Source organism: Ulvibacterium sp., from assembly GCF_028285715.1.
In the GTDB taxonomy this organism is placed as follows: Bacteria; Bacteroidota; Bacteroidia; order Flavobacteriales; family Flavobacteriaceae; genus Ulvibacterium.
This window is the reverse complement of the sequence record NZ_JANQOO010000021.1, coordinates 288,358-346,028: the sequence shown is the minus strand read 5'-3', so window position 1 is coordinate 346,028 and position 57,671 is coordinate 288,358. Positions and strand designations below refer to the sequence as shown.

General features: G+C 40.0%; 48 protein-coding genes. 23 read left to right on the top strand and 25 right to left on the bottom strand.

Annotated elements, in window-relative coordinates; all coding sequences use genetic code 11:
* Window positions 1-392 precede the first annotated feature (392 nt).
* The 9 genes from Q0993_RS15565 to Q0993_RS15525 all read right to left on the bottom strand — a co-directional run bounded on the left by Q0993_RS15565 (window position 393) and on the right by Q0993_RS15525 (window position 10,890).
* The gene (locus Q0993_RS15565) at window positions 393-1,499 is read right to left on the bottom strand and encodes a TDP-N-acetylfucosamine:lipid II N-acetylfucosaminyltransferase (protein ID WP_299534713.1); all 1,107 of its coding nucleotides are present in this window, start codon (window positions 1,497-1,499) and stop codon (window positions 393-395) included.
* A gap of 56 nt (window positions 1,500-1,555) precedes the next feature.
* A complete protein-coding gene (locus Q0993_RS15560) occupies window positions 1,556-3,268 on the bottom strand; it encodes a hypothetical protein (RefSeq protein ID WP_299534710.1) in 1,713 nt (570 codons plus the stop codon).
* Between the two features lie 258 nt (window positions 3,269-3,526).
* The gene (locus Q0993_RS15555; RefSeq protein WP_299534707.1) at window positions 3,527-4,195 is read right to left on the bottom strand and encodes a class I SAM-dependent methyltransferase; all 669 of its coding nucleotides are present in this window, start codon (window positions 4,193-4,195) and stop codon (window positions 3,527-3,529) included.
* Window positions 4,196-4,424: 229 nt separating this feature from the next.
* Window positions 4,425-5,126, bottom strand: a complete 702-nt coding sequence (locus Q0993_RS15550; RefSeq protein WP_299534704.1) for a WbqC family protein — start codon at window positions 5,124-5,126, stop codon at window positions 4,425-4,427.
* Between the two features lie 3 nt (window positions 5,127-5,129).
* Window positions 5,130-6,212, bottom strand: a complete 1,083-nt coding sequence (locus tag Q0993_RS15545) for a DegT/DnrJ/EryC1/StrS aminotransferase family protein (protein WP_299534702.1) — start codon at window positions 6,210-6,212, stop codon at window positions 5,130-5,132.
* A complete protein-coding gene (locus Q0993_RS15540; protein WP_299534700.1) occupies window positions 6,209-7,648 on the bottom strand; it encodes a lipopolysaccharide biosynthesis protein in 1,440 nt (479 codons plus the stop codon). The genes Q0993_RS15545 and Q0993_RS15540 overlap by 4 nt, the downstream gene beginning before the upstream one ends.
* Complete coding sequence (gene rfbA, locus Q0993_RS15535) at window positions 7,648-8,517, bottom strand: glucose-1-phosphate thymidylyltransferase RfbA (RefSeq protein ID WP_299534698.1); 870 nt, start codon at window positions 8,515-8,517, stop codon at window positions 7,648-7,650. Before rfbA ends, Q0993_RS15540 begins: the two co-directional genes overlap by 1 nt.
* Before the next feature lie 3 nt (window positions 8,518-8,520).
* Window positions 8,521-9,588 carry a dTDP-glucose 4,6-dehydratase gene (rfbB, locus tag Q0993_RS15530; protein WP_299534696.1) on the bottom strand — a complete coding sequence of 356 codons (1,068 nt, stop codon included), beginning with the start codon at window positions 9,586-9,588 and terminating at the stop codon, window positions 8,521-8,523.
* Between the two features lie 555 nt (window positions 9,589-10,143).
* Window positions 10,144-10,890, bottom strand: a complete 747-nt coding sequence (locus Q0993_RS15525) for a CpsB/CapC family capsule biosynthesis tyrosine phosphatase (protein WP_299534694.1) — start codon at window positions 10,888-10,890, stop codon at window positions 10,144-10,146.
* 505 nt (window positions 10,891-11,395) lie between these two features.
* Between Q0993_RS15525 and Q0993_RS15520 the strand changes: the two genes are divergently transcribed.
* The 6 genes from Q0993_RS15520 (at window position 11,396) to Q0993_RS15495 (ending at window position 19,811) form a co-directional block, all read left to right on the top strand.
* The gene (locus Q0993_RS15520; protein WP_299534691.1) at window positions 11,396-12,049 is read left to right on the top strand and encodes an NAD(P)H-hydrate epimerase; all 654 of its coding nucleotides are present in this window, start codon (window positions 11,396-11,398) and stop codon (window positions 12,047-12,049) included.
* 84 nt (window positions 12,050-12,133) lie between these two features.
* Window positions 12,134-13,012 carry a DUF6268 family outer membrane beta-barrel protein gene (locus tag Q0993_RS15515; protein ID WP_299534688.1) on the top strand — a complete coding sequence of 293 codons (879 nt, stop codon included), beginning with the start codon at window positions 12,134-12,136 and terminating at the stop codon, window positions 13,010-13,012.
* Between the two features lie 180 nt (window positions 13,013-13,192).
* Window positions 13,193-14,875 (top strand): FAD-dependent oxidoreductase, encoded by a 1,683-nt coding sequence (locus Q0993_RS15510; RefSeq protein ID WP_299534685.1) that lies wholly within the window; start codon window positions 13,193-13,195, stop codon window positions 14,873-14,875.
* 6 nt (window positions 14,876-14,881) lie between these two features.
* On the top strand, window positions 14,882-16,399 hold the full coding sequence (locus tag Q0993_RS15505; protein ID WP_299534683.1) for an arylsulfatase: 1,518 nt from the start codon (window positions 14,882-14,884) through the stop codon (window positions 16,397-16,399).
* A gap of 41 nt (window positions 16,400-16,440) precedes the next feature.
* Entirely contained in the window at window positions 16,441-18,111 is a 1,671-nt protein-coding gene (locus tag Q0993_RS15500; RefSeq protein WP_299534681.1) for an FAD-dependent oxidoreductase, read from the top strand.
* A gap of 662 nt (window positions 18,112-18,773) precedes the next feature.
* Complete coding sequence (locus Q0993_RS15495) at window positions 18,774-19,811, top strand: glycosyltransferase family 2 protein (protein ID WP_299534679.1); 1,038 nt, start codon at window positions 18,774-18,776, stop codon at window positions 19,809-19,811.
* A 131-nt stretch (window positions 19,812-19,942) separates the two neighbouring features.
* Here Q0993_RS15495 and Q0993_RS15490 read toward each other — a convergent pair whose 3' ends face one another.
* Window positions 19,943-20,140 (bottom strand): hypothetical protein, encoded by a 198-nt coding sequence (locus Q0993_RS15490; protein WP_299534678.1) that lies wholly within the window; start codon window positions 20,138-20,140, stop codon window positions 19,943-19,945.
* Window positions 20,141-21,475: 1,335 nt separating this feature from the next.
* On the opposite strand from Q0993_RS15490, the gene Q0993_RS15485 reads away from it, so the two are divergent.
* The 10 genes from Q0993_RS15485 (at window position 21,476) to Q0993_RS15440 (ending at window position 34,105) form a co-directional block, all read left to right on the top strand.
* On the top strand, window positions 21,476-22,192 hold the full coding sequence (locus Q0993_RS15485; RefSeq protein ID WP_299534676.1) for an ABC transporter ATP-binding protein: 717 nt from the start codon (window positions 21,476-21,478) through the stop codon (window positions 22,190-22,192).
* A complete protein-coding gene (locus Q0993_RS15480; RefSeq protein WP_299534674.1) occupies window positions 22,189-23,595 on the top strand; it encodes a DUF3526 domain-containing protein in 1,407 nt (468 codons plus the stop codon). Before Q0993_RS15485 ends, Q0993_RS15480 begins: the two co-directional genes overlap by 4 nt.
* 2 nt (window positions 23,596-23,597) lie before the next feature.
* Window positions 23,598-25,028, top strand: a complete 1,431-nt coding sequence (locus Q0993_RS15475; RefSeq protein ID WP_299534672.1) for an ABC transporter permease subunit — start codon at window positions 23,598-23,600, stop codon at window positions 25,026-25,028.
* Between the two features lies 1 nt (window position 25,029).
* Window positions 25,030-26,280: an ABC transporter substrate-binding protein gene (locus Q0993_RS15470; RefSeq protein WP_299534670.1), complete on the top strand. Its 1,251-nt coding sequence runs from the start codon at window positions 25,030-25,032 to the stop codon at window positions 26,278-26,280.
* 19 nt (window positions 26,281-26,299) lie between these two features.
* Entirely contained in the window at window positions 26,300-27,568 is a 1,269-nt protein-coding gene (locus Q0993_RS15465) for an ABC transporter substrate-binding protein (protein ID WP_299534668.1), read from the top strand.
* Complete coding sequence (locus Q0993_RS15460; RefSeq protein ID WP_299534666.1) at window positions 27,568-28,698, top strand: iron ABC transporter permease; 1,131 nt, start codon at window positions 27,568-27,570, stop codon at window positions 28,696-28,698. Before Q0993_RS15465 ends, Q0993_RS15460 begins: the two co-directional genes overlap by 1 nt.
* The gene (locus tag Q0993_RS15455; RefSeq protein WP_299534663.1) at window positions 28,688-29,704 is read left to right on the top strand and encodes an ABC transporter ATP-binding protein; all 1,017 of its coding nucleotides are present in this window, start codon (window positions 28,688-28,690) and stop codon (window positions 29,702-29,704) included. The genes Q0993_RS15460 and Q0993_RS15455 overlap by 11 nt, the downstream gene beginning before the upstream one ends.
* Before the next feature lie 147 nt (window positions 29,705-29,851).
* Window positions 29,852-31,066: an alanine racemase gene (gene alr, locus Q0993_RS15450; protein ID WP_299534661.1), complete on the top strand. Its 1,215-nt coding sequence runs from the start codon at window positions 29,852-29,854 to the stop codon at window positions 31,064-31,066.
* Window positions 31,053-31,895, top strand: a complete 843-nt coding sequence (locus Q0993_RS15445) for an alpha/beta hydrolase (protein WP_299534659.1) — start codon at window positions 31,053-31,055, stop codon at window positions 31,893-31,895. Before alr ends, Q0993_RS15445 begins: the two co-directional genes overlap by 14 nt.
* Before the next feature lie 5 nt (window positions 31,896-31,900).
* The gene (locus Q0993_RS15440; RefSeq protein WP_299534657.1) at window positions 31,901-34,105 is read left to right on the top strand and encodes a DUF5916 domain-containing protein; all 2,205 of its coding nucleotides are present in this window, start codon (window positions 31,901-31,903) and stop codon (window positions 34,103-34,105) included.
* A gap of 115 nt (window positions 34,106-34,220) precedes the next feature.
* Here Q0993_RS15440 and Q0993_RS15435 read toward each other — a convergent pair whose 3' ends face one another.
* The 5 genes from Q0993_RS15435 to Q0993_RS15415 all read right to left on the bottom strand — a co-directional run bounded on the left by Q0993_RS15435 (window position 34,221) and on the right by Q0993_RS15415 (window position 38,229).
* Window positions 34,221-35,279, bottom strand: a complete 1,059-nt coding sequence (locus tag Q0993_RS15435) for a succinylglutamate desuccinylase/aspartoacylase family protein (RefSeq protein ID WP_299534655.1) — start codon at window positions 35,277-35,279, stop codon at window positions 34,221-34,223.
* A gap of 232 nt (window positions 35,280-35,511) precedes the next feature.
* Complete coding sequence (locus Q0993_RS15430; RefSeq protein ID WP_299534653.1) at window positions 35,512-35,949, bottom strand: hypothetical protein; 438 nt, start codon at window positions 35,947-35,949, stop codon at window positions 35,512-35,514.
* A gap of 6 nt (window positions 35,950-35,955) precedes the next feature.
* Window positions 35,956-36,396, bottom strand: a complete 441-nt coding sequence (locus Q0993_RS15425; RefSeq protein WP_299534651.1) for a hypothetical protein — start codon at window positions 36,394-36,396, stop codon at window positions 35,956-35,958.
* On the bottom strand, window positions 36,389-37,606 hold the full coding sequence (locus tag Q0993_RS15420) for an FtsX-like permease family protein (RefSeq protein WP_299534649.1): 1,218 nt from the start codon (window positions 37,604-37,606) through the stop codon (window positions 36,389-36,391). Before Q0993_RS15420 ends, Q0993_RS15425 begins: the two co-directional genes overlap by 8 nt.
* Window positions 37,603-38,229: an ATP-binding cassette domain-containing protein gene (locus Q0993_RS15415; protein WP_299534647.1), complete on the bottom strand. Its 627-nt coding sequence runs from the start codon at window positions 38,227-38,229 to the stop codon at window positions 37,603-37,605. The genes Q0993_RS15420 and Q0993_RS15415 overlap by 4 nt, the downstream gene beginning before the upstream one ends.
* 149 nt (window positions 38,230-38,378) lie before the next feature.
* Between Q0993_RS15415 and Q0993_RS15410 the strand changes: the two genes are divergently transcribed.
* Window positions 38,379-38,789, top strand: a complete 411-nt coding sequence (locus Q0993_RS15410) for a MerC domain-containing protein (RefSeq protein WP_299534644.1) — start codon at window positions 38,379-38,381, stop codon at window positions 38,787-38,789.
* A gap of 85 nt (window positions 38,790-38,874) precedes the next feature.
* On the opposite strand, the gene Q0993_RS15405 is transcribed toward Q0993_RS15410, so the two are convergent.
* Window positions 38,875-39,051: a hypothetical protein gene (locus Q0993_RS15405; RefSeq protein ID WP_299534642.1), complete on the bottom strand. Its 177-nt coding sequence runs from the start codon at window positions 39,049-39,051 to the stop codon at window positions 38,875-38,877.
* Window positions 39,052-39,136: 85 nt separating this feature from the next.
* Between Q0993_RS15405 and Q0993_RS15400 the strand changes: the two genes are divergently transcribed.
* Window positions 39,137-41,605, top strand: coding sequence for a sialidase family protein (locus Q0993_RS15400; protein WP_299534640.1), 2,469 nt, complete (start codon window positions 39,137-39,139; stop codon window positions 41,603-41,605).
* A 295-nt stretch (window positions 41,606-41,900) separates the two neighbouring features.
* On the top strand, window positions 41,901-42,392 hold the full coding sequence (locus Q0993_RS15395; RefSeq protein ID WP_299534637.1) for a PAS domain-containing protein: 492 nt from the start codon (window positions 41,901-41,903) through the stop codon (window positions 42,390-42,392).
* A gap of 123 nt (window positions 42,393-42,515) precedes the next feature.
* Here the strand turns inward: Q0993_RS15395 and Q0993_RS15390 are convergent, their stop codons facing one another.
* The 3 genes from Q0993_RS15390 to Q0993_RS15380 all read right to left on the bottom strand — a co-directional run bounded on the left by Q0993_RS15390 (window position 42,516) and on the right by Q0993_RS15380 (window position 46,761).
* Window positions 42,516-42,968, bottom strand: a complete 453-nt coding sequence (locus Q0993_RS15390; RefSeq protein WP_299534635.1) for a hypothetical protein — start codon at window positions 42,966-42,968, stop codon at window positions 42,516-42,518.
* A 172-nt stretch (window positions 42,969-43,140) separates the two neighbouring features.
* Window positions 43,141-43,686, bottom strand: a complete 546-nt coding sequence (locus tag Q0993_RS15385) for a hypothetical protein (RefSeq protein WP_299534632.1) — start codon at window positions 43,684-43,686, stop codon at window positions 43,141-43,143.
* A gap of 138 nt (window positions 43,687-43,824) precedes the next feature.
* On the bottom strand, window positions 43,825-46,761 hold the full coding sequence (locus Q0993_RS15380) for a tetratricopeptide repeat protein (RefSeq protein WP_299534630.1): 2,937 nt from the start codon (window positions 46,759-46,761) through the stop codon (window positions 43,825-43,827).
* A 400-nt stretch (window positions 46,762-47,161) separates the two neighbouring features.
* Here Q0993_RS15380 and Q0993_RS15375 point away from each other — a divergent pair, with 400 nt between their 5' ends.
* The 4 genes from Q0993_RS15375 (at window position 47,162) to Q0993_RS15360 (ending at window position 52,826) form a co-directional block, all read left to right on the top strand.
* Complete coding sequence (locus Q0993_RS15375; RefSeq protein ID WP_299534628.1) at window positions 47,162-48,424, top strand: nucleotide disphospho-sugar-binding domain-containing protein; 1,263 nt, start codon at window positions 47,162-47,164, stop codon at window positions 48,422-48,424.
* Window positions 48,425-48,698: 274 nt separating this feature from the next.
* Window positions 48,699-49,058, top strand: coding sequence for a BlaI/MecI/CopY family transcriptional regulator (locus Q0993_RS15370; RefSeq protein ID WP_299534626.1), 360 nt, complete (start codon window positions 48,699-48,701; stop codon window positions 49,056-49,058).
* 325 nt (window positions 49,059-49,383) lie between these two features.
* Complete coding sequence (locus tag Q0993_RS15365; RefSeq protein ID WP_299534624.1) at window positions 49,384-50,793, top strand: DUF4097 family beta strand repeat-containing protein; 1,410 nt, start codon at window positions 49,384-49,386, stop codon at window positions 50,791-50,793.
* A complete protein-coding gene (locus tag Q0993_RS15360) occupies window positions 50,790-52,826 on the top strand; it encodes a serine hydrolase (protein ID WP_299534622.1) in 2,037 nt (678 codons plus the stop codon). The genes Q0993_RS15365 and Q0993_RS15360 overlap by 4 nt, the downstream gene beginning before the upstream one ends.
* 594 nt (window positions 52,827-53,420) lie before the next feature.
* On the opposite strand, the gene Q0993_RS15355 is transcribed toward Q0993_RS15360, so the two are convergent.
* From Q0993_RS15355 to Q0993_RS15330, 6 genes are all read right to left on the bottom strand, one after another.
* Entirely contained in the window at window positions 53,421-53,891 is a 471-nt protein-coding gene (locus Q0993_RS15355; RefSeq protein WP_299534620.1) for a GNAT family N-acetyltransferase, read from the bottom strand.
* A 41-nt stretch (window positions 53,892-53,932) separates the two neighbouring features.
* The gene (locus Q0993_RS15350) at window positions 53,933-54,646 is read right to left on the bottom strand and encodes an AraC family transcriptional regulator (protein ID WP_299534618.1); all 714 of its coding nucleotides are present in this window, start codon (window positions 54,644-54,646) and stop codon (window positions 53,933-53,935) included.
* Between the two features lie 564 nt (window positions 54,647-55,210).
* The gene (locus tag Q0993_RS15345; RefSeq protein ID WP_299534616.1) at window positions 55,211-55,741 is read right to left on the bottom strand and encodes an SRPBCC family protein; all 531 of its coding nucleotides are present in this window, start codon (window positions 55,739-55,741) and stop codon (window positions 55,211-55,213) included.
* Window positions 55,742-55,793: 52 nt separating this feature from the next.
* Window positions 55,794-56,384, bottom strand: coding sequence for a hypothetical protein (locus Q0993_RS15340; RefSeq protein WP_299534614.1), 591 nt, complete (start codon window positions 56,382-56,384; stop codon window positions 55,794-55,796).
* A 5-nt stretch (window positions 56,385-56,389) separates the two neighbouring features.
* Window positions 56,390-56,989 (bottom strand): SRPBCC family protein, encoded by a 600-nt coding sequence (locus Q0993_RS15335; protein ID WP_299534612.1) that lies wholly within the window; start codon window positions 56,987-56,989, stop codon window positions 56,390-56,392.
* Window positions 56,990-57,066: 77 nt separating this feature from the next.
* Window positions 57,067-57,570 (bottom strand): SRPBCC family protein, encoded by a 504-nt coding sequence (locus Q0993_RS15330; RefSeq protein WP_299534610.1) that lies wholly within the window; start codon window positions 57,568-57,570, stop codon window positions 57,067-57,069.
* Window positions 57,571-57,671 lie beyond the last annotated feature (101 nt).

Below are 57,671 nucleotides of genomic sequence, written 5' to 3'. Positions count from 1 at the left end.
GAGAATAACAGAATAAATTGATTATGGGCAATAAAATAAAGGCGAAATGATTAATACTCAATAACACCCCAGGCAATGGCAAAAAGAAAGTGCTATTCGTGGGTAAAAAAAGGCCTAGGAATAGCGTAAAATAAAATAACCGATTGAAGATTATATGCATCTAAATATTAAGTTTTATCTCTGAAATGAGAATTAGAATTCACTCTTTTGTATAAAATTACCCAACCCATAAGGACATTACCTCTTTTGTAACTCAAATCCAATAATTTGCAGGATGAATTTTCATTTTCAAAAGAAGTAACAAGCAAATATTCAACAATATCCCCAACCTAAATTTGTAGAACTATTTATTTTCTCTTTTTTTATTAAAATTATTGTATTCTTCCTAAATACTATTTATCCAATACCTGAATTATCTGTGATTGGAAATTAAGAGTAGTTTTTGAGTCTTCAAGATTTTTCATACAATTTAGATTATGAAGTATTTCCTTTTTGGCCAAGTAAATCTGTCCAGTTTCTAAATCGTTTTTAAGATCTTCTACCTCATAGATAAACATCCCCTCTTTTTTGAGCCACAAATATGTAGGATTATTTTTATTTAGATAAACCTTAACCCCTTTATAAAATGCCAAGAAAATATTTCCAAGAGCCAGTTGCCGATAACTATTGATAACAACGGCCGCTATTTGCCCATAAAAGCTTATAAACTCATTAAATGGAATGAAAGATTCTATTAAATCAACTTGTGGCAAAACAGCAGCCTTTCTCCGTACTTCATTGGTATAGGCCTGTTCTGCGCCATAATTAAATAGTAATGTAATATTTATTTTCTTATGTTGATTACATGTCCCTGCCAATTCCAAAATGTCTAAATGGTTATTGTAATATGACCTACTGTTACCTATGACCAAACAATTCTTTTTGGGATATTCCGAATCGAAATCAATCTTTTTACAATGTATTTGATTATCTAAAGAAAGTGGTATAAACTTCGGTAGATAACTAAAATGTTGTTTTAAATATTCATACTCTTCTTCAAAAATACCCGTAATAATGTCTGAACGTCTTACCGCTTTGTAAAACATTCTTTCTTTACCAAAAAAGAAACGAAAAAAATATTTTATCTTTCCCTTAATCAATTTGGAAATCATAAAAGGTTTGGATTTTGGGCTAAGATACAGATGGAGTTTACGCGTATATAACTCAGTGCCAAAAAAACGCCAGATAATCTTAACTCTTTTATCCACACAATTCACAATTTGACTTTTAAAAAAGTCTAAATTGTAGAGGACGAGTATATCCACGGTATTGACTATTGCTACAATTTTGTTTAAGTTCTCTGGACTAGGCTCAAAAAATAGGGCTTTGTAATGATATTCCTTATTAACTGAATTTTTAGTATCCAAAATTATTAATTCGTTATCAAAAAAATCGCCCAAATACCTTTCGTTATCTAATATGAATTTAATATCTGAGTGAATATGGATAACTTTTTTCATAGGTCGTAATAATCTACAATTTATTATTTATTTAAATAACCAAATTTTAACTGCGTTTAAAAATTTAGCTTTATTGCGGAGAGAAGCGTCAGTACTTGGTTCTTTTCAGTAGCATTGCCTAAATTATAAAGATTTTGACAATCAGATTTCAAACCTGCATCGGTTATACGATGGATATTTTCTTCAAAATAAGTATCCTGAAAAGTCCTAAGATCATTATTTGTGTTGTACCAATATTCCAAAGGATTCATATGATTTTTAGTTGATTTAGGAAGTGATTTCAAGCCCAATTTCTGCAATATGGACGAAGGGAGTTTTTTTATCGGAACTTGCTTGCCTTTATAATTGATTGATAATCGGTTAATAGATGGTTTAGCATTGATTTTTTCCCATTTATAGTTCGCGGCTTCTGGATATTTTGATAAAATCCATTTTTGATAAATACGATGATCCATCCTATTCTTAATAGGTATTGACCTACAATACTCCCAAAAATCCACATTGTAAAATGGTGACAAACTTTCGGAACTGATTTGTACAATCTTATTCCCTTCATTAGTGCCATTAAATCCTCTTTGATATATAAGTGCCAATTCAAGATCCTCAAATGATTTGAAAGATTCGCTAGTAGAATATTTATTTTCCAGCGTCCTGGAATATTTTCTTCCAAATGTTTTCAAATCATCTTTGTATAAACGGGGAATAAAACAACCAATAACATATTCTCCCAGTAGCCCTGTATGAACTAATCCTAAATTGTCAAAATTTATGTACTTCAATATACTATTGCTATGGGCAAGCCCATAGTATAGAATACTACCTCCCGTGAGCCTATTGATTTCATCAATGTCCTTTAAAAATGTTCCATTATCCAGTGCCTTAAAAATCCATTCATGTTTTAAATCGGTGGCAATTTTTTTTGCAATTGTCTCATCCAAATAATCACTTTGGGAAAAGGTTAGATTAAGTTGATCTACATAGCCCATTTTATGTGCAACCCAAGAGGTCATTCTAGAATCCAGACCTCCACTCAAGGTGACTAAATGCTTGTATGAATATTCCCTGTCCTTTTCAAATTGCAGACGAATCGCTTCCCTAAATTTTATATCCAGCGTTTCAATTATTTCATCTTCATTTACATTCCCTTCAAGTCTTGATTTAGGTAGTTTATAATAATTTATCATTTCAGCCCTGCCCTTTCGAATACAGAGATAATTTCCAGCCATAATTTTATGAATATCATCACACAATGTATTATCCCCTGACATAAAACCATAACTCAACAAATTATATGCAGATTCAATATTAAGGTTATATGAAAGGTTGTTGTCTTTTAAGAAAGCGTATATTTCGTTTATTTCACTTGAAATAAAGTAGACTTCCCCCTTTTTATAGTAATAAAGTGCTTTTGAACCGATGTGATCCGTAAAAACAATCCATTTGTCTTCCTTTTTATTGTAAAATGCACCGCAAAAACTTCCCCTAAACTTTTTGAAAAATCCATTTCCTTCTTTCAGGTACAATGCTTTGACTGTATCCTCCCAATTTAAGGATGGCTTTAATAGGTCTTTTTTATTTAAAATGACTCCTTTTAAAACAATTATATAATCAATTGTTTCCACAAATAAATTATCATTTTCAAATTTGTTATTCGAAAAATTATTAAGTCTAATATCCTTATATGCTATAATGTCATGCTTATTGGTTTGAGTTTCTCTTGACTTACCTATTTTGCCAATTGAACCTATTGAAATGTTGAATCCATTCATATATTAAGTTTAAAAATTGTTTAATAACCATATAAAAGAACACTAATGTACACTCTTTCAAGCTTACTTCGGCCATTTTCTTGATTAACAACCTATAATGCGGCACATATAATACATGGTATAAAAATAATTGATTTTTATACTGTCCGAATAACAGGGAAGCCTTCATTTTTAGGGAAGGCTACACACCAAGGGATTAAAGTTAATCGTAGGTGAATCGATTCGAACGTTTTGTGTAAAATGCGTTTTAATGCATTTTTAGCTTTTGCTGTCTGAAGTGATTCTTTTTATTGCAAAGCTTAGACTCTCATTCAATTCAGTTGTCAAGAATACTATTTCCCAGTTATACCTAACGCAAAATTCATAAACAGCTTCTATTACACCGTAGCGTACCATTCCGTTCCAATTGCCCATTACATAGTCGTGCCCAGCAATAAAACCATTTGATTTAATCTTACTTCCATATAACTCTAATTCTTCAATTGTTGTTTTATAGGAATGTGAAGTGTCAATATAAATCCAATCAAAATAATTGTCTTGAAATCCCTTGACAACCTCAGTTGAAAAACCCAAGTTGATTTCCAAATTATTCGCTTCAATATTTTTTTTAAAACGAGTTTCAACCTTTCTTCGTTTATCTTGGTTATATCGTTTACTTCCCCAAAAGTCTACAAGATGCAATTTTTTTGGTTTATTAATTCTAAGAATTGATTCTGAAAATTCACCTTCGTCAACACCTAACTCTGCTACTATACCACCTTTGGGCAGGAGTTCCAACAATTCTTTTCTTGTCGTTAACAATTTGGTATTCTTGATATGAATTTTAGAGAGTTCAAATATTGGAATTCCAGATGATACTCTGGTATTGACTTTTTTTACAACAGGTTTTACGAAATACGTATAATATAAATTTGTTAGTCTACTCATAACTCTTTTATTTATTTAAATAATTTCTTTAGGACAACTGTAGCAATATTAAAAGCTTGGGATTGAGGAGCAATTCTGAGCCATGTTACAATGTATTCGATACGAGCTACAGCCATTGCCTAACTTATTAAATCCCAATTCTTATATTACGTATTGTGTCCGGTTATTTTTTGAATACTATGCATTACTTAAAATCATCTTTTTAATTCCAAATATTTAGGGTCTGCAATCATAGAAGTCTGTACTTATTAAGAAGCTTATTGACATCTTCTTTAGAATTAAACATTATAACATCGATTATAGATAAATTTGGAATAAAATTTTCGTGAAACTGAGGATAAGTTATTGCCTCAGACTCCAAAAAAACTAGTTTAATACCTTGGTTTTCAAAAAACTCCTTGTCGTATAATTTCTTTCCTCCAATTGGATTTACATAAGTGTCACCACCCAATTCCTTGGTTATATTTATTAATCGAATAGATTTTTCCTGACCTTTTGTATGATTAAATGACGCAGCGGAAAACTTAAAATTTACGTTTATTTTCAAATATTTTGACACCAATTCTACTGAATATGAAGCCAATGTGGATATGCTATCTACATCCGAATTGAATATTGATTCAATTATTGGAAAAACATCTCTATAAAAAGGTGCTTTCGCATAGGTTTGTTGAATAGTACGAAGAATGTTTTTAGGATATCTCTTCGCTTCTTTAAAAATAGGTATTTCTTTTATTAGCCTATTTTGGCTTTGAACACAAGGTACAGTTACATACCGTTCCTCTTGATGGAACAAAATTTTATTGCGATTGACAAAACCTCCCTTCATAAAATTTACATCATCTGCAAAAATAAATACATCAACAGCATTCACAAGTTGGAAATATCCCAAATATGGGAATAGATACGGTTGCATCATACCTACCTTCATGTCTTAGTTATTTTGCACCCTTAATAACAGTCTACATATCAGATCCACTTCCTCCACCGTAAGATTGAAGTATAGTGGCAAACAAAATACCCGTTTAGAAATATCATTTGCCCACTTAAGTGGTTTTGTCTCTATATATGGTAATGAGGATGGTAAAGACGGGTAAAAGTAACGTCTCCCAAATATTTCATTAGCTTTAAGGAAATCAATACACTTTAATAGCAACTCTTCATTTTCAAAAACAATCGGATAATATGCATAATTGGGTTTAGAATCCTTATGCCATAAGGGTTTAATTGCTTTGAAATTCCTTAATTTTTCATCATAGCGATCCGTTAACAATTTGCGTTTATCGTGTATGGCTTGAATAAAATTAAAATTTGCCAATCCCATTGCAGCATGGAATTCTGAATTCTTTCCGTTAATTCCCAAATTGTAAAACTTTTCTGGCCCATCATGCCCAAAATTGCGAATATGGGCCATTTCCTTTAACAACTTTGAATCCTTGGTAATCACCAAGCCACCTTCACCTGAATGAAATAACTTTGTTGCATGTAAACTGCATGTTGAAATATCACCAAAATTGAAAATAGATGTACCGTTGACTTGAACTCCAAAGGCGTGGGCAGCGTCGTATATTACCTTAAGTTTATGTTTAGTCGCTATCTTTTCAATAGCCTTTACATCGCATGGATTACCATAAACATGGGTTGCTAGAATTGCCGAAGTTTTCGCAGTAATAGCAGCTTCAATCTTTTCCGGATCAATATTCAAGCTTTTTTGATCGATATCTACAAAAACAGGGCGGCAATTTTCCCAAACAATACTACTGGTAGTAGCCACATAGGTAAAGGGCGTAGTAATAATTTCACCTTTCAAATCCAATGCCTTAATAGCCATTTGGAGCGCTATAGTGCCATTGGTGACGAATAATATATGATTAACATTAAGATACTCTTTAAGGCTCATTTCCAATTCACTCGCCAATGGACCCATATTGGTGAGCCATTGACGTTTCCAAATCCCATGTAATAAAATATCATAGTCCTCCTTGGGTGGTAAAAAGGGTAAGGTTACGGGTATCATAACTTACGGTTTTTAATAAATGTTAATAGCTCATACAAAGGGCTTTCTTTAAAAAAAGAATGAATCAATAGGTAAAATGTAATTCCTATCACCGAAGCGAAAGCCATTTGTACAACATCGCTATAATCGATAAATAAATAAACTGAATAGTACATCAATAAAAAAGTAAGACCAGCAACTAGTAAAATTGGTAGCATATCCAATAATTGACGCTTCGTACTATAGTTTATTAATCTACTACTATAATATGTATTGATAAGCAAAGCGATGACGGAAACAATTACACCACTCCAAACCAGGCCAATAACCCCAAATTGTAAACCAATTACTATGCCTATCGCAAGGATTGTTTTTTTAATTACTTCCAACTTTAAAAACAAGTCGCTTCTACCATATACTTTTAACACATTAATATTAAAAGCATGAATAGGGAATAACATCCCTGCCAAACTCAATACTTGGAAATAGGGAACCGCAGGTAGCCATTCGCTCCCTAGTACCAAGTTAATCAATGGTTCTCCCATAGCAGCCAACCCCAACATTAAAGGGGCAATAATGAAAAAAGCTATACGAAGTAAACTCCTATAAATTACTGACAATTTTGTTGTGTCATCTTGCAATTGAGCCAACATTGGGTAGGTGACTTTACCTACGATATCAGTAATTGTTTGTGAAGGATATTGCGTAAATCGTCTAGCCCGTTCATAATGACCTAGTGTCTGTACAGGAAAATATTTTCCTATAATAATATTATAGCTATTTTTATAAACTACATCCAGTAATCCCGTTAACATAATTTTGTAGCCAAAATTATAATGATATTTTAACTTTTCTATCGAAAAGTTTATGTTAGGCTTCCATGATCCAGTTATCCAAAGTAATAATGATAATATAATTTGCGTGGTCATATACATAGTTATAATACTCCAAACGCCATAATTATTATAGCCTAAGAAAAGGCCTACACTAACGCCGATAATGATGCTCGGGGCATTTAATAACATCATCCTTTTGAAACGCATTTCCTTAGTTAATACTGCCAATTGTACTGCAGAAAAAGCTGATACAATAAAGGTTAAACAATAAATTCTAATTATATCAATAAGGACCACTTGTCCATAAAAAGATGAAATATATGGAGCCGTGAAAAACATAAGAGTGTATACCAGCAGGCTAATTGCCATATTCATGTAAAATACCGTAGTAAAATCGGAATCATCTGTATTTTTGGTCCTAATAAGAGAGGAAGACATCCCACTATCAACTAAAGAAGTGCCAATCTGGATAAATACCGCAATCATTCCCATAAGACCAAAATCTATCGGCCCTAACCAACGAGCCAAAAAGATCATCGTTATAAAAGAAAGTCCTTTTAAAAAAAATGCCTCGGCAAAACTCCAAACGACACCGGATATTGTTTTTTGTTTTAAGGACATTAATCCAGTAAATTTTGTAGATAAATGTAATATTCACCTTTAAGTTTAAAAATCCTCTGCTTTAGTTGTTTTTTATCTATCCATTTATAATTTAAAGCAATCTCTTCCAAACAGGCAATCTTTAGTCCTGTTCTTTTTTCAACAGCTTTAACAAACTCTGTGGCTTCGGTTAAAGCCTCATGGGTACCTGTATCCAACCAGGCAAAACCACGACTTAAAATTTCCAGTTTTAATTGTGTCCGATCTAGATATTCCTGATTTATTGAAGTAATTTCTAGCTCACCCCTATCACTTGGTTTTACATTCTTTGCAATTTCTACCACACTGTTAGGATAAAAATATAATCCAACTACTGCATATTTGGATTTAGGATTTTTCGGCTTTTCCTCAATACTCAAAACGTCTTTGTTTTCATTAAATTCCACCACACCATAGCGCTCAGGATCCGTTACATAATTACCATAAACAACTGCCTTATCTTGTTCCTCCACAATTTTTATGGCCTTAAGCAACAATTTTTGTAATCCTGCCCCATAAAATATATTATCCCCCAAGATTAATGAAACATCATCATCGCCGATGAACTCTTCCCCTATAGTAAACGCCTGTGCCAAACCGTCCGGAGATGGTTGCTCAGCATATGATAATTGAATACCAAACTGTTTGCCAGTCCCTAATAATTTTTTAAAGTTTGGTAAATCCTTTGGAGTTGAAATTATCAATATCTCCCTTATTTCGGCAAGCATAAGGACTGACAAAGGATAATATATCATGGGCTTGTCATAGATAGGCAGCAATTGCTTACTGACACTCAATGTCAATGGGTGCAATCTTGTACCTGACCCCCCTGCTAAAATTATTCCCTTCATACCTTATTTGTACTGTAATTCATAATATTCTTGGTACGCTCCGCTGGTCACATTACCTAACCACTCCTCATTGACCAAGTACCAATCAATGGTCTTTGAAAGCCCCTCTTCAAAGGTCACCGTTGGACGCCAACCCAATTCCCTATTAATTTTGGAGGCGTCAATGGCGTAGCGCAGGTCATGTCCCGGCCGGTCTTTAACATAAGTTATCAGTTTCTCACTGCTCCCTTTTTCACGATTTAGTTTTTCGTCCATCTGACGGCAAAGCAGCTTTACCAAATCAATATTTTTCCATTCGTTGAAACCGCCAATATTATAGGTCTCCTTGTCTATGCCTTTATGGAAAACAAGATCGATGGCAATGGCGTGGTCAACAACATACAACCAATCTCGGGTATAATTCCCATCTCCATAAACTGGTAACGGCTTATTATGTATAATATTATTTATGAACAATGGTATCAGCTTTTCGGGAAAATGGTTGGCTCCGTAGTTATTTGAACAATTGGTAATTACATAGGGTAGATTGTATGTCTCTCCATACGCCCTGACAAAATGATCGGAACTAGCCTTAGAGGCAGAGTAAGGTGAATTGGGATTATATGGGGTAGTTTCCTCAAATAAGCCGGATTCGCCTAGGGTGCCGTAAACCTCATCCGTACTAATATGGTAAAATCGTTTCCCCTGCCAATTTTCCCTCCATAATTCAATAAAGGCATTTAGGAGTGTCATGGTACCCAAAATATTAGTTTTTGCAAAGGCCAGAGGGTCGTTTATCGATCTGTCAACATGTGATTCCGCAGCTAAATGAATAACTCCATCAAAACGATACTTCCTGAAAATAGTTTCAATATAATTTTCATCCGTTATATTGCCCTTGAGAAAAGTGTAATTATCTCTTCCTTCTATTTCTTTTAGATTTTCCAAATTTCCAGCATAGGTCAATGCGTCTAAATTATAAATATGATATGCTGGGTACTTATTTACAAATCTTCTGATAACATGGGATCCAATAAAACCGGCTCCGCCTGTGACCAATATGTTCTTTTTTGAATTAGTATTATCAATCATCTCTAGTGCAATTTCGTTGGATTATACATTATAGCGCTGTAAGTTTGATTTTATTTCAAACGTTTTTTAATCAAATTTATTTGTAAAAAGGATGAATTAGACGGAATTATATTTCTTTCTTCCCTAAATTACATTTCTCCTAAAAAACACTTATTTTCTTAAAAAAAACTTTAAAAACTTGAATCGAAGATATTGTACCTGAAGAGGTTTGTACTTTAATTTTCGACTAAACACTTAAAAATTAATATAATCTGCACAATTTTCTTATAAATTCTTCTTTCCCGCTTAATCGTTTAAATGATTTTTTAAAGTTAAACCATGTTTTGATCTTAAAAATTATTTGAGACTCTTCGCAACAGTATAAATTGCCCTTAGTTATAATGATCGAGGCCATTTATGTGTGGCCTTCCCTAAAAATGGAGCTTTCCCCATTTTAGGACAATGCTAAATTCATAAAAATTTCATTATTCCATTTACGTGGGAAGGAATATATGGTACCATTGCATTTTGATTAATGGATAATAAATGCAAGACTTCCAAAAATTGGTGGAAATTCTAACAGTCATTAAAAAGAAGGTTGGTTTTCTCCAGAATTGGTTGCAAAATCTCTGTTATTTTGGAATTTACTTGTACTTCTTTCAGACCGTTCAATTGACTAGGGTTATGGATATCGGAACCAACAAAGTCAAATAGGCCTTCTTCCAACAATTTAAAGGCCATTCGCCTTACTTGTTTACCATAATATATACCAAGGGATAATAGATTCAACTGATACAAAACCCCCTGCTTCTTGTATTCGCTATGTTTTATGAGGTTTTCATGTAAATATAAATATCTTTCCGGATGGGCTAGGATTGGAAAATACCCCTGCTTTTTTATCTTTTGTATGGCTTCGTCAAAATTAATCGATGCTTGCAAGTATGACATTTCTACTAATAAGTAGCTACTTTCTATTGGCATAATATCACCGCTCTCCAAAATCGATTCAAAATTGTCATCTATCATGTGCTCAGCTGCTACCCGTAAGGAGATATCTTTCATGTCCTCTTTTAACAACTCGTTTTTTAGAATCGACAGTGAATCGTTGATGGTTTCCCGATTATTATCGTAGTAATTGTGCATTATATGCGGGGTGGCTATAAAGCTCGAAATGCCTAACTCTGCAAATCCCTTAGTTAAAGAAATGGATTCCTCAATATTTTTAGCACCATCGTCAATGCCCGGTAAAATATGATTATGAATGTCTATAAATCCCTCTAGGTGGTCAACAAGAAAATTCTTTTTTGCAAAAAAAGTGAACATAGCATTGGGTTTGGGAAAAATTATACTTCTACTAGTTGGCCATATTTTTTAATGATCTAATGAAAACTCATAAAATATAAAAATTTAGGTATGGGCATTCTGGATATTAGGATGAAATCCTTTGTTTTAAAAATCTGAGAGAATGATTTTCATTCCTTGATCAAGTTGATACAATAAGTCTTCACCAAAGTTACGCTAAAAACTCTATTAACCTCACTTCTGCCAAAAAGTTAAGGTGTGACTTTTAGACTACTTATTTTTAATAAAAACAAAATGACCCAACATAACAATTTTGGTCAATCTCAAATGTTATGATTACTTTTCGCGATATTAATTCGCATCACGTATGGATTTGGCTGCTAGGTTAGGCATTTAAGTTAAATGCGAATTTAGGTTCTGTAATGAAACCTAAATTATTGATCTCTGTTGGGATGAACACTGAGCACCATCTTTATATTTGTAAACATGTAAGTTATGATGTTCCTTAAACTGTATAACAATCTCCATGAAAACTGAAGCCTTATCCTTGAAATCATTTAAGGAAATGGACTATCTAGCGGTTAAGAAGTACAGCTTACCCATTGAACTTATGATGGAAAATGCAGGATTGCAATTGGCTCGTTTAACTTCATATAAGGTTTCAAAGGAATCCAAGATTACCATAGGTGTCGGAAATGGAAACAATGGGGGTGGAGGTCTTGTGGCCGCAAGAAGGTTGGCAGCTTGGGGATATGACGTTTATCTTGATTTAGCTGTGCCGGTAACCAAAAACTTACCCAAAGTACAGTTGAAAAGGGCATTGTTATTCGGGGCAAAAGAAGGTACCCCGGCCCACACGGATATTTGGATTGATGCTTATCTGGGTTTTTCCCAACACCTACCTTTATCACAAATCTTTTTAGAAAAAATAGACTTGGCAAATGCTTCGGCCACCCATAGGATCTCGTTGGATATTCCCACGGGAATTTCAATTGATACTTCGAAGCCTATGTTCCAGGCCAATACGGTATTGACTTTGGCAGCTCCAAAAAAAATTTTGGACGTACTTCCAGCTGAAACTGATATTTTTGTTGCCGATATTGGAATTCCAAAAGAGGTATACAAAAAATTTGGCATCAAAATGCCGAAATTTTTTGAAGAACAGGTCTTGAAGACTTAAAAGTGACGAAACCTTTAAACAAAAAAAGATTATTTCAAAAGCAGCGCAATATCATTTTGTTAGCGGGAAACAAAACCTATCTGGATGAAGGATAAGTTCCCGTTGTTCTTTTTGCTTTTATATGGTGTATTGGCCTGCGGTCAGCTTTCCGATTTGGCCCGAGTAGAGTATACCTATCTCCCTAAGGGAACTTCCAATGTGGGTTATCATAGAGTAAGGGGATTGTTCAGCTATCCCGTTAAAATAAGTGAGGGAAATTACCTGTTATTGGGCTTGGATTATAGCAACATCGAGTTATCCTTTGATTCGAGCATCGATACTTTTGATACTGAGGTGATACAGGACTTTCAGCTGCTCGATATTAATCTTGGCTATACCTTTAAGTTGAATTCCGATTGGCGGGTCGGGGCCAGATTTACTCCGGGATTCAGTTCAAATCTGGTAAGGAACATTTCTCTGGATGATGCCGTTTTCGCGGCGGACCTGGTTTTTATAAAGGACAAAACGAAAGATACAGAAGCCAAAAAACCATTTAGACTCATTCTAGGCATTTCCTATTCGCAAAATCGAGGGTTTTCCTATCCTATTCCCTTTGTCAGCTATTATCGAAAATTTCATCCCAAATGGTCCTATAATCTAGGAATACCGCGGACGAATCTTCAATTTCATATTTCAAGAAAATCAAGGGTCAAACTTACTGCTGAGTTAGATGGTTTTACGGCAAACATACAAGAGCCACTCCTGCTAGAAAATGACGAAATTGCAGAGAGAATTAATTTATCCTTAGTGGTGGCTGGAATTCGTTATGAGTTTAAGTTTGGTCGGAATTTTGAACTCTTTTGTACCTTGGCCAATGTGTTCTTCAGCAATGCGGAATTGCAGGACTCGAAAAACAGAAGGGTAATAGGAATAGACAAGAATAGCACGGCGTATCTGAGAACCGGACTTCGCTTCAAAATTTAGACCTTGAGTCCCGGCCAACAGAATCCAGAGTTTTAATCATTGGAGTTCGTTTAAGTTGGATTAAATTTGAAAAAGAGGTGAATCATCACCCCAAACTTCTTTTTTAATATCCTTTTTGAAAGAGAATTAACTTTGGGTGCCTCGGAAGAAATTAGTCATAAAACCCAAATACGAGTTCCAATGAAACCAATTACAGGTACAGTTCTTTTCATTGCCACTATTGCACTGTTGGTATTTGGCAACACCCAATCCTTATGTGCTCAAAAACAAAAAAATAGCGCAGATGTTATCGTGTATGGAGGCACCTCTGCAGGAATAGCTGCGGCCATTCAAAGTAGCCGTATGGGAAAATCAGTTATCCTCATAGAGTCTACAAACCGAATTGGAGGATTAACCACCGGGGGATTGGGCCAAACGGACATTGGCAACAAAGTAGCTATTGGAGGCATTTCCAGGGAATTTTATGAAAACATTAGAACATATTACGACAATCCCAAGAATTGGAAGTGGCAAAAAAAATCGGAATATCTGGATGGAGGGCAGACCCGAACGGAAAAGGGGGAAAATTCCATGTGGACTTTTGAGCCTTCCGCAGCGCTTAACGTGTATAAAGATATGATTTCTGCGGAGGATATTACCTTGGTCTACAATGAACGTCTAAACCGAAAGAACGGGGTGAAAAAAGCAAGTGGGAAAATCTTATCCCTACAGATGGAAAGTGGGAAGGTCTTTTCGGGAAGTATGTTTATTGATGCTACCTATGAGGGCGACCTTTTGGCTTCTGCTGGGGTAACCTACACCTACGGGCGGGAAAGCAATGACCAATATGGAGAAACGCTCAATGGGGTACAGGCCAACATTAAGAATACGTCTTTATTAGGGGTGGTCTCCAGAAATGGATTCAACCACAATTTTGTCCAAGCTGTGGATCCTTATATAAGAAAGGGAAATTCCAAGAGTGGATTGTTGCCCAATTTGAACAAAACCCCAGGTCTTGAGGGTTCGGGAGATAAAAAGATACAGGCGTATTGTTTCCGTATGTGCCTTACAGACCATCCTGAAAATCGAATCCCATTTGTTAAACCAGAGGGGTACGATGAAAAGGATTACGAATTGTTGTTTCGAAATTATGAGGCGGGTTTCTCCGGGGTACCCTGGATCAATTCCAGTATGCCCAATAGAAAAACGGATACAAACAATAGAAATGGCTTTTCAACGGATTTCATTGGCCAAAACTATGATTATCCCGAAGCTTCATATTCGGAAAGGGAAAGGATAGTGGCAGCGCATCGCAAGTACCAAATGGGTCTCATGTGGACCTTGGCCAACCATCCACGGATTCCTGAAAAAGTGCGTAAGGAGGTATCGCGTTGGGGAACGGCAAAGGATGAATTTGAAAGACCCGACGGTTGGCAACAACAACTCTATATCCGGGAGGCAAGGCGTATGATTAGTGATTATGTGATGACCCAACATAATTGTGAAGGGCTTCATGTACCTAATGATCCAATAGGTCTGGGTGCTTATGGAATGGACAGCCATAATACGCAACGCTACGTGGATGCCAATGGTTTCGTACAGAATGAGGGCAATGTGGAATGTAAGGTAAAGGCACCTTATCCCATAAGTTATAAATCTATAGTACCCAAAAAGGAAGAATGCACAAATCTGTTGGTGCCCGTTTGTTTGAGCGCAACCCATATCGCTTTTGGGTCCATACGTATGGAACCCGTATTTATGGTATTGGGGCAATCAGCGGCGACGGCGGCCTCATTGGCTATTGATATGGGGATGGCAATCCAGGAAATCCCGTATCGGGAGTTGCAGAAAGAATTAGTGAAAGATGGGCAACGCTTAAAATAGTTTTCAATGCCAAAGACCAGATTTAATTTGGTTGGAACACTCTTTTTAATGGGATGGGTACTTCTATTCTCCTGTAAAAAGAAAGAGTCTCTTAAACAGTCTCCCAATATTATAATTATTTTGGCAGATGATCTTGGATATGGGGATTTGGGTTCCTATAACGAAAACTCCTTAGTGCCAACACCCAATTTGGACAAGTTGGCATCCGAAGGCATTTTGTTGACAGATGCCTATTGTCCTGTAGCGGTATGTTCCCCGTCCCGCTTTGCACTAATGACCGGCAGTTATCCTTTTAGAAGTTGGAAAAAAACAGGTGTTTTGGCCAATTACGAACCTTCTATGATGGCAGAAGGTCAACTTACTCTTCCCCAAATGTTGCAAAATTCAGGCTATACCACAGCAGGTTACGGTAAATGGCATTTAGGTGCATCTTTTTCTACCATGGACGATAAAAGACCGGCAGGTTATGGAAAATTCAAAGCAGGAGACAATGGGGCAAACCTAGATTTAAATCTTCCCATCTCGGGAGGACCTATAGACCACGGTTTTCAACATTGGTATGGGTTTAGTTGCGCCAGTGAATGTTGGATTATAGATAAAAAACAAATCGTGGCCGCCCTGCAGCACGAGTTTTACAATATCGACTCCGCTCCGAATAAGGATCATATCGAGATTATTCCCTCGAACCAGTATCTCGATAGGATTACCACCAAAAGTATACAGTTTATACAAAGACATCACCAGATAAATGAAGACCGGCCTTTTTTCCTATACTTTGCCCCTTATGTACCCCATGTTCCCTTGGCAGTGGGCAAAGAGTTCCAGGGCACTACCAAGGGCGGGCTTTATGGCGACTATGTAAATGAGTTGGACACTTATATTGGCAAACTATTGGATACCCTGGATAGTTTAGACCTAACGGATAATACCATTGTGATGTTCGCCAGTGACAATGGCTCGCATTTTGAAGTTACGCTCTCGGATATCGATTTGACAAGAGCGACCAATAGCGCGAAAAGTATTCCAAAAAAAGAGCATTATGATACTGGACATTATCCAAATGGAGCGTTGCGCGGCACCAAAGGAACAGTTTGGGAAGGGGGGGTGCGAACCCCTTTCATCGCCCGATGGCCCGGCCATTTTCCCAATAGCACCAAATCTCACCGAATCTTTGCCCTAAACGATGTAATGGCAACCCTTGCTTCCGTTGTTGGGTATAACCTTCCATCTGACATGGGGGTGGATAGCTATAATCAACTTCCCGTATTGGAGGGGAAAGATGAAAACATACGAAAGTCGGTCGTTGTACAATCCTCAGGAAATCGATATGGTCTAAGAAAGGGTGATTGGAAATATATTGAACCTACGGATAAAGATGACAATAGTGAATTGTATAACCTAAAAGATGATATTTCGGAATCTAAAAACCGCTTTGCCGAGCGACCGGAATTGGCCCGGGAACTTAAGGAGCATCTCGAAACAATCCTTCACGGCAAGACTTCCAATACAGGTGTAAATCCTTAGTCCATGGGCTATGGCAATGGTAAAAACAAAAAATAAATGTGATGAAAAAGAATAGAATAGACCTCACTTTGATTATCATAGTTTTTGTAGGGACTATATCATTGTTATGGAGCTGTGGACAAAAACAGGAAACAACGGCAGATTCCAATAGGGCCGATATTATTGTTTATGGTGGAACCTCAGCAGCCGTTATTGCTGCGGTAGAGGCCAAAAAATCGGGGAAATCAGTTATTGTAGTTTCCCCGGATGTACATTTGGGCGGATTATCATCAGGTGGTCTAGGCTTTACTGATACCGGGGATAAAAGTGTAATCGGTGGTTTGGCCAGGGAGTTTTATCATCGGGTATGGCAACATTACAATACGGATGTTGCCTGGAAATGGCAGCCCAAGGAAGAATACGGGAATAAAGGGCAAGGTACACCCGCCATGGACGGGGAGAACCGTACCATGTGGATCTTTGAGCCCCATGTGGCTGAAAAGGTTTTTGAAGACTTGGTGAAGGAATACGATATCCGAGTGGACAGGGACGAATGGTTGAATAGGGATGATGGCGTGAAAAAAGTTGATGGTAAAATCGTATCGATTACAACTTTGAGCGGAGAGACCTATACTGGAAAAGTGTTCTTGGATGCTACCTATGAAGGCGACCTTATAGCCTCGGCAGGGATAAGCTATCATGTGGGGCGTGAGGCGGCGGATGTCTACGGTGAGGAATGGAACGGGGTACAGACTGGAGTATTACATCATAAGCACTGGTTCGAATCGGATATATCACCCTATATAGTTCCCGGTGACCCATCCAGTGGACTCTTGCCCAAGATATCCGATGAACATCCCGGAGAAAAGTATAGCGGGGATGGTAAAATACAGGCGTATTGTTTTCGTATGTGCATGACCGACCACGAACCAAACAGGGTACCTTTCCCAAAACCTGAGGGTTACGATTCCTTGCAGTATGAGCTTTTGGGAAGGGTTTTTGATACGGGTTGGGACGGATGGTTCAATAAATTTGATGCCATTCCAAACCATAAGACGGATACCAATAATCATGGACCCTTTAGTAGTGACAACATTGGGATGAACTATGAGTATCCAGAAGCATCGTACGAACGTCGTAAAGAGATTATCAAGGAACACGAACAATACCAAAAGGGACTATTATGGTTTGTGGCCAATGATTCCAGGGTTCCTGATGGCATTAGAACGGAAATGCAAAAATGGGGGCTCGCCAAGGATGAGTTTACGGACAATGACAATTGGCCGCATCAAATCTATGTTAGGGAAGCACGACGTATGATCGGGGAGTTTGTTATGACCGAAAATGAATTGTTGAAAAAGCGGCCCACCCCCAATTCAGTGGGTATGGGGTCTTATACCATGGATTCCCATAACGTTCAGCGCTATGTTAAAGAGGACGGTTTTGTACAAAATGAGGGCGATATTGGTGTAAGCACCAATGGCCCTTATGCCATAGCCTTTGGTTCCTTGGTCCCCAGAAAGAAAGAATGCACTAATCTTTTGGTGCCCGTTTGTGTTTCTTCAACCCATATTGCATTTGGATCCATACGTATGGAACCGGTATTTATGATTTTGGGCCAGTCCGCCGCGGTAGCCGCATCCATGGCCATAGAACAAGATATTGCGGTGCAGGAGGTGAAGTACGAAATGCTGAGCAAGGCATTGACCGAGAAAGGTCAAATATTGAGATGAAAGCCATTGAAAAGTAGGGTAGGGCGAGCGCCGGCAGAAAGCGCACTTGAGCAAAGAACCTATTCTTAAACCACACGATTTTATAGGCCGAAAAAGTCTAGAATCTAAGATAAGATCATGGAGAGATTCCTAAAAAACATGAACCTGAAAAATCTTTTTGTAAGCGACCTTGGCAAAAAGGACTATACTTATTCTGTTAGGATTGAAGGGGGATTTTTAAAATAGTCATTGGTTTCGTTGCCCTATTTTTATAGGCCCGCACCCAACATAATCGAAGTTTTAAAGAGTGATGTCCTTAAAATAGTTTTGCTTACATGCCTTCCTTGAATCGTTCCAATTTTCTAGAGAAATCCGGGAATGCTATAACGTCATTCATTTTTCTTAAAACTTAGGGCGTACTTCATATGTTTTTGAATAAAAAGCTTATCATAGACTCGTATTCGTGGTGGTATGGCCAAATATATTGTATGCTTTGAATTTATTCTTTCTGGAGGCAATTAAAAATCCATATGTGACTTTGCAGAGTGATGAGTTTGCGCTGGATTACTATAGATACTTATAAGAGAAGTCCACTTTTCGATTCTGAACATCTATTTTATAATCTAATACTTATATATTTGTAATATAATTCTTATATTTTTAGATTATAAACACTTTCTTTGATGTTTTTAAGTATCATAATTCCGGTCTACAATGCATCTCCTTATTTAAGGAGATGTTTGGATTCCATTATTGATCAAACCTACGAGCATATAGAGATAATTCTTGTGGATGATTTTTCAGCCGATGACTCCTTGGCCATAATTCGTGAATATGAAGGAAAGGACGATCGTGTCAAAGTGTTCTGTAATCCGAGAAATCGTCGTGTAGGATATGCCCGCAATAAGGGACTCCGAGCGGCCGTAGGGGAATACGTATGGTTCGTTGATGCCGATGACTGGTTACCACAGGGAGCCATTTCGGGTTTAGTACGGCATTTGAACAAATCCCCAAAAGAAATAGACCTTCTGCTCATGGGATATACTCAGAGCTTTGGGGGCCATCATACAGAATTTGGGGACAGAACACGACTTCCTCGACATCTTAAGAGGAGCGAGGAGGCTATTTTGAACTTTCTAAACCTTACCAAAGGCTTTTATAGTTACCCTTTTCTCTACTTGTATTCTCGGCGTTTACTTTTGAAATACCATATTCGCTTTCCGGAAAATGTATACTATGAAGACATACCTTTTGTTGCCATGGCGGTGTGTAATGCAAAAGGAATTGGAATCTATTCCAAATCTTCTTACCATTATAATTGTGAACCACACGATTCCATAACACGAACATATTCCAAGGAAAAAATACTCGATGTTATTTCAGCCTATGACAGGCTCTACAAATTTTTAATGCATCAGAACCTGATTAAAAAATACAATGATCAGTATGTAATGCGCTTTCTTTTGCATGGCCTTGGGACTTGTTTCCAAATATATCGTCAGCTAAGCAAAGATGAACAGGAGGATATTGCACTTGGGGAGTTGTTACAATCGTACTTGCTTTCAGATATAATGTCGGATAAAAGCATGGTCTATGTTTCCTATTTAATCGATGCTATTGATGATACGGAAACACTTACAAAAGCCTACCATAGATTTAAATTCGATATTCTGCGCGATGTAAAAAATAATTGGACCTGTACTCATTTAAGTCTCAAGTAAGTTCTGCAATCTGTTATAGCTACCTCGTATTGGTTGCCTACACAAAGAATGGATAAAGTAGATTTATATTTCTTGAAAACTGCGCGGAACATGATGCAAAAGCACTGTTCCGCGCAGTAGTGGATTAACTATCAATAGGGCCCGAGGCAACAAGTGCTACAAAAAGTGTTTGGAGAGCCGAGATATTCCTGCTGTCTACAACCGGTAGCACAATTGGGATCCATGAAACAGCTACCTACAGGCCTACCTCCCGTAATCTTTTTCAACTCCTCGGACCGAAGAACACGATTTACCTTCAGATTCAGTCCCTTAAAACTTAAATTTTTCATTCACTCAAACTTTAGTATTTATATTTGCCTCGAACAGTTAAGGACACTCAAGGTTTATGTCCATTCTTCGCGAAAGAATATTGTTCTTGGCCCAAAGTTCTTCTTTGGGCCTTTTCATTGTATCCCAAGATTTTCATTATGTTCCTTGCAGTATGGCATTGGTAGGGTAATTCATAACCATCTACGAAAGTGATGGGAGTAAGTAATTCTCTCTTTTTTGCACTAAGCTTTTATAGCTTCAACGTCTACCTACATTTCACATCGGTACACCGTTCCATGGATATTTATAGGCCACGGATATCGTATTCTACATTAATATTTTTTGTAAGTTAAATTAATAAAATAAGAAAGTATAATCTTGTTAAATATATAAAATTATTGAAAAAGCTATCCCAGATTCGTAAAACATCTACTCTTACGGCTGAAATGGGAGAATTTTAGGGGTATGCAAAAAGTCTAGGTTGTAAATCAATCAATTAAGGAGCCATATGATTGTTTAATGAGCTGCCTATGGTATTGGTAAATTAACATGAATAGGGACATATTGTGATATATTTAACATGATAACTTAAATCCATTGTTTTAGATTTGTGAAAGGAACGTTAAAGCGTTTCGGCCATCGACGATTGGCCATCAGGGTTCATGACGTTTGCTTTGGTAATGTTTATGGACTTTAATATTGAAGCTTTTGGAAAACATCGTTTTCAACGCTGGAATGGTACTATGGCACCAGATGGAATCACCTAAAACACTTTGATTGCACTTTTGCAAATACGGGAAGAGAGACTGAACTGGTGCAGACGTTTTATTTGAACATCGAACGAAGATAAGGTTTTCATCCAGACCCAATTAATGAGCGAGCGGTGCCATCCGCTCATTGCAAAAATGAGAAGCAATAAGACTAAAAAATGGTTCGGAGTACTATTGGTAACCGTACTTTTATTTCGGTTGTCATACCATACCTTGCACGTCTTTACTTGCCATATGCCGGATTCCCATGTTTCACATGCTACATCTGACAACCAAATCGGGGAACCCTCTTTCTGTTGTGAACTGTGCGCAAAATTATTGGGCCAAAGCAATTACCTATGGCCCTACGCAAAGATTTTTTTAGGGTTTTTGGCTTCCTTACTAATTGTAAGTGTACCAGGTCTCTTTTTTAAGCTAGAAGCCTTGGTGATTCGTTCCCTAAGAGGCCCCCCTTACTTTTTTTCCTGAAGACATTCCCATTTAATCAAGGTGGATTCCTTGTATTTGAACATCAAGCATTTTATAACGCCTATACGCGTTACAAAGTGACTTTGATATCATAGTCGTATTTAAATCTCATGTAAAATGATAATTACGGATAACCTTACAAAGAAATATGGTGACCAGACGGTATTGGACCATCTGAACCTTCACGTTAAAGAGGGCGAAATCTATTGTCTACTAGGGGCCAACGGTGCCGGAAAGACAACCACGATAAACCTGTTGTTGGGATTTATAGAACCCACCTCGGGAAGTGCGTTCATCAACCAATTGAACGTCCAGGAAAATCCCAGGACCACAAAGCTTTTTTTGGCATACATACCAGAAAACCTGATGCTTTATCCCAGTCTTACCGCTGTGGAGAATTTGGATTACTTTTCTGGAATCGGTGGGAAAAGACTATCTGATTCTGATTTGAAAGGATTTTTAGGGGAAGCCGGACTACAACCTGAGGCTTTTGACAAACGTATTTCGACTTTTTCAAAAGGAATGCGCCAAAAGGTAGGCATCGCAATTGCCCTTGCCAAGGATGCCAAAGTGCTGTTATTGGACGAACCTACCTCTGGATTGGACCCTAAGGCCAGTAATGAATTTGGCTTGTTGCTTCAAAAATTACGCGCCAAAGGCGTAGCCACTTTAATGGCAACGCACGACCTATTTAGGGCCAAGGATGTGGCTACCCATATTGGAATCATGAAGGATGGTAGGTTGAAGCAGCAGTTTAAGGCAGATGACATCTCCCTTTCGGAGTTGGAGAATTCCTATCTAAATACCATGGGGTATAAAGAGCTTGCCATATGATTTCCAAGACATTTTTAAAGGAAACCAAGGAACTGCTTCGTGATGGACGCGTTCGAATTGCCTTTTTCATCGTAATCCTATTATTGGGATTAGCCGTTTGGATAAGTGCCCGGCAATATGAAAATGTAAATGAACAATATGAAGCAGCTAAAATGGCCGAGCGCACCATATGGGAGAACCAGGGTGAAAAGAACCCCCATTCTGCAGCACATTACGGTACTTACGCCTTTAAACCTAAATATCCCTTATCCTTGGTAGATCAAGGGGTGGATAAGTATGCCGGCACCTCCATTTTTTTGGAAGCACACAATCGCAATGAGGCCCAGTTTAGTGCAGCGGCGGACCAAACAGGTCTGGCCCGTTTTGGGGATTTGACGCCAGATTTTATTCTACTGTTCATTATTCCCCTACTTATAATTCTTTTGGGATACAACAGTTTTACCAAGGAACGGGAAATGGGCACCCTTACTTTGTTGAAGAGTCAAGGAATTTCAATGGGGAAATGGATATTGGGAAAGTGGACAGCCCTATTCACCCCCATTCTTATAATGACAGCCTTCCTGTTTCTAGTGGCGGGTGTTTTGCTAAGTGGCCTAGAGAATTTTGGTATATTCAATTGGAGTGCCCTCGTTGTGATGTTTTTGGTATATGTCGGATATTACATCATTTTCATCAACATAGTCCTATTGATTTCCGCTAAGACAAGGAAATCCGGTGTTTCCCTAGTTATTTCAATTGGGGTATGGATTATTGCATGTCTGGCGGCACCCAAGGCGGCAAGTAATATAGCGGAGGCCAAACACCCCTATCCAACCCGTCAGGAATTTACGGCCAATGTGTTAAAGGATAAAAAGGAAGGACTGGATGGCCACAATCCCTGGAGCAAGGAAGCCAAACTATTGCAGGAAAAGGTACTCACTGAATATGGCGTGGACAGTCTCCATAAGCTTCCCTTTAACTTTGATGGCTATCGGATGCAAAAAAGCGAGGAACATGAGGCAGAAATCTATTTTAAACATTACAATTACCTCAAAGAGCAGTTCGTACAACAATCCCACGTGTATCGAGGGCTGGCAGCTATTTCACCCTATTTGCCCACTCGGTTTCTAAGTATGGCCATCGCCCAGACAGATTATGCCACGCATTGGGACTTTGCCGATGCTGCAGAAGAATACCGAATCGCCACCCAAAAATTTCTGAACGATAATTTTGCCGAGAATTCCGAGTATGGAAATTGGGGCTATAGGGCTGATGCTGATTTCTGGAAGAATCTACCCGCCTTCGATTATAACCCGCCGGAATTGGATTCCGTTCTCTCATACAACGCATCCAATCTTGGCATTTTAGGTCTTTGGCTTGTGGGTTCTTTTGGTCTGTTATTGTTCACTACCAAAACTATCTGACCATGTTAACGTACAATTTTAGATATGAGTTGAAACTACTCTTGCGAAGTCGCTGGATACAACTACTGAGCCTAATGTTGTTGGTCCTTTTTGGGTTTTCTGCCTTTAATGGCCAACAAAAAGTAGAAAAACGCCGAAGCGATATTGCCGAAGCCCATCTGGAAATGCGGGAGAATGATGCTATGATGCTCATGCTACTCGACTCGGTGGAGCATGGCCTTGAGGTAAGTGTGCCGTACTGGACCATTCCTTCAAGCCCTATGGCATTGGGCAACTATTATCCTCGGGTGGCGGCCATGGAGCCTCAACCTATGGCTTTTCTATCTACCGGGCAAGCCGATCTTTTTACCCATTATGTAAAACCAACGGTCAGCGGAGATGACTTTGCCTTGAACTTTACGGAAATGACCAGTCCTGTTCAGCTTTTGTTCGGTAGTTTTGACTTGGCCTTTGTCATCGTGTACCTATTACCGCTGCTCATTATCGCCTTTTCGTATAATGTGCTTTCAGCCGAAAGGGAAAATGGTTCCATCCGACTTTTAGCTGCTCAGCCTATTACAATCCAAGAATGGGTGATGCAAAAACTGGGGCTACGTTTTTTTTGGATGGCCTTACTGGTCACCGTTACACTTATCCTCGCATTTCTGCTCATTGGTATGGACATCGTAGCACAGGCTACCTCATTTTTAAGTTTTTTGGCCTTAGTATTGGCTTATATGCTCTTTTGGTTCGCCCTGGCATTTCTAATCAATCTTCAAGCGGGTAGCTCGGCCAAGAACGCTGTCGCTTTGCTAGGGCTTTGGGTGGTGTTCGTACTTTTTGTTCCCTCTGTCGTAAACCAATTGGGGAACACCTTTTATCCCATGCCCTCCCGCACCTTAATGATCAATGAAATGCGCAGTCTAAAAGAGGAGGTCGCCAAAAAACAGGATGAGATATTGGACAACTTCTTGCGGGATCACCCGGAGTATGCCTTGAACGATACCACCCAATCCCGAGGGTTTTACCATCGCTATATGGCTTCCCAAAGGTTGATACGGGAAGAATTGTCCCCTGCGGTCAATGCGTACGAAGAACAACTACAGAAGCAACAGGATTGGATCGGCCGTTTTAAGTGGATTTCGCCAGCTATCCTTGCTCAGGAATCCTTGAATGAAATGGCAGGCACTTCTACCGAAAATTACGAAGACTTTAGAAAACAAGTGATTGCCTTTGCGGAGACGTGGCGGGGACATTTAACCCCTTTTTTATACAACAATCGGGATTTTTCTCAAAAGGATTACCCGAATTTGCCAAAGTTCATATACCAAAAAAGTCAAGCTTCCACTTGGTCCGGTTTGGCTATAATACTTGTGCTTTCTGGACTTGTGTATCTTATAGGGATCTTTATCTATAAAAGACAAAAAGAACGCAACATTTTAACAACTTTCTGAGATGCATAAAATGGTTGGCATAACGATATTGGTTGCTTTTCTTTTGGCTTGCCAGAACAGATCAAAAGGAACACAAAATGACCCTGCTCTTGTTGGCACCCAGAAGGTGGAAACCAGTTCTGCTAAAGATTATTTTTCGGCTAAAGTGGATGTTCAATACGCCCAAAAATTTTCAGTTACCTACCACAAAAACTACAAAGTAGTGCGTACTAGTGCGACCTTGGGCGATAGGAGTTCTTCCAATGGTGAAGCACAGGATATTGAGGATGTGATGGTGTTGGTTCAAAGAGGTACAAATCCCCCGGTAATAAGGGACTCTCTTCCAAATGCAACCATAATTTATGTTCCTGCAGGGACGGTTGCAGTAAATGTTCAACATTCTGAGAGCTATCTACGTGAAATTGGGCTTGAAAACCGAATCGCGGCAATAGGAGGGCTTTACTCCTACAATGACAAGATGCGGGAGAAAGCGCTTGAAGGTACCGTGGGACAGATAGGGTACAGTTGGCATAGTCCTCCTAATTTTGAGGTATTGCTTAAAAGGAAGCCGGAAGTATTTCTAATGACTATGGCAAGCTTGGATCATAAGGAGAGTCTAGACAAGTGTCGACAATTGGGAATCCCTACTGCCGCCGTTTTCGATTGGGCGGAGTCCGATTATTTGGCCAGAGCCGAGTGGATCAAGTTCTACGCACTGTTCTTCAATGCCGAAAAAGAGGCAAACCAAGTTTTTGAAAATATTGCGGACAAAATAAAAACCTTAAAATCAATAACCCAAAGCGTAGCGTTAAAAGAAAGTGCTCTGTGGGGATTTTATACCAGCAAGCAACGTTGGAAAATGCATATCAATAGTATCCCAGCACAGTATATGGTAGATGCTGGTTTAAAAAATGTGCTATTGGACAATACTAAGGCCAATGCGGATGGAGCGCAGACATTGACCACGGAAGAATTGCTTTTAAAAGGAAAAGATGTAGAGCATTGGGTAATAGGGGATATACACGCAGGTCCACTACCAAAAGAGAGCATCATGAATAATTTTGAGGCCTGGCGGACTGGGAATCTCTATCATAATATGGAAAGAATCAAGCCTAAGGAAAATGCTTCCGATTGGTATGCAAAGGCTATTGTTCGTCCAGATATTGTATTGGAAGATTTAATAAGATTGGTCTACCCCCAATTATTGCCGGACCACTCTCTTGTTTTTATGGGCCATTATAATAAGGTCACCGAAGGTCCTCCTATAAACTGAAATCATTAACTCGATTCGAATGAGCGAAAGTCCCGCTGCCTTTAAGAATTCAGGTCCATTGCAACTTTGTGCCTTTAATGGTCCTCGTGTCTTGTTTCTATTGCTCTTGGTAAGCCTTGTTGGAGGGACCCAATTGGGTTGTGGACCATCAACCACTAAAAAAAAGACCTTGGATATTGAATCCGCGGAGTTGGATATCAGTTTCCCAACAAAGGTAGATATTCAATATGCCGAGAATTTTTCGGTAACCTATGGACCAAATTACAAAGTTGTAGATATCCATTTTAATAGTGCGAACAGAGATATCGTAATTAATCAAAAACTCCTATTGGTACAGCGGGGCACACCTGTTCCAGAGTTAAGGAATGGTCTTCAAAATGCTTGGATTATGGAAGTACCGCTTCATACGGTTGCCGCTAATGACGATGGTGAAATAACACGGCTAAAAGCCTTGGGATTGAAGAACAACATCATAGCTATGGGCGGGGGAGCTATTTATGACCCAGAGTTGAGACAGCTATGGGAGGAAAAAAAAATTGCTTCCATTGGGTATAGTTTTCACCGACCGCCATTACCGGAGGTCATACTTTCACTAAACCCGGATGTGCTGATTCTTTATTCCTTTAATCAGGATAGAATGGCTTCGGTTGAAAAAATGAGAGCATTAGGTATCAATGCCATTCCTCAATTTGCTTGGGCAGAATCTTCCTTTTTAGGCAAAGCCGAATGGCTGAAGTTTAGCGCACTCTTCTTCAACAAGGAGAGGGAGGCCAACGAGCTGTTCGAGAAAGTGGTTACCCGTTGTGGTCATTTGATGGAAAGAGTACGGCAAAAAGAAGAAAAAAAGACCGCATTTTTGGTGTATCATCCATCCGAGAGTAGCGATTGGTCGGCCCATCGCAACGATTTTTATGCCTCCTTTCTGGAAGCAGCTGGGGCCATTAATGTACTTGCCGATGATGGACCGACTCATGCAGTCGGTATGAACAATGAAAAAATGCTTTCCCTAGCCAAGAATGCTGACTTTTGGATAGCAAATAGCACTTCTGATGAAAACTGGCCTCCGGCTGATTATTTAGACTCCTTTAAGGCCTATCGCAACGGTCAGGTGTTCCATTACCAAAAGCGAACACGCTATGAACACAATGCCTATGATTGGTACGAAACCCCGGAGGTTCGTCCCGATTTGGTCTTGGAGGATTTAGTTTTCATTTTTTATCCGGAACTACTACCTGGTCATGTACCCAAATATTTTGAAAGGATTGAACTTACTAAAAATGAATTCTGATGGAAGTAAAGTATCAAGCCCAAAAACAGTCAAACAAAGGAATAGGGCCAGCAAAGGAAACTGATGCTGTCCTGCCCGTTACAGTAAGGCTTCCTGCAAGGGCCCGTATGTTTCTTTTTCCTATTTTGATTATCGGAATCCTGATATTGATTTTACTTGAGCTGGGTGTGGGAACCGTTGCCATAGACTTTAAGGGTATAATTGCGGCCTTGTTCGGGTTGGAGGGTGCAGACCCTACCCATAGCACCATTATCAAAGAACTTAGGATGCCTCGCACTATAGCTGCGGGTATTGGTGGGGCTGCATTGGGTACCGCGGGACTTCAGTTGCAGACCATGTTCCGAAATCCTTTGGCCGGACCTTGGGCCCTGGGTCTCACGGCCGGGGCACAATTGGGGGTGGCCCTGGTCGTTACCACCGCGGCCGTGGTGGGGTCTAGCTTTTTGGAAAACTTGGAGATTTTGAGCAACTTGGGTATTGTTGCCGGGGCCATGCTGGGCTGTCTGTTGGTGCTGTTGTTGATGGTCTTCGTTGCCCGCTATGTGAGTACCATCACATTATTAATTTTTGGATTGATGCTGGGCTATTTTTCCCTAGGTTTGATCAGTGCAATTTTACACTTTACCAATCAATCTCAAGCCAAGGTTTTCGCCGGATGGAACGATGGCAGCTTTGCAGGGGTATATTGGGAACATTTTCCGGTCCTGATACCGCTTACGATCATTGGGCTGATTAGTGGTTGGTTAATGGCCAAACCCTTAAATGCCTTCTTATTGGGAGAGAATTATGCAAGGGCACTGGGGATGTCCGTAAAACGTACACGTATCGTTACCTTGGGCAGTGCCGTACTTTTGGCAGCTCCCACAACCGCTTATTGTGGTCCTGTTCTCTTTTTGGGATTAATCGTTCCTCACCTTGCAAGAGGTCTTTTTAGTACTTCCGATCACAGAATCTTGATACCGGCTGTAATGTTATTGGGTTGCCTAGTGGCCATGGCAGCCGATCTTTTTGTACACCTTCCGTGGGAACGTCATTTTCTTCATTTAAATGCGGTCAATGCATTGATTGGCGCCCCGGTGGTAATGTGGGTGCTGTTGAGAAACCGCAAAATGCGAACATTTGAATTATAGGATTATGGAAGATGTTTTGGATATAAGGCGGTTGTCAATTGGCTATTCAAATAGGTCGGGAAAAAAAGTAGTTGCAGAAAACATAACGGAGACCCTGAAAAAGGGAGAGCTAGTTTGTTTATTGGGTCCTAATGGTGCTGGAAAATCCACATTAATACGGACCATCTCCGGTTCACAAAGGCCTTTGGAAGGACAGGTCCTTTTTGAAGGAAACGACGTTTCTCAAATAGCATCGCGTCAATTGGCTACCAAATTAAGTTTGGTGCTCACCGAACGCGTACATGGCGGGATGCTTAGTAGTTATGAAGTAGTTGGTCTAGGGAGATATCCTTATACAGGCTGGTCGGGAAAACTGAAACCCAAGGACCATGAAGTTGTTCAATGGGCCATTGCCATGGTGGGGGCGCAGGAACTTGCTGGGCGAATGTTGTCGGAACTGAGCGATGGTGAGCGTCAAAAAATCATGGTGGCCAAGGCTTTGGCACAAGAAACAGAAGTAATGATACTCGACGAGATAACGGCTTTTCTAGATTTACCTAGGCGCATAGAGATTATGCAATTGATGCGGCGACTGGCCAAAAAGGACAACAAATGTATCCTGATGTCAACGCATGATATGGAACTCGCCTTAAAATATGCGGACAAACTCTGGCTTCAGCCTAAGAACGGAAAACTTGTCATTGGTGCTCCGGAGGATTTGGTTTTGAACGGCTCTTTTGCCAGGGCATTTGAAAGCGAGGGTATCCATTTTGATATGGGAAAGGGAGCCTTTGAGGCGCAAGAACCCTATAATAGAAGTATTCAACTAGAAGGCAGCGGGGATGGTCTACTTTGGACTAAAAAAGCGTTTGAGCGTGAACGTATAGCGGTAGTGGATAATGCAGCTATTTCGGTTAAAGTAATACCTGTCGAAAAAGGAATTTTGTGGAAGGTCAATTCCAAGACCATGGAAAAGGAAACATCCTCTATTTATCAATTATTACAAACCATTAAGGAATATGATTAAAAATGACCCAAACAATTATGTACAAGGTCTTTTACTACCTGACGTGTTAGTAGAAGTGGTTGTTTTAAGGGCTAGTTTGACCATGTCCCTGGAAAATACACTAAAGTTGTTCAATTCCATATTACATAGGACCCGACATACAATTTTATGAAAAAGAATAGAAGACAATTTATCTATGAGTCCTTTGCCGGATTGGCTACCCTTACTATGGGTCCGTATGTATTTGGTCGTAATCACTTTTTAGCTGATAGATTATATGACAGCAAACCTTGGATAGAACTATCCAAGGCTGCTTATCTACACAATGTTTTACAAATCAATAAAATCGTAGGAGGGAAGCCCATCATAGCTGTATTGAAAAATAACGCCTATGGCCTGGGGGATGTTCAGGTAGCCAAAATCTTGGACAACGCGCCTGGCGTCGTGGCAGTGGCCTTGGTGAAGGATGAAAGGGCCATTGCCCTCAAAACCGCTGGATTTTCGAAACCTGTTCTGCTCATGGGAGATTTTGATAGCGCAACGGCAAATGCCCTTGTAGAACAGGAAATAACGTTAAGTATTTTTTCAAAAGCTTCGTTCAAAAAAATAAGTGAGTTAGTTGAAAGTACACATAAAACAATAAATGTTGCACTTTATATAGATACTGGTTTGGGTAGAATGGGTATTCCCTATAAGGAGGCGATACATATCGGGGAAGAAGTGGCCAAAAACAATAAGTTACGTATTACCCATACCTTCTCCACCCTTACTTCCCCAAAGGACTTTGCGGAAAAGCAAATTCAGCGTTTTGAGGAGATTACAAAGGAATTGAATGCTAAAGGAATAACCACTGGGATAAAACATTTGGCACCGTCACTTTCGCTGTTAGACTTACCCAAATCACATCAAGAAGCCGTAAGACCTGGTATTTTGCTCCATGGCTCATTTCCTATGGTCAATAGGCCTGAGGCCAAACAATATCCACTTCAAGTACCGTATCGCCTTAAAGCACCAATAATTCGTCTGGAAAAATTGAAGGCAGGTGATACTATTGGTTTTTCCCGATTCTACAAAATAAAAAACGAGGAGTGGATTGCTACACTACCTGTGGGTTGGGCGGACGGATATGATAGTGAGGCAGAAAACGGGGCCTTGGTTTTATTGGGAGGTGAGCTATATCCCGTTGTTAATGTAAATGCGAGCCATACCAATGTTTCACTAGGATTCAAGACCAAAATTAAGGTAGGGGACGTAGCTACCTTGATCGGTCCCGATCGGCCGGAAATTACCCCGGAAGGCTTTGGCAAGCTCATAAAAGGGCACAACTATTTGCAAATCAATTACAAGGAATCCATCCCTAAAAAAACGTATGAAAGTTTTTAGTTTTCTAATTCTATTCTTTTTCGCCTATCCCGTTTTTGGTCAGGGAAATTACCTTGGGCTTAAAGACGGCACAAACCTATATGTTGAGGAAGCAGGCAATGGGGAAACGCTTCTCTTCATTCCCGGTTGGACTATGACCCATCGATTCTTTGAAAAGCAAAAGGAGTACTTCTCCGAGCGATATCATGTTGTCCTATACGACCCTAGGGGACAGGGTAGGTCGGACAAAACTACTTACAAGAATACGTACGCCCATCACGCTGCGGATCTAAGGGAATTGATTTTACAAAAGGAACTAAATGAAATTGTATTGGTAGGCTGGTCCAGTGGCTGCCTTGCCATGTACGAATATCTGCGGGCATTTGGCGGGAATCGGATTCGTAAGATGGTGTTTATCGATGAACCTCCCAAGTGGATTGGAAGTAGGGAGAAAGAATGGGTCTATGGGACGTTTGATGATTACCGAAGTAGCCTAAAAGGAATGATTTCCGAACCTTCGGAACCCGATGACATTATTGACTGGATGCTTCGTGATTCGATAGATGACACAACCAGAACTTGGATGCGGAAGGAAATACGGATGACTCCTCCTAATATTGCCCTAAGCCTTTACATAGACGGTCTGGTATCGGACTATACAAAAGAAGTTGGTCAACTGGAAATACCTTCGGTTTTTATGGTAAGGGCTTCCTGGTATGACCAAGCCAGTGCTTGGCTCAAAACCTATGCCCCCAAGGCTAAAATAAAGCCAATCACCAGCCATGCCATGTTTTGGGAAAGAGCTGAAGAATTCAATGCATTGTTAGAAGACTTTATTGATTCAAACTAGACAAAATGAGATTTTTTCACCTCGTTCCATTACTTTTTTGTTCAGCAGTGGCCTTATCACAGGAAAACCAGAACTTCCCGCCACCGGAAACACCTTTGACCATTGAGGCGGTAAAAGCGATGGGCGATATTAAATTGGATGGCGAACTTGCCGAGGCCGATTGGGAAAAAGTAAAAGTTACTTCCGATTTCTTTAGAAGGGAACCCAGACAAGGTGGAAACCTAAAATACAAAACGGAAGTTCGTTTTCTCTATGATGATAAAAACCTGTATATCGGAGCATTTTGTATAGATTCCGTTGGTATAAAAGGTATCCGCATTCAAGATTTGCGCAGGGATTTCAGTTGGGGCGAAAATGATATTTTCGGCATAGCCCTTGATCCTCAAAACTTAAAGCAATACGCCCAAGGCTTTCAAACTACCCCTTATGGTAACCAACGTGATTTTCAGAATTTCAATGGCAATAATTTTGATACGGGATGGAATACCCTCTGGCGGGTCAGAACACAACGAACCGATGCCGGATATACCGTAGAAATGGCCATTCCCTTTAAAAGCCTGCGATATAATCTTCCGGAGTCCGGGAACACCATTGAGCTGGGGATTACTTTGGTACGCTATGCCCGAAGGGATATCGAGGTCTCCACTTTTCCGGCCATCCCCCAGTCGTTCACACCCTATCGGATGACCTATGCGGCCAAACTAACGGGTATTGAAGCACCCCCACCTTCGACTAACATAAGGGTGGAGCCGTATGCGTTGTACCAATATGACGAAAATAAGGAGGGGACTGTATTGATCGATAAATTGAACGACCCAAAAATAGGTGCGGATGTCAAATGGGCCATCGACCCGAAGACGGTGCTCGACCTCACTGTGAATACCGACTTTGCACAGGCCGATGTGGATTTGGCCGTGAACAACTTGGAACGTTTCAATATCTTTTTCCCCGAAAGGCGACAGTTCTTTTTGGAGAATTCTGGTATTTGGGCAGGTGGATTGCAACAATCCATTCGCCCTTTTTTTAGTCGAAGAATTGGTCTCCAGGGGGAATTTAATGCCATACCCGCGCCTATAGATGTGGGTGCTCGTTTTACTCAACGAACCGAGAAAAGCGCTTTGGCGGGGCTTTTTGTACGTCAACGGGAAACCGAAAACTCGGCAGGGGGCAACTTTGGGGTATTTCGGTATTTGAAAAACTATGGAAGGGAAAACAATGTGGGCCTTATGGTTACCCATCGGCTAGATGATAGCTATGACGAACTAGATTTGGAGAGTAATAACAATACTACCATTACCTTGGATGGCCAAATACGTCCTACCAGTCAATGGGATATCCAGTACCTCCTATCTACCTCTATAGATGAGTTTACCGGTAACACCGGCTTTGCGGGAAGAATCTTTGTTGGTAATGATTCCAACAAGTATTACTATGGGTGGGTTACGGAATATACAGATGCCAACTATAACCCTAGAATGGGTTTTGTACGACAAAACGATGTAATACGTCATAATCCCGGTGGGTACTATATCTGGAGGCCTAAAAAAATCGATTGGATCAGAAGATGGGATCCGGGACTGTTCGTGAATTATAATCATGATGCCACGGATCCCAGTAGTTTCCAACAAGCGAATCTTTACATTTTTCCAGTATTCACATGGTTCAAGGACAATAGCTTTTTGGAAGTTTCCATGACCCCAACATGGCAGAACATCAATTTTGATTTTGCACCCTTGGGTTTGGAAATCGAAGAGGACCGATACTTCTACACGCGATACTTAATCCAGTACAATACGGACCAATCCAAAAAATGGTCCGGTGATGTAGGTATTGACTTTGGGGATTTTTATAACGGTTCCCGGACTACGATCAATGCTGCGGCCCGGTTTGCGCCAATTCCCCATGCAACACTTTCGCTCAATTATGAGCATAATGATATTAATGGTGTTGGTTTGGAACAAACGGATTTGGACACGAATCTGTATACGGCAAGTCTTAGACTAGCCTTAAATCCAAGGGTACAGCTATCTACTTTTTATCAGTACAATAGTTTTAATGAACAAGGTAGATGGAATGTGCGTTTTAGTTGGGAATATATGCCTTTATCCTTTATTTACTTGGTATTTAACGACACGCAAACCGATATTTTCGACCCTGTACAGCAGAGCACACAATTCATTAGCAAGATTACCTTTTTAAAACAGTTTTAGGATGACGGGCAAAAGACAGATACAGAATGTCAGAATTTGAAATATATATGTGGTCAAGTGTCCGGTACCCATTTGGAAAAGCACATGGATTTTTGAATAGGAAGGACTACAGACTTTATTTCTGGTTCAAGGTGTTAGGAAGGATTCCAATGTTCATAAGGGTTTCGCCCGCATTTATTGGCGGGGTACCTATCATATATAAGATTATTCCGTCCTGTGGAGAACTAATATCTTCTAATTTAGTACCAAAAAAGTCGGTGATATAACCTACCTGCGTTCCAGCTTTAATGGTGTCACCTGCTTTTTTATCCGTACAGAAAAACCCTGTGGACCTACTTTTGATAGTAGAACGTTTGGCTACGATAATAGGTGTTTTTTTAGGTGTCCGGGTTATGGACATCATATTTAAATGCCCTAAAAGGGAAAAAACGCCTTGCACAATTTGATTGGTTTCTTCATTTCCTGGCATGCCTAATCGACCACACTCAATATCTACGGAGGGAATGTTGCGATGGAACGCTTCCTGCGAACAAAAGAGACTTGGTTTTTCAAGTCTCTCTTTAGAAATATTAAAAACAATAACATAGTCAAAACCCATGGCCAAGGCCATTTCCTGTCCTTTTTTAGAAGTTTCCGAAAGGATGTCGGATTGGTACCATGAATTGTAAGGTTGTAAATCCTCTGGTGCATCCCCGCCATGCATGTCGACAAAAAAACTGGATTTGGCAATAACTTCTTTGGTAATAATATGGGCTATCCGTTCAGTAATGGAGCCTTCCTCTTTTCCGGGAAACGATCGGTTTAGGTTTTTACCATCAATTGGATTAACAAACGGACTTCTGCCCAAAAATGCGGGTACATTTGCTATTTGCACCAGAATAATGGTGCCACTCAACCCATTCGGGTCAATTTGTTGATTTAAACGCTGTGCCGCAAGGATAGGTGGATATTCGTAGCCATGAATCCCGGCAGTAATACCCAATACCGGTCCCGGATTTGCACCATGGAATACGGTAATTGGAATATATGTGCTATTGTTACCATCGGAAACGGGAATCTTAAAATGTTTTTTACTACCTGGTGGTACACTTGTTTTAGAAAAAGGAAAGGATCGTTGTCCCAAAGCTTGCGCATAGGCAACTAAAAACACCAAAAGCACTGGAATAAAACGCATGTTCAAATTTTTTTACGAAAATACTTTATTCTGTTTTTGGATTGTATTCGTGCAGGGAAAATGTATTATTTAAAAACTTCGAAATTCTTCTACTACTACTTCTTCTTAACATTTAGCAATTGGTACGGATACCCGCAGTAATGCTATGCGATTGTTGTACCTACGGTTGTTTAGGAACAATGGATTGTACGGGAACCGATGTTCTCAGCTCTCCTTTTTAATATCTTTTTGTTTATTCGAAACTTATGGCATCGGCATGTTCGATCCGATAGTAACATGCATTTGGATTGTTCTCGTTCAAATACAATGTTCCTTCTACGGAGAGTAGTTCGTCCATTACAAAGGATGGTTTTTGGTCAAAGATTAGATCTACGACGGTTTCGGGGCCGCCGTTACCGCAGAAAAAACAAGAGGCCATTGGATTTTTGGAAAGGAGAAATACGGATTGCTTACTATCCAAGATCAATAAATATCCCGTTATTACCACTTTTTTTCCTTCCAAGGCCTTCATTTCAGGCGAGAAGTTTGCCTCTTGGAAACCCGGAAAGATATTTTCCGGAGAAGGAAGTTCCCATGATATACCCATGGAGAGGTCGGACCAATCCAGAATGGTCTGCGCATGGGCGGTTATTCCTATCCAACAGCATAGTATGCAAAGAGGTACTCTCATTTCATGTTAGTTCACCAACTGGCCCGAGGCCTTTTTCAGGATGTAGTTGCAATGATCCACGTTATTGGCATTCAATTCAAGAACTCCGGTTACGGTCACTATTTGGTCGGTCTTAAAGGGTGGCTTTTCTGTAAAGTCCACTTCGATAATGGTTTCCGGTCCCGCTGCTCCACAGAAAAAACAGGAGGCCATAGGGTTCTGAGATACCAAAAAAATCTCGCCGCTACCGGAAATGTCCAAAAAATATCCTATGATGCTAACTTGCTTGCCTTGGTGGCTCTGAATCTTTTCACCAAACTTAGGCATTAAAAAATGTACATCGTATTTCTTGTTGTACACGGGCTCAAAACTGACATCGGCAAAATCTTCCCAGGTCAATTTCTCTTGCGCCTTGGCCAGAGAACAGGAAAAGATTATGAATAAAAATAGTAATATCGATTTACGCATCTGATAATGTTTTTGCTACGTTTAATTTAAATATAGAGCGCGATGCCAGTAAGGCGGCCATGAGGGCTATACCAAGGGTTAACCCTAACAATAAGAATTCCATCTTATCCGGTCCCGTAACTTGTAGCCCGTAGCCATAGGAATCCTGGGTGTAGCGTGACACGGCCCAAATCCCCAAACGCCCTACAAACCATCCCGATAAAAAGCCAATTGCTGCCAAAAGCAATCCTTCCAAAAGGGCCAGCCAAAGCAGTTGTCCTGTTCGCAACCCATAAATCCGCAATAAGGCAAGTTCTTGTCTTCTTTCCCGAATGGTCTTTAATAGGCTTATAAAGATACTTAATCCTGAAACCAATAAGATAACAAAAGCTATACCATTTACGGTTTGTGCCCCGGAACCCAAGAGCCCCATTAGTCGTTGAACCTCAAAACCTGGTAAGGCGGCCTGCATTGAGGTGTTCTCATTGATAAATCTTGGTAATTGTACCATTCCCAGAGGGCTTTTGAACTTTACCAATAGTGACGTTATCTCTTTTTCCTCCTCTTGTTCTTCCAAAGTACCCCCTTCTCCTTCCTGATGTCCATCTTCCCCATGATCGTGGACTTCCCAGATACTTTCAAGGTTAGAGATTAGCAACTGATCTACGACGGTCCCCGTTGATTTTAATATCCCCGTTATTACAAAAGGGTGGTCATCGTGTGCTTCGCCGCCTGAAGAAGCCAGTCCATGGGAACTTACGAAGTTGTCCCCTACCTTAAGACCCAGTTTTTGGGCAACGGTACTTCCGGCGACTACTTCAAAAGACTTCTCATATAGCTTTCCTTCCATTAATTGGGCATTGTAGAGGTCTAGATACCCAGTTTCCGTGCCCAAAATCCGATAGCCTTTATAGTTGTCCCCGTAGGAAACCGGAATGGTCGTTTGGATAAAAGGATGCCTTTGGATTGCGGCGACTTCCTTCAACTTAATATTTCCAGTAGGCACGTCAATATGGAGTACCGAAGATAAAACAAGTTGCAAAGGGCTTCCCTTTGCACCCACCACCATATCAAAAGGCGCAATGTTCTTGCTCAACTGTCCGTCCAATTGCTTGCTTACCTGTATAACGAACGTGACCAATGAAACGCTCAACAATAGCAATAGAAGACTCAAAAGAAGGTTGAGCGGTTTCGAAACCATATTCCTATATGCGAGATAGCTAAGCTTCATAACATCACCCGATTTTGAAAATGGGACATCACCCGGAGGTCATGTGTAATGATTAAAAGGCTGCTTTTGCAGATTTCGGCCTCTTCCTTGAGCAGGTCAATGACCTTTACACAGTTCATATCATCTAAATTGGAAGTAGGTTCGTCCGCCAAGATAAGCTGAGGTCTGTGAATCATCCCTAATGCAATGGAAAGTCGCTGTTGTTGCCCTTGGCTCAATGACATTACTTTTTCGTTGAGATATTCCGTAAGCCCCAATCTTTCGGAAAGTTCATGTCTTCTTTGTTTGTCGTTCGCGTTTTCGGGGAAGCTTTGCCGTAATCTAAGATTATCCGAAACATTTAGGGATTTGATGAAGTGATATTGTTGAAATACTATACCAATGTGTTTGCCTCGAAAATTGTCCAGTTCTTTACGTGTCAAGGAATTCAACTCAGTCCCGGCGATGGATATTGTGCCGCGTAACGGTGGCAATAGTCCTGCCAAAAGATACAAAAGGGTGGTCTTTCCAACACCGGAGGGTCCAATTACCAGCAAGTGCTCCCCTGGGGTGAGTTCTATATCAGGAAACGCGATTTCTGCCCCATTTACGTAGGAATACGCCAAATTCAGAGTCTTTACCATCCAAACGTTTTTACAAAAATAAAAAGAAATAAAAATGCAACTAAGTTGCATTTGAAAATTTAAGCTAAATTTATCGAAATCTTGGCTTCTTTTTTTGACAGGTTTGTCAGAGGTATCTTTAGGCAAAAGAATTTCAAACCATTTTATAAATGACTCTGGTTAAAGTAATTAATAAGTCTGACTATATCGGCATTTTTGCCAGTGGCCTTTGTCTTTTGCACTGTTTGGCCACACCTTTTCTCTTTGTGGCCCATGCCAATATGGAGCTCCATGCGGACGGCCATCCGTTTTGGTGGGGTTTTATGGATGTTGCTTTTCTACTACTCTCGTTTCTAGCAGTTTATTGGTCCGTCAAGAACACCTCAAAAAAATGGATTGTGTATACTTTTTGGATATTGTGGGGCTTATTGGCTCTTATTATTTTAAACGAGAAATGGGCATTGTGGCATCTGGTCGAAGAAGCTATTTATTTTCCTACAGTGGGCTTGGTCTTACTTCATTTCTACAATCGCCGTTATTGTCACTGCGAAGATGCGCATTGTTGCACCGACCAACAATAGACTAAATATTCGATGTTGGATAGGTTCTAAGTAGGGGCCCAAGGGGAACACCCCGTTTCTACACGCGTTAATGCGGCGATGCGGGTCATGACATTTCGGCGTACCGATAGGGAAAATGAAGCCTATCCAATTCTACTTTGTCAAGTACCAATACATCCGTAGTAAACCTGCTATTTACAGGCATATGTTTTAGGCCGGATAAAAGATGGAAAAACTGTATATTGATACCGAAAAGGGTAGCCAACACTGGAATTGGAAACATAACTCGACTTTAAATCACGTCAGTTCACATTCGTTTAAGACTGTATACCTTTGGGAAAGTTTGCAGACACATCAAAAGGCACATCATGAACTTAATGAGACTTATTTTATCCAAGGATATGCAAGCCAAGATTTGTAGTATTTTCCTAATGGTCTTGATCCAAGTTGCATGTGAAGATCCTTTGGCCAAAAATAATATGGAGGGTTCCCATTCCGAGGTGCCGCGCAATTGGACGCGCCTTGGTCCTGGAGGTGGAGGTTCTACCTTTATTCCCACGTTTTCATACCACAGTGAGAAAGAATTTTTTATTCGTTGTGATATGACAGGAGCCTATCATACCAAAAATGGGGGGAGTTCGTATAGAGAGATCAATTATCCTAATGGATCCCGTTCATTTGCGTATGATCCTAACAATCCAAATGTTTTGTATATAGGTGCAAATACACTCAATAGATCTGTTGATGGTGGAAAAACCTGGGAAATAATGTATCCATTTGAAGAAGATATTATAAAAGAAAGTTTTAGCGGAGATCATGCGGATTACTCGATAAGGACCAAGGAAAACTCCCTTTACAATGTCGATTCCAATAGCGTTGCATTTACCAATAGTCCCGCAATAACCAATATTAAAGTGGACCCGATCGATTCCAATTTTATTTATTTCAGTTTTGACGACTTTTTTTTCCATACCCAAAATGGGGGAAAATCATGGCGAAGACTAAAAATGGGTGATAAGATTGACTACATATATACCAATTCCAGTGATGCCAAGGATAAAGTTTTAGTGTTTACTGCTTCAAGCGTCAACGTTGTAGATAAAAAATCTTGGAAGGCTTCCGTAAACGGGTATCCCTCAAAAATGCAACCAGCCTTTTCAATTACCGGAGGTACTGTTCTTGAAGGAAAAAGCTCTGTATTTTATGGGCTTCACAACGATGAGCCGGATCCAAGCCATGGTATTTCGGCACCAACAGAACTCTGGATATCAAAAGACCAGGGAAAAACTTGGCGACGAAATGAGGGTAAGGTGATTACCAATGGCTCAGATCCATTGCCCACCTATTCCACCTTAGCGGCAGCTGAGAACGATGCTGTAACCGTCTATGTAGTTACTAGCCATTATGAGGAAAAGAAAAATGACAGCACTGAGGCCGTTTGGTATGGAACGTTGAAATCTTCCGATTCCGGAGATTCCTGGGAATGGGTCTGGAAAGGTGGGGGAGGATCGGGCAAATATGGTGTTCGGGATGGGAAAGATGCGTCAAACCTAAAGGATGCCTGGGTGCATGAGGCGTTCGGAAAGGACTTCATTAGATTGATTGATGTAGGGGTATCGCCAAATAATGGTAATGTGGCCATTGTAACGGACTGGTACCGAAGCATGAAAACAGTTGATGGTGGAAAGAATTGGAACGCAATTTATTCCTCACGACAAAAAGACGGAAGTTACACTTCCAACGGATTGGATGTCACCACGGCCTATGGTGTTCATTTCGACCCATTTGATTCTACCCATATTGCCATTAGCTATACGGATATTGGATACCATCATTCCTTTAATCAGGGAAAGAGCTGGTTTAGATCCATCAAAGGTATCCCCGTTGAATGGCAAAATACCTGTTATTGGATTCAGTTTGATCCCAATATAAAAAATAAGCTATGGTCGGTTTGGTCATCATTACACGATTTTCCACGAGGGAAAATGACCAGAAACCCAAAATGGAAACAAAACGGTAAAGGGGGTGTGGCGGTTTCCACGGATGGCGGGTTATCATGGAGCCCTACTGTGGAAGGAATGGGTTTTGATACACCGGCCACGTCCATTGTACTGGATAAGAACTCTCCTGTTGGCAAAAGAACATTATACGTGGCCGCCTACGGTAAGGGCGTATTTAAATCCATTGATGATGGAAAGACTTGGAAGCTCCATAACAATGGGATAAAAGGAAGCATGGCCGCCTTTGAGCTTACCATTCTCCCGGATGGAACATTGTATCTGATTACCAGCCCCACCCCACAGCATACCCATGACGAGGAAGGAAGGGAAGTGTTTATGGGTGCGGTATACAGATCAACGGACGAAGCGCTTTCCTGGAAACGGTTAAATGTGGGTGAAAAGACACAGTTTCCGAACGGTTTGGCGTATGATGAAGAAGACCCCAGCAAACTGTATCTGGGCTCTTGGTCGGATATCCATTTAAGTGATTTGGTAGGTGGTAAACTTGCCGAAAAGACAGGAGGTAATGCCTTGTTGGATTTAGATGGCGGAATCCTTATGTCCGAGGATGGAGGGGATACCTGGACTAGAGTATTTGATGAAAATCAATATGTATATGACGTTACCGTGGACAGTTCCACTCCAGGTAGAGTGTATTGCAATACCTTTAACCAAGGGGCGTACGTAAGCAATGATTGGGGTAAAACCTGGAAAAAGATCAAAGATTATGACTTTCACTGGGGACACCGGGTCATCGTGGATGATGCCAATTCCGAGAATGTATACCTTACTACTTTTGGTTCCAGTGTTTGGTACGGAAAACCTGAAACGGAGTAGTACCATCACTACCTACTTCAAATGTTATTCTATTTTCCATTTTCGTACCGCCCAAATAGGGTAGTGCCTTTTACTTCTCGTCTTGGAAAAAGAAAGAATTCCAAGAAAATGTTCTTTTTATAGAAACGGATGTCGTATTCCCCGGGCTAAGGTTGAAAGAATCGTGGCACTAAGAGAATGCAGGGAAAATCAATTTTTTGCCTAACCTTTTCATTATGGGTTGCGATATGATAAATCTCATATTGTCACAATCGGCTATATATTACTTTTGACAAAGCAATTGACCAAAGATAGCATGAAAGAGAATAAGAAAGGGTATTTATCGCCTATTCAGAGTTTGGATTTTTATCTTCAAAATTACAGAACCCTTTGCAAAAAGCTTAGACTGGACCGCGATTTAGTCGAGTTAAGGGATGTTTTGAAAAGGGATGTGGATACGTCGATCGTTAAAGTGCTACAAGATTCAAGTTATGAAGCTTTGGTGGTCACCGATGTTGAAAAGAAAATTATCTGGACCAACAAAGGCTTTCCTGAAATGACCGGCTATCCGAAAAGCTTTGCTATTGGCAAGAGTCCTACTTTCTTACAGGGCAGGAATACATCCTTGGAAACAAAAAAGGAAATAAGAAAGTTGCTGAAGCAGCAAAAAAGGTTTTCCAGGACACTGATCAACTATAGAAAAAACGGGGAGGCATATTTATGCTGTATTGATGTGTTGCCCCTCTTCAATTCCAGAAGGGAAGTGACCCATTTTCTCGCCATGGAAAAGGAACAGATGGCAGCTTAAAAACAGAGTTCATTGTCACAACATTCGAACTTTGTATAAAATCTTTTTTTAACGAATAATTAGACCAAAAGTTTAATTTATTGAACAGATCATTAAATAATCTATAGTATAACGATTTTTTATTTAGTTAACTACATCGGTTATATTCAACCTAATTTTGGAGGTATTGCTGGTTTCTCCGCCAGTGCTCTCCATTTGTACCTCAAAATCTATCCAATCCCCTAAAAACACCAAACAGCCGCTCCATCGATATGAATTGGAGTCAATGAATGGACCGAAGTCGCTCAGGTCCGTAGTGTCTTCACTGACATTTCCACCATCAGAAGTTAAAGTTACCAATAATTGGCTTGGACCGTCATCTTCCGTGCCATCGTAAGTAACAGGCACTTGAATTTCATAAAAGACGCCTGGAAGGCCACTACTATGATCACAGAACCCTTTGAACTCGCTACTCAATTCGCCCACAACAAGATTACTTGTCGCTTCGTTGTCGTCCTTACTGCAACCCATTACCATGCCCAAGATCAAAAACATAGTGAGGCCCTTTACCAAATACCTGTATGCACCATTTTTCATAACTTCTAGTTTAAATTAATATATCGCTTCGCTTAGGAATCATTTTTAATTTTGTCACCCTCATAATATCATGAAACAACTGACATTGGCCAGCATATGAAGTAGGTCTATTGCCAATCCTGTTGCAAAATCGTTACATTCCGTGACGTCCTCTATATCACGATTGCTCAAGCTAAGGCCTGAACTCCACGGTAAAAGTGCCACTGACAACAATGTTTCCCGACCCATTTGAGGTGGGTACCAATGGTGTTTCCAAAGTGCCACTCAAAACACCGTCGCTTGTTGTGGTAATGGAGAGTCCGCCCTGGCCCTGTAGATTACTGGAATGGCTAATTCCTCCGTTTTGCCCAAATAAAAAAGTCGCAGTCCCCGGGTCGTCGCCGTTATATCCATTAGCCGTAAGGTTAAGCGCGGGATAGTTGCCCGGTGGGGGTGCCGATGCCCCGTTCACTCCAATAATGGCGGTTACTGTATACCCTTCGCCATCGGATAAATAAATGGATAACTGGTGGGTAGTGGTCAATGAACTGGGCAACTCTTGAAACCTGTAATAAGCATTGGTACCTTGCATGTTTCTGGAAAGGTCTCCGGAGACATTGATAGTAAAACCCACCGTATCCAGATCGGGTGTTTCCATATCACCATCATCGGATTCGCAGGCACATAGGAATAAGAAAATACAGCTAAGAAGAAACGGGGTGGCACCATTTGTTTTCATGATTATCAAGTTTTATTTGTAAAAGGCCGGAACTTTAACACTACCATCAAAAGTAATTTCCAAGCTTTTTCAGGACTGACAATTCAGAACCAAAAAGTAACACTGGCGAACCAAATCATACCAGAACCGAGGGTGTTTTTAATAGGAAGAAGGAGAAACACCGTATTGTTCCTTAAAACATTTGGCGAAATAGGAAAGATTTTCAAAGCCCACCTGATAAGCGATTTGGGTAACCGTGTCGGATTTTCGCGACAACAACTGCGCTGCGCGTTTTAAACGGAAATTCCTAAGGATATCGCGAGGGGATTCTTGGGTCAGGGCCTTTAGTTTTCTGTTGAGCTGGGTCTTGCTCATGGCCAGTTCTTGCTGCATTTGTGGTACACCAAAATCTGGGTTTGAATGGTTTTTTTCCAATAAATCGAGTACCCGCTCCAAAAATTTTTTGTCCAATGAGGTGGTCGTGATTTTTTCGGGGATTAAGGTGCGTTCACTTTGTTTATAGTGCTCTAACAAACGTTTTCGCTGCTCGATCAGGTTCTTGACCCTGGCCATAAGCTCCTTGGCACTAAAGGGTTTCGTGAGGTAATCATCGGCCCCTGTTTCCAAACCTTCAATTTTATTTGCTTCGCCTGCTCGTGCGGTAAGCATAATAATTGGGATATGACTGGTATGGATATCAGACTTCAATCTTCTGCAAACCTCCATACCGTCCATCTTGGGCATCATCAAATCGGTTATAACCAGGTCTGGTGTATCCGAGTCTGCCAATTTCACGCCTTGTTCTCCATGCTTGGCCTCGATAACATTATAGCTAAGTAAAAGTTGCTTTTTGATGTACTGGCGCATGTCTTCATTGTCCTCTATCACTAGAATTTTTGAAGCCCCGTTAACTTCCGCTTTTGGAAACTCGTAGGCCTTTGCCCCGAAAGCTTTATCCGCAGGCGTGGATGGGACAAGATCTGTGCGGATCTCTGGTATCTTGATCTTTTCAATAGGAACCTGAATAGTAAAAAAAGTACCCATTCCTTTCTCACTGGAAACGGTTATGGTCCCATCCATTAATTCTATAAGATCTTTGGAAAGGGATAATCCAATGCCCGAACCTTCCTGATCTTTGGTAATACTACTATCCACCTGGTAGAAGCGATCAAAAATAAAGGGTAGTTTTTCTTCGGAAATACCACGACCCGAATCCGATACATGAATACATAACTCTTGGCCGGTGTAGGATACCTTAAAAGCAACCGATTCTCCATCCTCGCTAAACTTAAAGGCGTTGCTTAACACGTTGTACACCACTTTTTCCAGTTTGTCCCGGTCAAATGCCGCCCAAAGTACTTCGTTGGGTACGGATACCCGATAGTCCATGTTCCGTTGCGCAGCATGGGAATTGAAAGATGCCGCCGCGGTACGGAGACATTTAAACAGGTCACCTTCTGAGGACTTGAGCTCTAATTTACCCTCATCGATTTTGGAGAGATCCAACAATTGGTTTACCAGTCCCAGCACTTTATTAGTGTTCCTTCGGATCATCTTCACATCCTTCCGATCCAGTTGTTCTTCCGGATTTTGTTCCAGATTTTCAATGGGCCCCTGTATTAAGGTGAGGGGGGTTCTGAACTCATGTGAAATGTTAGCGAAAAAGTTGGATTTTAGGGTATTCAGTTCCTTGAGCTCCCTATTCGACTTTTGTTTGATACGGTATTGGTTATACAACAAACCAGTCAATAACAACATAAAAATAGCCACCACAATAATGCCATTTCGTTCGTTTTTCCGTTTACTTAACTGCAATTCCTGCAGCTCTTTTTCGGAAGCCAAAAGAGCAATTTCCTTTGCCTGTTGCTCGTTTTGGTACTTGGCCTCTATCTCTTCGGCCATGTCGCGCTTTTCCAAGGTGTATAAGCTGTCTTTAAGTGCCTCATATTTGATCCTGAAATCGTAAGCGCTTTTGTAGTTGTTTTTGGCATAGTTAACTTCAGAAAGGGTTTCATAGCTATCCATTACCGTCAATTCGACGCCAGTGGCGTTGGCTATTCTCAAGGCTTGTTCAGCATAATGCACTGAACTATCAATTTTTTTGAAATAAAGGAATTGTTGACCCAAGGCTCGATTGGCCATGGCCATGTTGATGGAATCATTGATTTCCTCGGCTAGCGATAAGGATAGGCGAAAGTTTTCAATGGCTTTATCTGATTGTTCCTTGTCCGAATAAATATTTCCGATTTTGTTATAGGTCTGTGATAGCTCTCGCTTTCTACCCAATTTGTTATAGCTTTCCAGGACTTCTTGATACAATTCAAGAGCTTCATCCGGCCTATCTTGATTTCTAAAAATGATGCCCATGTTTTCCATTACGAACACCCGCCCCGCTTGAAAGTCCAGTTTCACGAAAAGACTGTCACTCTTTTGGAAATAGGCAATTGCGCTATCATAATTTTCAAGTTTTTGATAGATCATGCCTATATTGGCCATGTTGATGGCTGTATGTTTTTCATGCCCAATTTGTGTATTCATTTTTGCTGCCTCTGTGTAGGCTTCCATCGCTTTTTTGTATTCCCCTTGTTCGTTGTAAATATTGCCCAGGTTGTTATAGGCGCTGGCCACTCCTACCAGGTCTTCAGTTTCAGTAGCGAAAGCAATATTCAACAGTAGATATTCCTCGCCTTTGTCTAGATTCCCCTTTCTAGTATTTGTATTACCTAGGCCAATTAGGGCCGCACTCTTGCCGTCATCGAATTTTATTCGTTCCGATATAGAAAGGGCCTTTTGAAATAAGACAATCGCAGAATCATAACTGGCACGATCCGTCAATAGGTCTGCATGAACAATCAATCCTGAGACCTCATGCCTTTTCTCGTCTATTGAAGCGGCAAGTGTTAAAGCATCGAGAACATTCTGTTCCGCTTTTTTGGGATTTTCATAACGGTATTCGTCGGCCAAGTCGAGTAATAGACTTACCCTTGTCGAATCCACTTTTTCAATTCGAAGCTTTTGCTCTAGACTATCAACCCTTGATTGCGGATAGGCACATACCGAAATGAAAAAAAGAATTAAAATTTGGATTCTGGCCATGCTTAAATGTAAGCATAATTCCTTAGGAATACCGTTTTCCCTGGATCCGCTCATACAAATATTAGGCGAGGTACGGCCCTCTTTCCAGGCAGAGATCGTAACCGGACAGTTTGAATCGATTGATAAATAATTCCTGCCAAACTATCTGTTTGGCAATGGGAGGTTTTAACCCTGGAATTGGAAACGAAGAAGGTCTCGAATTTTTGATTTATCTCATTTTTTGGGTAAAGAAATATAGGTTAAGTTATCCATTAAAAACGTATTGGCAGATAAAACTCTAAGATGTAAGGCGATTCTTAACGTAAAAATAGGTGCTTTTGAAAGGTTAAGGTCTTAAAAATTAGGGTAGTGTCCTGTAATTGTAATATTACGAGTATATTAACACTTCAAATAAAAAAACATGTCAAAAATCCTAGTAGCTTGTGCCGCCGCGGATGGCCATGTCAATCCATTTGTACCTGTAGTCGATCATTTGGTCAAGCGCGAGCATGAGGTGGTCTGGCTTTGTGGAAGAGCCTATCAAAACAAGATAGAAGCCGTTGGAGCCAAATTTATAGGCTTGCCCGAAGATTTTGATCCCAAAGGTATGGATATTTATGAGTTTAAGCCCGAATTAAAGAAACTTAAGGGCATTGCTCAAATAAAATTCTACATCAAGACGTGGTGCTATGATATGGCTATTCCTACCATTGGGATTATTGATGCATTAAGAAAGGACTTTGAACCCGATTTGTATATTAGTGACCCTATGGTGTATGGGCCTTATTTTTTCACAGAAAAATACAATACTCCCAGTATAAATCTTCACGTTATTCCACTTACTTTATCTAGCAGGGACCATGGTCCATTTGGTACCGGCATTGGGCCCGCGGATTCATTTTTGGAAAGATTAAGAATACTTTTCTTGAATTTTTTGGCCGAGAAAATAGTGTTCAGGGATTTAAAAAGTTATTGTAATAAGCTTAGAAATGGGATGGGACTGAAGCCCTATGACCATATTTTTAACAGTTTTCTACAAAGTGCCTCCACCGTTTTTGCCACGACCATTCCAGGACTTGATTACCAGCGAAGCGATATGCCCAAAAACATTAAATATTTAGGCCCAATCCTGCCCGATCGTAAAACCGATTTTACCGAGCCGGAGTGGTGGGCTGAATTGCAAGATGAACGAAAAGTGATTTTGGTGAACCAAGGCACCATTGCAAATGATATCACAGAGCTTATTCTCCCAACGATCGAAGCCTTTAAGCGTGAGAATGTCCTGTTGATTGCTCTGCCCGTTAAAACAGAAATCAAAGATTTACCAAGTCATGTAAAAACTGCGGAATTCATTCCCTTTGGAAACTTGTTGCCCTATGTGGATGTCATGGTAACAAATGGAGGCTTCGGGGCTACCCACATGGCATTGGCACATGGCATTCCTTTGGTCTCCTCTGGCGGAAGTGAGGATAAGATGGAAGTCTCGGCCAGGGTGGCCCACTCGGGTTGTGGTATCAATCTCAACAAGTTGAGGCCAAAACCAAAGGAAATAAAATCAGCAGTTAAAACCGTATTGGAAAATACAAGATTCAAAAAAAGCGCCCAGGGTTTAAAGCAAGAAATCGAAACGTATGCTCCCTTACACCTGATTGCAGAAGAAATACGGATATTGACAAAGTCCTGATGCACAACTTTTATAAAAGGAAGTTGTCTAACCTTAGAAGGGTATCGGCTCATCGCCAGACAAAACGTTTATTTCCCGATGCAATTTTACAATGCCCCTAAACAAGAGAGTAGGGGGTGTTTTCGGTACAGAAATCGGTGAAAACCTCTGTTTTCTTTTGGTAGTGCTTTGTTTTCCATAAAGCCTCTATTGTAATAAAATGCCATTATTAACTAATCGATTAGTTGTAAAACTAATGTATTAGTTATATATTTGGCTCATAACCTGGATCAATATGGAAAAACTAGCAAAACGAGAAGAGCAAATTATGAGGGTCTTTTGGAAGATAAAAAAGGCATTCGTCAAAGAGGTGGTCGCCGAGTTGCCCGAGCCCAAACCCCATTACAATTCTGTTGCCACAATGGTAAGAATTTTAGAGGAAAAAGGGTTTTTGGACCATCATACTTTTGGTAAAACCTTTCAATACTTTCCCATAGTCTCTGAAGATAGGTATAAAGATTTGCTTGTCAATTCCGTAGTGGATAAATACTTCGATAAGTCCTACTCAAAAATGATAGCCCATTTTGCCAAGGAAGAAAAGATTACGGAAGCGGATCTGAAGAGAATCCTAAAACGCATAAAATCAAGACAATAGTATGATTAACTATTTTTTCCATGTTTCATTGTTATTTCTTTTGACTTATGTGGTCTTTCGCTTTTTGTTGAGTCGGGAAACATTCTTCAAATTCAATCGATTCGCTCTGCTCGTAATGATCTTGATTTCGGTTTCACTTCCGTTGATAGAGATACCTCAAGATTGGTCACTACGTAATGGGTCAAAAAACTTAGCTGAGATTATAGTGCCTACTAGACCATCTATAAGAAAAGCAAAAGATTCTAAACTTGCAGACCGGATTTCCCAAAAACGGCAACATAAAACACAGCTTGTTGTTTTTAAAGATGACCCAAAGTGGCCAAAAATGGCATTGGGAGTATATTTGGCTGGAGTGCTCGTTTTTTTATCCAGCTTTCTAGTACAACTAGTTGTACTACGATTGAAATCGTCCCGCTTGGAATTTATCCGTGATGGCAACTATAGGATTTACGAATTACAAAGGGAATCCCCTCCATTTTCCTTTTTCAGGAATATCTATATAAATCCGTCCCTATACGATTACGACACCTATGAACAAATAGTATTGCATGAGAAACTTCATGTTGATCAAAAGCATTATCTGGACAAATTGCTGGGTGAGTTACTGCTGGTCCTCTTTTGGTTCAATCCCTTTGTTTGGGGAATAAGAAATCAAATCAGCAATAATATGGAGTATCAAGTGGATGATGAAATGTTACATTCTGGTATTGATAGGGAATCCTATCAAATGAGCTTGTTAAAGGTTTCGGCTCGGATTCATCCGTTGAGTTTCACCAATAATTACAACCAAACCTTATTGGAAAAAAGAATTGAAATGATGAATTCCAAAAAGTCCTCGATGAGTTCCAGTTGGAGGTACCTATTGATACTCCCCATATTTAGTCTGACCATATTTTCATTCAATCCGATAATCGGTGGGGACAATGATGCTATTTCACCAAAAGAATCCTTTATGTATGACTATGACCATGAAGAGGCCATTAGAATAGAAGGTTCCTTCAAGAATCGAAATACGGAGAACACCTTCGTTTTGGCCAATATCACCGGGAAAGTGGAAATAATTGGTCATGATAAAGAGGACATTCAAGTTTCTGCCTTTAAATCCATTAGTGCCCCAACTGAAGAACAGATAAACAAAGGTGTGGAGGAGATTAAGGTTGGGAAGTTGGCCACCGACGATTACTTTGCAATTTACCTGGATTCCCCCTACTCAAAATTCAATGAGGAAGAAGATTCTTTTAGTTATAATGAAAATTGTGGCGGAGCCCCTTGTTTCTCCTATACGTTTAGGATAGACTATACCATTAAACTCCCAAGAAACACTAACCTTGTTGTTCAAAATGTTAATGGAGGTGAGGTCCGTATTGAGTCCATTAGAGCCCATAATATTAGAGTTAAACATATTACGGGTTCTATTGCTTTGGAAAGCGTATCCGGAAATGCCGATTTGGAAACAGTAAGTGGGGACATCAAGGCCTCATTTTCTTCGGTTCCAACCGGAGTATCCTCATTTAAGACCATCAGTGGAAATTTAAGCATTGCCTATCCGAAAACATTTTCCGGCAAAATTGATCAAAAGGCCGGCGATGGTTCTTTTTCTACCGATTTCCCAATTGAAGAAAGGTTTATGAGAAAACAAAAGGTGATGAAATCATTCAATATCGGTGACAATGAGGGGACTTTTAGATTTGAGACTACCAGTGGTGATATCGAATTAAAATCCAATGGACTATGAAAGGATTACTTCCCTTGCTGTGTATGCTATATTCGATACTGGCATATTCCCATAACGGAAAAGTAGCCTACGCCTATCCTTGTACCTCTAAGAAAATTGATGCAAAGGCAGATGATTGGAACGTTGAAAAGTGGAATGTTATACAAGAGCACTTTGGTAAGCCCCTAGATTCCGAAGCAGATTTGAAAGCACGGTTTAAGATCGCCTATAACCTAGATGAAAGTGCTTTGTATTTTTTTACTGAAATAACGGATGACCAATATTCACCCGAGGACTACTACGAATTCTACATCAATGGAATCCATAGTAAAGGAGGAGGTGGTGTGGCTTCCTTGATTTTCAGGAATAAGGAATTGCAATTAAGAATACACGGAAAACATAAAGATCCGATTCACGCTCAAATCACGGAAGATCGTGTTCAATTCAAATCAAGAAGAAAAGGCCATATCCAAACCATTGAGGCTCGAATAATCTTGCCCAATATTTTAGAAAACACCAAGACCATAGGCATCGATCATTTCATAGTGGATGTGGATTTCGGGAATGTGGAAAAAACCTATTTCAATTGGGGTATTGGATATAATGGTTTTTGGAAAGAATTCAATTCAGGACAACTTGGGGATATAGTTTTACTACCGGAAAAAAATCCGCTCCAAAAGGTTACAGGCCTTATTGTTTTTGAAAATCAAGAGCTACTGGCTCAAAAAACAGTACGCATAACGGATAGAAAAAAACCAGAGTTTTGGATTGAAGTCAAGTTGGATTCAATTGGAAATTTTGAGGCAGAATTACCGGAAGGGGCCTACTATTTATCACCTTCCTATGAACTGACCCATCCTTTTGCCGGGGATGGTTATGGCAATCAATTTAGGGTTGATACCCATTTTCGAAATTTTTTTTCAATAGAAAGGGCAAAGCCCTCCGATTTAGGAGAGGTGGTAATTCCAGTTTTTAAAGAGTCAAATTACCTATTCAAGGAAAAGGGTATCGTAGTTTCCGGTGAAGATTTAAATGCTTTTGAAATTGATGCATTTATTAGGGCTCAAATGGCGTATTATAACGTTCCAGGGGCTTCGGTCGCTATAATCAAAGATGGAAAAGTAGCTTACGATAAGGTCTTTGGCCATAAAAGCCTTTTAACCCATGTTCCTATTACCAAGCAAACCAAATTTCAGGCGGCCTCTGTTACTAAAAGTGTATTTGCATTTATTGTAAATAGATTGGTTGACCAAAAGGAATTTGATTTGGATATACCGTTGTACACCTTACTTCACTTTCCAAACTATGAAAATGATTCCCGATACAAAAAAATAACGGGAAGAATGGTTTTAAACCATACCAGTGGAATGCCCAACTGGGCTTTTGGTGGCCCAGGAGGACACGTCTCAGGAGCGGAAGGAAAACTAAATTTTGATCCAGGAACACAGTTTGGATATTCGGGGGAAGCTTTTGAGTATTTGGCCCGTGTCATAGAAAAGGTTACGGGCAAAGGTATCAATCGACTTTTACAAGAAGAAGTAATCAATGCACTTGAAATAGAACCTATTTATTTCGTCGGCAATGAAAACCTGGAGTTTGCCCAAGGACATTTACAATCCAACCCCACCTATTGGGCAGAATATGGGACCGAACCTGGAGTAGCCCATAGTATGTTGACCAACGCAAGTGACTTCGCTAAGTTCGTTGTTGCCTTGGCCAACAGGCAGGGAATGTCTGCGGAACAATATGATGCTATGTTCTATAAAGCGGTTTTGTCTCCTGACTATCCCACTTCGCCAGAGTACAATTATTGGGACTTGGGTATTGGACTTGGCTTTTTCGTCCAAGAGACCGTTGTGGGAAAGGCCATAATGCATGGTGGTAGCAATTATGATTTTCAAAGTGAGTTTGTACTCTATCCAGAATCAAGGAATGGTTTTGTGATTTTTACCAACAGCAATACCGGACACAAGCTTGGTCAAGCACTGGGTAAATACCTGTTTTATGGGGGAACTACAAAACAACCCCCTGGGATTAAAAACCCCCAAAACTAAAAGGCATCAAAATTCTTTTTTTCATCATATCGGTATTAAGCCCAAAGTTGCGCAGCCAAAACACCTTAGTGCTTAATTGATCGAAGCAATAGAATGTATTGAAAATCTAAAAGGTGAAAACGATGGGTAAAAACAAGGGAGCTTCCAAATTCATCTTAAGCCTTGAAGTATTATCGTGTAATTCGGAAAATATTGAAGAAGTTAATACTAATGTACCCCGAGCATTTAAATTTGAAGAAGTGTAAAAATGTGTATCTGGCAAAGATGTAATAAAACAAAGTAAACAATAAAAAGAATAACGATAAATCCCCTTAAAAAATTAGGATACTAGCCTTTTTGGCAGGTCTTCCTTATTATTTCTTTTCAGATAATTGTTCAACATAAAGAGTAGTTGTTACTTTTTCCTTATTGTGATATACTTTTATTTCGACTTCGTCCATTTTTCCGAGCTTGTGCGCAACGATCTCGTGTATGCCTAGTTGTGGGTTTTTATATTACTACTATTCAGATTAGAATATACTTTAATTAAACGAAAAAACGGTTCGAGTTAGTACTCAAACCGCTGTTACTTATGCACCGTGTTGTACGCAGTTTTTATTCCGTCAGTTTCTTCCAAAACACGATTTTGTCATCGCCTTTTTCATAAAATTCAGGGATTACAGCTTGTTTTGTATAGTCACACTTAATGTAAAATTCCCTTGTTAATTCAAATTCAGGTTTTCCTGATGTTTCTACGATCAAAATTCGGTTGCCGTTTTTCCTCAACTCGTTTTCTATGTATTGCATCATTTTCTTTCCAATTCCACTGCCTTGTTGACTTTTAAGCACTGCAATCGCATAGAGATTATAAGTTCCTTCGGTCAATCTTTCGGGGGCGCAGTAGCCAATCGAAATCGGCTTGCCTTGGTCGATTGTCGTAAACCAAATATCCGTTGATTTTTCGTTGTTCAGATAATCGTTTATCATATCATCGAGCAAGTAGGATGGAAACAATTCGCTCGAATCAAGCACTTTCTTTAATTCTGGGATGTCCTCTTTCTTTACTTTTCTAATTTGTCCGTTCATTTTCTTTGTTTTTGAGGACAAAAGTAAAATTGATCAATTTGCTATGATTGTAAGATTCTGCTATTGTAGGCTTTTGTAGGACTTACACCCAAAACGTTTTTAAAGGAATTGGTCAAATGAGCCTGGTCAAAAAATCCACTTTGTAGGGAAACGTCAGTCAAGTTGGTGTTCTCACTTAAGTAAGTATTTATTGCTTGTCGCAATCTGTTCCAAACAAGATACTTTTTGATTGAAATTCCGATATGTTCTTTGAAAAGATGTGAAAGTCTACTGTTTGACAAAGATACTTTTGAGGTCAATTCCGAAATTAGATTTTTGTATTCAAGTTCATTTTCCTCAATGAATTTGATGCTTTCGGTAATTCGTTTGTCCGTTGGTGTTTTTAAGTCAATTGCTCTTGCGAGATTTTTAACTTCTGAAAACAGCTCATTTTTCTTATCAAAATTGGTCTTTGAAAAAATTCCATTTTTATACTTTAATCCATTATTTTCAAAAAAATCGGTTAATCTTAAATTATGGCTTTCTATCATTAAAATTCTAATAGAACTGTTCTTAGAAAACACTTTGTGTTCAGTATTCGAGTCGATAATTGCAAACTCCAAATTCTCATCTATCTGTCCGTTTGATTGTATTGAAAAAGTTCCATCTGTAGTACTTATAATTTCGACAACAGGATGGGAATGGCTTTCTGCATTCAGTTCATTGAACTCAAAGCTGTAAATCCCTTTTTTTATGTCAAAATCGTGAATTTTCATTGATAGATTTCGGTTGTCTTAAATTGCGTACAACAGGGGAATATAGTTATCAACTAATATAGGAATATATAATCATTGATTATATACCATTTATATGTCTCACTTCTATGCAAGTTTATATTCCTTAAATAGACGAGTTATTGAGACTTTTCGAAGTGAATTAGTGGATTCCCTATAAACGTTAGTTTTAGAAGACTCATTGAAATTCTCCATTATTTCCAACCCTATTCTTTTTCGAAGAAACTGCAAATAATATGTTTTAACGCCTGGTCTTCAACGTTCTTTTCAACCGCAGCCAATACCGTAAAACCCCATGAATCCAAAATCTAGCTCGTATTATAGTCTTTAGTATTGCTGTTTTCATGGACATTTGGGCTGGTTTGGAATTGTACCTTGAATTTGTGAATGCAGACTTCCGTGACAGAATGATTTTAGAGGATTTAAAAAAAGCGCAGGCCAGAGACCTGCGCTATCATTTTCATAGCCATACAAAATTCCTCGGCATGCAAACACTACCAATCAATAAAAAAACCATTCATCATTCGTATGGCCAGAAAATTGTCATCACATTTTAGCTTCCATTTTCGCCTCGGCAATAACATTCCCAACCATCTCATTCAAACTCTGATCAATAAATCCAAAGAACTGTTCTTTGGTCATCTGAGGGTTCTCCATGAACTCATCGAACTTGGAGGTCCATACAATCATCGACTTGTTATAGCCGAGGTCTACCACGTTCCAGGTATTGACCATTCCTTTGATTGGTACGCCTTCAATAACGGAATAACTGTAAGTTCTATTGGCATCGCTGTAATCAACAATGTTCTCCTTAAAGAACCCTTGGTTGTCCGGTGCATAGCAAACCCGCTGGCCACCAACATCCTTGGGGCCTGTCCATTCCAATCTTGCAATACCCTTGGAATAGTTCTGGATTTCGTCCATCTTTCTCAAAACGGTCCATACTTTATCCGCGGAGGCGTCCACCACCTTGGTATACGTTTTGTTGGCATCGGCACTTTGGGCCTCAACGTTGCTAAAGCTTAAGGCAAATACAACTGTTACAGCTAGCGAAAAAATTGATTTTTTGATTTTCATTTTGTTTCTATTATTTAATTGTTATTTACTATTTCAAAAATGATTTTGGGTCTTACCGATATACGGATTCGGTTTCAAACAGACCTTCCGCTAAGGGGGCGAACGGTTCATCCACCTCGGACATCGCCAATTGATTGGTCAGATTGGACATTACTTTGACCCCAATATTGGTAATCACTTCAATGGCCTGTGCCTTATTGTATCCTACTGATAGGAAACCTTCCAATACCTTGTCGGAAACCCTTCCCTTATTCTGATAAACGTCAAGCGTAAAGGAACGGAGCGCATCGAATTTTTCGCTTGGAATGGTACCCTTGTTCCTAATGGCCTCAAGGTCCTTTTCGTCCGACCCAAAGAAAGCACCACCCGCCATCTGGTGGGCAGACACACAGTATCTACACTGGTTCTCAACGGCTATGGACATTTGCACGATGTTATGTTCCTCCGGTGTAAGAAGCCCATACTGGGTCAATTGGATCTGGCTGAGCCAATAGGACCTCAAAGCCGCCGGAGCAGCGCTCAACACCTTTGTAAGGTTTGGCACAAAACCAAAATTCTCCTTATACCAGTCAAACACTTCCTTTACCTCTTCCGGCTCATTGGATGCTTCATCCATTTTAAAACCTCTGATTGTTTCTTTCATCGTTGTTATTTCGCAAATGTTACCTCGTAATCCTTTCTGATTTCCTTGATTTTCTTGTTGAAAGGGGTCACCTGTTCCCCAGTCTCCACATAGTGCTTCAATCCTTTTAGGTTGTTGGCCAAGGTCTTTTTGAAGCTTCCCTTCATCATACCGGTCATAAATGCGGGTTTTCCGCGGAACTGCATGAGATAGGAGGCCGTGGAGGTTCCATTGCCGTTGTCCTTTACACGGTAATAGGCCTGGGTGTTGTCTGCATCCAATGGAAACTTGGCCCCGTCCAGAATAATGTTCCGCATTTCCATTTTTTTCTCATCAATGTCCGCTATCCTTTCGTGTACCCATCGGGTGCCATTGGCATTGAGATTACATTTTCGCTCGGCCCCTTTAACACCGGATAGGGAACCGTTCTCGTAATTGGCGGCATAGATATAGGGAGACCAATTGGATATGGCCCCATAGTCCTGTACCATCGCCTTCCAAACCTTTTCGGCCGGGGCGTCGATGTCGATTGCCACTTCTACCGATTTGTACTTCTTGTCCATATTCTGGGCCGAAATGGTGAGCCCCACGGTCATGAACAACATTAAAGCAAGTGTTCTTTTCATGATTTCTTTAAATAGATTTTAGTTAATACATTTTTGTTTCACCTTTTCGATACATGGATGAAGGAGGTGTTACAGAACTAGGCCGCCTTTTTGGAGAGTTTTAACAGTTCCTTTTCCTTTTCGGGACTTGGGATGCCCTTTTCCACGTAGTGTTTGAAGTCTTTGATGACGCCCTCAATGGTCTTGTTGAGCTTCATTTTCATCATTGGGCCCATAAGAATTCCCATAATCCCCTTGGTCTCCATTTTTAGGTGCATGCTGACCTTGGTCCCGTTGCCAAGTTCCTCAAGTTTCCATGTATTGATGGCAGAGGAAATGAAACCGGGAAAACCTTTCACGACCTCGTAGGACAGCACATGGTTGTTGGTATCGAACATTCGGATCTCTTCCTGTATGGTTCCGAAACCAGGCACTTCACAAGTACGGTTGTTACAGCTGGCCCCCTCGAAAGTGGGCTCCCCATATCCCTTTGAATGGTCCAGGCCCCTTGCCCATTTATAGGCATTGCTGAACTGGTTTCCAAGAACGTCCCAAGCCTCCTCGATAGGTTTATCCACCACTATCTCTTTGAATATTTCCATAGGTTTAAAATTTATTGTTGTCCCTTTGATGCAAAGAGTGACCATGTGTTACAAAACAAAAACCCGAAGAAAACATCTTCGGGCCTTTATTTGAATTCTGA

Excerpts from the sequence above, each read along its gene's own strand:
- Q0993_RS15565 (WP_299534713.1), bottom strand. The coding sequence starts at position 1,499 with ATGAAAAAAGTTATCCATATTCACTCAGATATTAAATTCATATTAGAT.
- Q0993_RS15560 (WP_299534710.1), bottom strand. The coding sequence starts at position 3,268 with ATGAATGGATTCAACATTTCAATAGGTTCAATTGGCAAAATAGGTAAG.
- Q0993_RS15555 (WP_299534707.1), bottom strand. The coding sequence starts at position 4,195 with ATGAGTAGACTAACAAATTTATATTATACGTATTTCGTAAAACCTGTT.
- Q0993_RS15550 (WP_299534704.1), bottom strand. The coding sequence starts at position 5,126 with ATGAAGGTAGGTATGATGCAACCGTATCTATTCCCATATTTGGGATAT.
- Q0993_RS15545 (WP_299534702.1), bottom strand. The coding sequence starts at position 6,212 with ATGATACCCGTAACCTTACCCTTTTTACCACCCAAGGAGGACTATGAT.
- Q0993_RS15540 (WP_299534700.1), bottom strand. The coding sequence starts at position 7,648 with ATGTCCTTAAAACAAAAAACAATATCCGGTGTCGTTTGGAGTTTTGCC.
- rfbA (WP_299534698.1), bottom strand. The coding sequence starts at position 8,517 with ATGAAGGGAATAATTTTAGCAGGGGGGTCAGGTACAAGATTGCACCCA.
- rfbB (WP_299534696.1), bottom strand. The coding sequence starts at position 9,588 with ATGATTGATAATACTAATTCAAAAAAGAACATATTGGTCACAGGCGGA.
- Q0993_RS15525 (WP_299534694.1), bottom strand. The coding sequence starts at position 10,890 with ATGTTCACTTTTTTTGCAAAAAAGAATTTTCTTGTTGACCACCTAGAG.
- Q0993_RS15520 (WP_299534691.1), top strand. The coding sequence starts at position 11,396 with ATGAAAACTGAAGCCTTATCCTTGAAATCATTTAAGGAAATGGACTAT.
- Q0993_RS15515 (WP_299534688.1), top strand. The coding sequence starts at position 12,134 with ATGAAGGATAAGTTCCCGTTGTTCTTTTTGCTTTTATATGGTGTATTG.
- Q0993_RS15510 (WP_299534685.1), top strand. The coding sequence starts at position 13,193 with ATGAAACCAATTACAGGTACAGTTCTTTTCATTGCCACTATTGCACTG.
- Q0993_RS15505 (WP_299534683.1), top strand. The coding sequence starts at position 14,882 with ATGCCAAAGACCAGATTTAATTTGGTTGGAACACTCTTTTTAATGGGA.
- Q0993_RS15500 (WP_299534681.1), top strand. The coding sequence starts at position 16,441 with ATGAAAAAGAATAGAATAGACCTCACTTTGATTATCATAGTTTTTGTA.
- Q0993_RS15495 (WP_299534679.1), top strand. The coding sequence starts at position 18,774 with ATGTTTTTAAGTATCATAATTCCGGTCTACAATGCATCTCCTTATTTA.
- Q0993_RS15490 (WP_299534678.1), bottom strand. The coding sequence starts at position 20,140 with ATGAAAAATTTAAGTTTTAAGGGACTGAATCTGAAGGTAAATCGTGTT.
- Q0993_RS15485 (WP_299534676.1), top strand. The coding sequence starts at position 21,476 with ATGATAATTACGGATAACCTTACAAAGAAATATGGTGACCAGACGGTA.
- Q0993_RS15480 (WP_299534674.1), top strand. The coding sequence starts at position 22,189 with ATGATTTCCAAGACATTTTTAAAGGAAACCAAGGAACTGCTTCGTGAT.
- Q0993_RS15475 (WP_299534672.1), top strand. The coding sequence starts at position 23,598 with ATGTTAACGTACAATTTTAGATATGAGTTGAAACTACTCTTGCGAAGT.
- Q0993_RS15470 (WP_299534670.1), top strand. The coding sequence starts at position 25,030 with ATGCATAAAATGGTTGGCATAACGATATTGGTTGCTTTTCTTTTGGCT.
- Q0993_RS15465 (WP_299534668.1), top strand. The coding sequence starts at position 26,300 with ATGAGCGAAAGTCCCGCTGCCTTTAAGAATTCAGGTCCATTGCAACTT.
- Q0993_RS15460 (WP_299534666.1), top strand. The coding sequence starts at position 27,568 with ATGGAAGTAAAGTATCAAGCCCAAAAACAGTCAAACAAAGGAATAGGG.
- alr (WP_299534661.1), top strand. The coding sequence starts at position 29,852 with ATGAAAAAGAATAGAAGACAATTTATCTATGAGTCCTTTGCCGGATTG.
- Q0993_RS15445 (WP_299534659.1), top strand. The coding sequence starts at position 31,053 with ATGAAAGTTTTTAGTTTTCTAATTCTATTCTTTTTCGCCTATCCCGTT.
- Q0993_RS15440 (WP_299534657.1), top strand. The coding sequence starts at position 31,901 with ATGAGATTTTTTCACCTCGTTCCATTACTTTTTTGTTCAGCAGTGGCC.
- Q0993_RS15435 (WP_299534655.1), bottom strand. The coding sequence starts at position 35,279 with ATGCGTTTTATTCCAGTGCTTTTGGTGTTTTTAGTTGCCTATGCGCAA.
- Q0993_RS15430 (WP_299534653.1), bottom strand. The coding sequence starts at position 35,949 with ATGAGAGTACCTCTTTGCATACTATGCTGTTGGATAGGAATAACCGCC.
- Q0993_RS15425 (WP_299534651.1), bottom strand. The coding sequence starts at position 36,396 with ATGCGTAAATCGATATTACTATTTTTATTCATAATCTTTTCCTGTTCT.
- Q0993_RS15420 (WP_299534649.1), bottom strand. The coding sequence starts at position 37,606 with ATGAAGCTTAGCTATCTCGCATATAGGAATATGGTTTCGAAACCGCTC.
- Q0993_RS15415 (WP_299534647.1), bottom strand. The coding sequence starts at position 38,229 with ATGGTAAAGACTCTGAATTTGGCGTATTCCTACGTAAATGGGGCAGAA.
- Q0993_RS15410 (WP_299534644.1), top strand. The coding sequence starts at position 38,379 with ATGACTCTGGTTAAAGTAATTAATAAGTCTGACTATATCGGCATTTTT.
- Q0993_RS15405 (WP_299534642.1), bottom strand. The coding sequence starts at position 39,051 with ATGTTTCCAATTCCAGTGTTGGCTACCCTTTTCGGTATCAATATACAG.
- Q0993_RS15400 (WP_299534640.1), top strand. The coding sequence starts at position 39,137 with ATGAACTTAATGAGACTTATTTTATCCAAGGATATGCAAGCCAAGATT.
- Q0993_RS15395 (WP_299534637.1), top strand. The coding sequence starts at position 41,901 with ATGAAAGAGAATAAGAAAGGGTATTTATCGCCTATTCAGAGTTTGGAT.
- Q0993_RS15390 (WP_299534635.1), bottom strand. The coding sequence starts at position 42,968 with ATGAAAAATGGTGCATACAGGTATTTGGTAAAGGGCCTCACTATGTTT.
- Q0993_RS15385 (WP_299534632.1), bottom strand. The coding sequence starts at position 43,686 with ATGAAAACAAATGGTGCCACCCCGTTTCTTCTTAGCTGTATTTTCTTA.
- Q0993_RS15380 (WP_299534630.1), bottom strand. The coding sequence starts at position 46,761 with ATGGCCAGAATCCAAATTTTAATTCTTTTTTTCATTTCGGTATGTGCC.
- Q0993_RS15375 (WP_299534628.1), top strand. The coding sequence starts at position 47,162 with ATGTCAAAAATCCTAGTAGCTTGTGCCGCCGCGGATGGCCATGTCAAT.
- Q0993_RS15370 (WP_299534626.1), top strand. The coding sequence starts at position 48,699 with ATGGAAAAACTAGCAAAACGAGAAGAGCAAATTATGAGGGTCTTTTGG.
- Q0993_RS15365 (WP_299534624.1), top strand. The coding sequence starts at position 49,384 with ATGGCATTGGGAGTATATTTGGCTGGAGTGCTCGTTTTTTTATCCAGC.
- Q0993_RS15360 (WP_299534622.1), top strand. The coding sequence starts at position 50,790 with ATGAAAGGATTACTTCCCTTGCTGTGTATGCTATATTCGATACTGGCA.
- Q0993_RS15355 (WP_299534620.1), bottom strand. The coding sequence starts at position 53,891 with ATGAACGGACAAATTAGAAAAGTAAAGAAAGAGGACATCCCAGAATTA.
- Q0993_RS15350 (WP_299534618.1), bottom strand. The coding sequence starts at position 54,646 with ATGAAAATTCACGATTTTGACATAAAAAAAGGGATTTACAGCTTTGAG.
- Q0993_RS15345 (WP_299534616.1), bottom strand. The coding sequence starts at position 55,741 with ATGAAAATCAAAAAATCAATTTTTTCGCTAGCTGTAACAGTTGTATTT.
- Q0993_RS15340 (WP_299534614.1), bottom strand. The coding sequence starts at position 56,384 with ATGAAAGAAACAATCAGAGGTTTTAAAATGGATGAAGCATCCAATGAG.
- Q0993_RS15335 (WP_299534612.1), bottom strand. The coding sequence starts at position 56,989 with ATGAAAAGAACACTTGCTTTAATGTTGTTCATGACCGTGGGGCTCACC.
- Q0993_RS15330 (WP_299534610.1), bottom strand. The coding sequence starts at position 57,570 with ATGGAAATATTCAAAGAGATAGTGGTGGATAAACCTATCGAGGAGGCT.